Raw genomic sequence first — 56618 nt, 5'->3', positions numbered from 1 at the left:
CTTGTCGGAAATTTCGCCCGATTCCTTGTCCTGCACCTTCATCGTGGTGGTCACTTCGACGATTTCGTCGTCGAACTTGCCCGCTTCCTGTGCGGCGGCGGTGCGCTGCTGACTGGACAGGGCGTATTCGTCCTGGCGCTGGCGGCTGATGCCATAGCGGTCGGCCACGGTTTCCGCCGTCTGCAGCATCGGCATGTAGATGGCGTTATGCATCTGCAGGAGCTGCGGGTCGGGCATGACGCGCATTTCCTTCGTCTGCACCAGGCTGATCGATTCCTGACCGCCGGCGGCGACGATGTCCATGCGGTCGGTAATGACCTGCTTGGCCGCGGTCGCGATGCTCATCAGGCCCGACGAGCACTGGCGGTCGATGGTCATGCCCGAAACGGAGATCGGCAGGCCCGAGCGCAGCGCCACCTGGCGGCCGAGATTGCCGGCCTGCGCGCCCTGCTGCAGCGCGCTGCCCCAGACGACGTCATCGACTTGGCCACCTTCGATCCCGGCGCGCTCGACCGCGGCCTTCAGGGAATAGGAGCCGAGCGTCGCGCCCGGAGTAGCGTTGAAGGCGCCCTTGTAAGCGCGGCCAATGGGAGTGCGGGCGGTCGATACGATCACTGCGTCGCGTGTCATGATTTACCTCTTTCGTCGAATGTGATGGTGTGAAGGGAGTGGAAGCGATCAGAGGAAATACTGCGTCATCCATTCGCAGATGAGGGCGGGCTTGTCCTCGCCTTCGATCTCGATGGTGATTTCCACCGTCTGCTGCCACTGGCCAGGGCGCTTCTCGTTCATCTCGAGCATCTTCCAGTGACCGCGAATGCGCTTGCCGGAACGGACGGGCGAGATGAAACGCGTCTTGTTGCCGCCGTAATTCACCGCCATCTTGATGCCGTCGACGCGCGGAACGTCGCTGTTCGCGGTCAGATAGGGGATCATCGACAGGGTCAGGAACCCATGGGCGATGGTGCCGCCGAACGGCGTCATCCTGGCCTTTTCCTCGTCCACATGGATGAACTGGTGGTCGCCGGTCGCCTCGGCGAACTGGTTGATGCGTTCCTGACTCATCTCGACCCATTCGCTGGTGCCGATATTCTCGCCGGTCTTTGCCTGAATGTCCTGCGGGCTCATGCCTTGGCTCCTCTTATCCTGTGAATTGCTGCGCTTTCATGGCGCATCATCCGGCGGAGCGCAACGCGCGCTGCGCTGCCGTTACGGCAATGCGGAAGGCGTCAGGCCAGTCCGGTCCGCGCCCGGGGCGAACGGTGGCGGACGGCGGTTGCGCGCCGTCGATTCGCGCTGCCGGCAATAGCTCCAGAGGCCGATCTGCAGCCCGATCAGCATCAGGATGAACGGCTGATAAGCGATGCCCTGGAACAATGCGCCGACCAGATAGACGATCTGCGCCAGCTGCAACGCGCTGGCGAGCGGAGCCTGCCATGTGTCGATGGCTGCAGGCTCGGGCGCTTGCGAGCCGCCCTTCTTCACTGAAGGGTGTTCCGGAATCCGCCAGCGCCGCCGTAGCCTCTCCATCTGCCACAGCCCGCTCACCTGCAGCGCGATCCAGATCAGGAACCCCGGCCAGCCCTGCTCGCCCAGAACTTCGAAATAGGCCGAATGATAGGCCCGCGCCTCGTCCGTCACTGCTTCCGAACGGATGGAGCGGTTATTGCCCTCCCCCGTGACGACTGGAATGTCATAGGTAAAGCTATTGCCGCGATAGGCATCGAAGCCGCCGCCGAGCGGCTTCTGCGCGACGTAATCCAGCGTCCAATCCCAGACAGCCACGCGGGTCGAGGCGGATTCATCGCCTTTGTATTCGCCGATGGTCGCCATCCGCTCGTAATAGCTTTGCGGCAGGAACGGCAGCGCCGCCAGCGCCAGCATCGTCCCTCCGGCAATGTACAGGAACCGCCGCCGCGCATCGCGCAGCAGCAGCATCGCAAGCGCAGCGATACACAGGAGGCCCGTTCGCGCCTCCGTTCCGACAGGGATCAGCAGGCAGGCGAAAATCAGCGCATAAGCGAAGGTCTTCACTCGCCAGTCCGGCGGGAAGATGGTGCCATGCCGCGTGAACCACAGCACCAGCGGGATGATCGCCACGGCGATGGTCGCCAGCGTGGAGCTTTCGTATACGCCGCTATTGTCGTTCACGAAGAGATGCAGCCCGCCATACCCGCCGCCGCCCAGCGCCGTCTTGATCCCACCGGAAATGATGATCGCCCCTGCCGTCAGCAGCATGACCAGCGCCGCCGCCTCGATCCGCAAGCGCGTGGTCAGCGTCAGCGGCAGGAATATGGCAAAGACCAGCGCCTTCCAGACCCAACCCCATTTCTCCAGCGCGGCTTCCGGAAAATCGGCGTTCAGCGTTGTCCACCCGCTGTAGATCAGCAGGAGGACCATCAGGAACTGGCGATATGTGAAGCGGCTACCCCGCTTGCTGTCGGCCAGCAGCCAGCCCGCGAAGGCCGCGCAGAAGGCGATGAGCGACAAAGGCAGCGCCGCCGTCAGCGACCAGCCGATCTTCTGCGGCGCCAGGATGTCGATATAGATATAAGCCAGCACCCACAGGAACGGGCGCTTCACTCCAAGGGCAAGCAGCCCCATGATGAAGGCGAACAGCGCGAGATCCAGCATCGCCTAGCGCGGCCTTTCGCGTCTGGGCGGACGGGATGTCTCTAGTCCGGTGGCTTCCGCATCCTCTACCCGATCCAGATCGCCGCGCGACAACAGCCGAATCGCGGCGATCGCGATCAGCAGATGCGTCAGGCCGAGGGCGAAATAGTCGATCAAGGAAACGCTTTCTCCAGAGAGGGTCTGCAATGCAAATGGATCGTGCGGCTACCAGATTGCGGTTGACGCGGCGTTAAGTCTGTCATGTCATAGGCCATCCATGACTCGCGTCCTTCACCTGCTCGATCATTCCCTGCCGCTGCATAGCGGCTATTCCTTCCGCACGCGCGCCATTTTGAAGGCGCAGCAGGCGGCAGGTCTGGATGTGCGCGGGCTGACCGGACTGCGCCACGAAAGCGGCCATTCGATCACTCTGTCGTCAGTGGAGGAGAGCGACGGGCTGATCTTCCATCGCACCCCGGGCGTAGCGGAAGGGCCCCCAGCGATCCGCGAATGGCGGGAAGTCGCCCGTTTCGCAGAGGCAGCGGAGCGGGTCGTGCGCGACTGGAAGCCCGACATCCTGCACGCCCATTCCCCCTTCCTGTGCGGCATGGCCGGACTCAAGGTTGCGCGGAAATTCGATCTGCCGCTCGTCTATGAAATTCGCGCCTTCTGGGAGGATGCCGCCGTCGGCAACGGTTTGGGCCGCGCCGGATCGCTGAAGTACCGCATGACCCGGCAGTTCGAGAACCGGGTCGTCGCGGGCGCGGATGCGGTTTTCACCATCTGCCACGGCCTGCGGGACGATCTGATCGCGCGGGGGTTTCCGCCGGGCAAGATCGGCATTTCGCCCAACGGCGTGGACCTGTCGCTATTCGGCGAGCCAGCGAAGCGGAGTGACGGTCTGGCGCAGGAACTGGGTCTCGGCGGTGTATCAGACGATGGTCCTGTTATCGGCTTCATCGGCAGCTTCTACGATTACGAGGGGCTGGACGATCTCGTCGCCGCCATGCCGCTGCTGCGCGAAAAATCGCCCGATGCCCGGCTGCTGCTGGTCGGCGGCGGCCCGCGCGAGGATGCCCTGAAGGTGCAGGCGGCAGCGCTCGGCCCTGGCGATTCGGTCATCTTTGCAGGCAGGGTGCCTCATAACCAGGTGGAGCGATATTACTCGCTGATCGACATCCTCGCCTATCCGCGCAAGGCCAGCCGCCTGACCGAACTGGTGACGCCGCTGAAGCCGCTGGAGGCGATGGCGCAAGGGCGCATCGTCGCTGCATCGGACGTCGGCGGCCACCGCGAACTGATCCGCGATGGCGAGACCGGCATCCTGTTTCCGCCGGACGATCCGGCCGCCTGCGCAGAGGCGCTGTCGCGTTGCTGGGCCGACCGGGCGAGGTGGGGTGCGATGCGTGCCCGCGCACAGGCGCATGTCGCGGCGCGGCATGACTGGGCAAAGAATGTGCATAATTATCAAACCGTTTACCAAAGCTTGTTAGCCGATGCTGCAAGGCAGAGCCGCGCAGCCGCATGAGCATGGGTGCGCCGGACCGGCCTTGAGGGGCGACCCTCGCGGTGCAGCGACAGGGACGTTATGAATTGGGCGAGCAGATGACAGGCGAGGCAAGACACAGCAGCGGAAGATCGCGCCCGGCGAAGGCACCGATCAGTTCCCACGCGGCATTTCCGGCGATCGTCGCCCTGTGGTTTGCCGCACTGCTCGGGCTCGGTAGCCTGATCCTGCCCGTGGCCCTGTTCGAATCTGTCAGCCGCGCTGCCAATCTGGGTGCAATCCTTCCTGCCGCCGCACCGCCGCTCGGCGTATCTGCGCGGATCGGAATAGCGAGCCTTGCAGCCATCGTCGGCGGCCTGTTGGGGCTGTTGATCGCGCGGCGGGTCGCCCGCTTGCAAGCGGCCGATGCTCCGCGCGAACGCGATCCGCTCGCGCCGCTCCTGCGAACGGGCGACAGCCATCCCGATGCACCGCTGAAGCGCCCCATTTTCGCACATGCGGAACTGGGATCCCAGCGGCTGGACGATCCCCTGGATGCCGATGCCGAGCCTGCCGACCGGCCGCTCGGGATTCGTCGCCGGTCTCTTTCACTCACCGGGGATAGCGGCCGCAGTGAATATCTCGGCAGCGCGCCCGTGTCCGGGGAAACTGCGGCGGCGCAGCCGCATTTCTCGCTGCACGAAGAGACTGAGGAAATTATTCCCGACAGCGAAACGCTCGCACCTGATCTGCCGGGCAACGACTTCGCCGACCAGGTCGAGATTGCCGCAGATCGTGACGATACGCTGGACCTCGGCGCATTTGCCAAGCCGGAGGAGATTACCTTCCCTGACCCGGAGCCTGCGTACGAAAAGGGCTTTTCAGCACAAGACCAGGCGCAGGAAGCAGCGGCGTCACGGGAAGACAAGCCGTTCGAACACATGAGCCTTGCGGAACTGGTGGACCGCTTCGCACGCTCGCTGCAGGGCCGGGGCCGGCCCGAGCCGGCAGGCGATGCCACCCTTCTGCGCGCCGCGCTTCCAGATCATCAGGATTTCCCGGCAGATTTGTCTGAGCCCGACGGCGGTCCGGCCGGCAATTTTGTCGACCACCGCGATGGTTCCGATCACGAAACATCGCCACCGAACCGGGAGCCCGAAGCCTCGCTCCAGCCCCCGCACGCCGAGCATGAAGAGGGCACTTTCAGGGCATCGAAAGCCGAATATATTCCGGCCGCCTTGCGCCCGCTTGTCTTTGCAGAAGAGGCGGCCGAGGACGAGGGCGCGGATGACGATTTCCGCATCGATTTTTCAGGCTCGCACCGCTTGTTCGGTCCTCCCGAGATTTCCGGCCCCGAGACTTCCGGCCAAGAGACTTCCGGCCAAGAGACTTCTGGCATGCAGGTGCCCGCTGCTCTTGCCGATCCTGTCGCAATGGCAATCGCAGCCAGCGATGACGAGGAAGATGACTCGGACGATGATTTTGACGGTTTCAGTTCACTCCTGGCCATGAAGCGCCCGCTCGAGACCGGGCGTGAAACCGTTCGGATCGACGATGAGCTGGCGCAAGGAGACGGTGATTTCACGGAACCTGTGGTGACGTTCCCAGGTCAGGACCCGCGCCCGTTTGCACGCCGACTGGCTCAGGACCCGGACGCCGGAGGCGCGCGCGCAAGCGCAAGGCCGTTCGATGCGCCGGACAATCTGCACAGCCTGCCCGGCGCGCGCCCTGCGCCTTCGACCGCGCCGCCGCCCCGCCGCCCCGATCCCGCAGCCAGCGAAAAGGCCCTGCGTGATGCGCTTGAGAAGCTGCAACGGATGAGCGGAGCAGCCTGAACCTGCGGGTGCGGCGCGGGTTCGCCCTGCCCACACGCTTTTGGAATTTCTATCGGCGGCCAAAGGCGAACTGCGCCATCTCGCAGTTGCAAAAAACCGTTCCTTTCTTCAATAAGCCCCTTCGCGATATATTTGCTGCTTGAGGCAGCGCAATTACGTGCGCTTCGTTTCCGGCGCCTCGCTCCCGGTTCGCCGGGGTGGGCGGCCCGGAGAGCGAGCGGGTTGGCGGGATGGAAAGAATGGGACAGGCACCAGGTAACAGGCAACCGGCTGCGCAGGGGCTGTATGACCCGCGCAACGAGCATGATGCCTGCGGCGTCGGCCTGATCGCGAACATCAAGGGCGCGCAGAGCCACGCCATCGTCACCAGCGCGCTGGGGATCCTCGCCAATCTCGACCATCGCGGCGCTGTGGGGTCCGACCCGCTGCTGGGCGACGGTGCGGGCATCCTGCTGCAGATACCCGACCCCCTCTTCCGCAAATGGGCGGACGAGAACGGGCACGATCTGCCGCCGGTCGGACACTATGCCGTCGCCATGTGCTTCATGCCGCAGGATGCGACTTCGCGCGATTTCGTGACCGAGCAGCTGGAAAAATTCGTCACCAAGGAAGGCCAGCGGATCGTGGGCTGGCGCGATGTTCCGGTGACGCAGGACGGCCTGGGTGACGCTGTCGTCGCCTCCATGCCGGTCATCCGCCAGTGCGTCGTGGCGCGCGGCGAAAACTGCGCCGATCAGGATGCCTTCGAACGCAAGCTGGTCGTGATCCGCAAGCAGACGCAGAACCCGCTGGCGAAGCTGGCCGAAAAGCACGACCTGCCAGGCCTCACGGAACTCTACATCCCCAGCTTCTCCAGCCGCACCATTGTCTACAAGGGGCTGCTGCTGGCGACGCAGGTCGGCTCATTCTACGATGATCTGCGCGATCCCGACTGCATCTCGGCATTGGGGCTCGTTCACCAGCGCTTTTCGACCAACACATTCCCCAGCTGGCGGCTGGCTCACCCGTTCCGTTTCGTCGCGCATAATGGCGAGATCAACACGGTGCGCGGCAATGTGAACTGGATGAATGCCCGCCGCCGCACGATGGAAAGCCCGCTGCTGGGCGCCGATCTCGACAAGATGTGGCCACTGATCCCGCATGGCCAGTCCGACACGGCCAGCCTCGACAATGCGCTCGAACTGCTGGTCGCGGGCGGCTACAGCCTTGCCCATGCGATGATGGTGCTGATGCCCGAGGCCTGGGCCAAGAACCCGCTGATGGATCCGGCCCGCCGCGCATTCTACGAATATCACGCCGCGCTGATGGAACCGTGGGACGGGCCTGCGGCGGTCGCCTTTACCGATGGCCGTCAAATCGGCGCGACGCTGGACCGCAACGGCCTGCGCCCGGCCCGGTTCTGCGTGACCAGGGACGACCTCGTCTGCCTCGCATCCGAAAGCGGCGTGCTGCCTTTTGCGGAAGAGGACATCACGCGCAAATGGCGGCTGCAGCCCGGCAAGATGCTGCTGATCGACCTCGAACAGGGCCGGATCATCGAGGATGCCGAACTGAAGGCCGATCTCGCCGCGGCGGAGCCTTACGAGGAATGGCTCGCCAGCGCGCAGTACAAGCTGGAAGATCTCAGCCATATCGAGCCTGAACTCTCCGAAGTGCCCGAGGACCGCGCCAGCCTGCTGCAGCGCCAGCAGGCCTTCGGCTATACGCAGGAGGACATCACCCGCTTCCTCGAACCCATGGCGGTGAATGGCGACGATCCGATCGGCTCGATGGGCACCGATACGCCCATTGCGGTGCTGTCGAACCGGGGGCGGCTGCTCTACGATTATTTCAAGCAGAACTTCGCGCAGGTGACCAATCCGCCGATCGACCCGATCCGCGAGGAACTGGTCATGAGCCTGCTGTCGATGATCGGCCCGCGGCCCAATCTGCTGGGGCAGGATGCCGGTTCGCACAAGCGGCTGGAGGTTTCGCAGCCGATCCTGACCAATCGCGACCTCGCCAAGATCCGCTCGGTCGAAAGCGGGCTGGACGGTGCGTTTCGCTGCGCCACCATCGACATCACCTGGGATGCGGCGAGCGGTGCCGACGGGCTGGAGATGGCGATCAAGGAAATGTGCTGGACGGCCACCGATGCCGTGCTGCTAGACCATAATATCCTGATCCTGTCGGACCGCGCGCAAGGCGAGGACCGCGTGCCGATGCCCGCTTTGCTCGCGACATCGGCCGTGCACCACCATCTGGTGCGGCAGGGTCTGCGGATGCAGACCGGCCTCGTCATCGAAACCGGCGAAGCGCGCGAGGTGCATCATTTCTGCGCGCTGGCGGGCTACGGCGCCGAAGCGGTCAATCCCTATCTCGCTTTCGAGACGCTGCAAGATCTGCGCGCAACCAAGTTCCCGCATCTGTCCGCCGCCGAGGCCGAGGCGCACTACGTCAAGGCCATCGGCAAGGGCATCCTCAAGGTCATGTCCAAAATGGGCATTTCGACCTATCAATCCTATTGCGGCGCGCAGATCTTCGACGCGGTCGGGCTCTCAACGCCTTTCGTCGACGCCTATTTCACCGGCACCGCCACCAGCATCGAAGGGATCGGCCTGCGCCAGGTGGCGGAGGAAACCGTGCGGCGGCACAGCCTCGCCCACGGTGACAATCCGCTTTATCGCGGAATGCTGGATACCGGCGGCATCTACCAGTACCGGTTGCGGGGCGAGGATCACGCTTGGACGCCGACCACGGTGGCCAATCTGCAGCACGCGGTGCGCGGCAACAATCCGGCCAATTACGCCGAATATGCGAAGACGATCAACGAACAGTCGGAACGGCTGCTGACCATCCGCGGGCTGATGGAGTTCCGCAAGGCCGACCATGCCATTCCGCTCGAGGATGTCGAACCGGCAGAGGAAATCGTGAAGCGGTTCTCGACCGGGGCGATGAGCTATGGCTCGATCAGTATTGAGGCGCACAGCACGCTCGCCATTGCCATGAACCGCATCGGCGGGCGGTCTAATACCGGTGAAGGCGGCGAGGAGGTCGATCGGTTCCAGCCGATGCCCAATGGCGATTCCCGCCGCAGCCGGATCAAGCAGGTCGCTTCGGGCCGCTTCGGCGTGACGACAGAATATCTCGTCAATTCCGACGATATCCAGATCAAGATGGCACAAGGGGCAAAGCCCGGCGAAGGCGGGCAATTGCCGGGGCACAAGGTCGACAAGGCCATTGCCGCCGTGCGCTATTCCACGCCCGGCGTCGGCCTGATCTCGCCCCCGCCGCATCACGACATCTATTCCATCGAGGATCTGGCGCAGCTGATCCACGATCTGAAGAATGTGAATCGCGAGGCGCGGATCTCGGTGAAGCTGGTGTCCGAAGTCGGCATCGGCACCGTTGCCGCCGGCGTGTCCAAGGCGCGTGCGGACCATCTGACCGTGTCGGGCTATGAAGGCGGCACCGGGGCCAGCCCGCTCACCAGCCTGACTCATGCGGGCAGCCCGTGGGAAATCGGCCTTGCCGAAACGCAGCAGACGCTGATGCTGAACGACCTGCGCAGCCGGATCGCGGTGCAGGTGGACGGCGGCCTGCGCACCGGACGCGACGTGGCCATCGGCGCGCTGCTGGGCGCGGACGAGTTCGGTTTCGCGACCGCTCCGCTGATCGCGGCTGGGTGCATCATGATGCGCAAGTGCCATCTCAACACCTGCCCCGTCGGCGTCGCCACCCAGAATCCCGAATTGCGCAAGAAGTTCACCGGCACGCCCGAGCATGTCATCAATTACTTCTTCTTCGTGGCCGAGGAATTGCGCGGCTTCATGGCCGAGATGGGCTTCGCCACGGTCGATGAGATGGTGGGCCGGGTCGACCGCCTGGATACCAGCCGCGCGCTGCGTCACTGGAAAGCGGACGGTATCGATCTGTCGAAACTGCTGCACCGGGTGGACACGCAATATGTCAGCCCCTTGCGCCAGACGATGGAGCAGGACCACGGCATGGAAGGCGCGATGGACAATGAACTCATCGCCGCCTGCGAACCAGCGCTGAAGCGCGGTGAACCGGTGCATCTGACGCGCGCAATCCGCAACGTGCATCGTGCAGTGGGCGCGATGCTCTCGGGGGAAATCGCGCGCGCGCATGGCCACGCCGGGCTTGCCCCCGAAACCATCCGCATCAGTTTCAACGGCGTTGCGGGGCAGAGCTTCGGGGCATGGCTCGCGCATGGGGTCACGCTCGACCTTACCGGCGACTGCAACGATTATGTCGGCAAGGGGTTGTCGGGCGGCCGCATCATCGTGCGCCAGCCCGATGTCGACCGTGACCCGACGCAGAACATCATCGTCGGCAACACCGTGCTTTACGGCGCCATCGCGGGCGAGGCCTATTTCGGCGGCGTGGCGGGCGAACGTTTCGCCGTCCGCAATTCCGGAGCCATCGCCGTGGTCGAGGGCACAGGCGACCACGCCTGCGAATATATGACCGGCGGTGTCGTGGTGGTGCTGGGCGAGACCGGGCGCAATTTCGCCGCCGGCATGTCGGGCGGGCTGGCCTATGTCTACGATCCGGACGGCAGGTTCAGCGAATTGTGCAACCACGCCATGGTCGATCTGTCGCCTGTCTCCGCTTCGGCGGATGACGAGGGGCCGCTGGACGCGGCCGGACGCCCGGCCCAGCGCCCGCGCAGCGTGGTGGATTACGGCATGGGCGACATGCTGCGGCACGATGCCGCCCGGCTGAAGATCCTGGTGGAGCGGCACCGCATGCACACCGGGTCGGCGCGCGCGGCAGAACTGCTGGCAGATTGGGACAAGGCGCTGGGCAGATTCGTGAAGATCATGCCGCGCGACTACGCCCGCGCGCTGGAACTGCTGGAGGCGGAACAGGAGCAGGCAGGATACGCGACGATGGGGGCGGCGGAGTAGGAACGATGGGCAAGGAAACCGGATTTCTCGAAATCGAGCGGCAGGAACGAAGCTACGACCCGCCCGAAGAACGCCTGAAGCATTACAAGGAGTTCACCCGCCCGCACGACCCGGAAAAGCTGAAGCTGCAGGCGGCGCGCTGCATGAATTGCGGCATACCCTTCTGCCACACCGGTTGCCCGGTGAATAACATCATTCCGGACTGGAATCATCTGGTCTATGAGGATGACTGGCACAACGCGCTCGACGTGCTGCATTCCACCAACAATTTCCCCGAATTCACCGGGCGCATCTGCCCCGCGCCTTGCGAAGCGGCCTGCACGCTCAACATCACCGACCAGCCGGTGACGATCAAGAGCATCGAATGCGCTATCGTCGATCGCGGCTGGCAGGAAGGCTGGATCACACCGGTCAAGGCGGCGAAGCAGACGGGACGGCGCGTCGCGGTGATCGGATCCGGTCCGGCGGGCCTCGCCTGTGCTCAGCAGCTTGCCCGCGCCGGGCACAGCGTGGTCGTGTTCGAGAAGAACGACCGGATCGGCGGATTGCTGCGTTACGGCATTCCCGACTTCAAGATGGAGAAGCACCTCATCAACCGCCGCGCGGTGCAGATGGAATCAGAGGGCGTGACCTTCAAGACATCACGCGAGGTCGGCGTCGACGTATCCTTCCGCAGCCTGCAGGACAATTTCGATGCGGTGGTGCTGGCCGGCGGAGCCGAAGAAGCCCGGCGCCTGGACATACCCGGTTCCGAACTGCCGGGCGTGCGGCTGGCGATGGAGTTCCTGACCCAGCAGAACAAGCGGAACGCTGGCGATGACGAGGTGCGCGCGGCACCGCGCGGCAGCCTTACCGCGACCGGCAAGCATGTGATCGTGATCGGCGGCGGCGATACCGGCAGCGATTGCGTCGGCACATCCAACCGGCAGGGCGCGGCCAGCGTCACCCAGCTCGAGATCATGCCGCAGCCGCCGGAAAAGGAAAACAAGCTGCTGACCTGGCCCGACTGGCCGATGAAGATGCGGACCTCGTCCAGCCACGAGGAAGGCGCGATCCGCGACTGGGCCGTGTTGACCAAGCGCGTGCTGGCGGAAGACGGCAAGGTCTCGGCACTGGAATGCGTGCGGGCCGAATGGCAGGACGGGACGATGCGCGAGGTCGAGGGCAGCGCCTTCACCCTGAAGGCCGACCTCATCCTGCTCGCCATGGGCTTCACCGGCTCGCTCCGCACCGGCATGCTCGACCAATCGGGCGTGGACCTGACCGGGCGCGGCAGCGTAACCGCGAATGTGCATGATTACCGGGCCAGCCAGGACGATGTCTTCGCCTGCGGCGACATGCGCCGAGGCCAGAGCCTCGTCGTCTGGGCCATCCGCGAAGGCCGCCAATGCGCCGCCAGCGTGGACGAAGCGCTGATGGGCACGACCGATCTGCCGCGCTGATGCGGGGCAGGTGCGGTTATTCTGCCCCTCCTCGCTTCCCTCTTGCGCGGCTACTGTGCCGGATCCCTGAAGCTGACATCATTCGAATGCGTTGATCGCGCAGTCTGAAGGGGATCTGCGTGATCATAAACTGCGAAAACACACGAAAGGAGCGATGTGCAACTCAACGGCACCTTGCCTCAGAAGATCACGGCAGCTTTCAGGTGATCGCTTAAAACTGACGAATGTCTGACATTGAGGTGGGAAACGGACATTCGCCTGTCGTAGGATGAGCTTTTGGCGACGTTGCCGCTCTCATATAGCGGAGGAAAAATCGTCTTCTTTATGTACTGCCTGCCCCCAAAAGGTTGTCTCAAAACATCCGCCCGAATTTCACCCATTGCAGCGTCAGCGGCTCTGTTGGTCTTGCGAGATCGCTGACATGAGCGGGTGCCGTTTAACTCCGCTGATACATCCAGGCTTACTGGATCGGCTGCAAATCCCACACGGACCTGCTAGGCTACGGCTATGATGCGGCCTCTCCTCTTCCTCCTGCTCGGGTTCAACCTGGGCGCATGTTCCGAGCATGGCTCTACTAACGTTCTTTCTGGGGCCGCGTCCGAAGCACAGCGAGCTGAAAAGATGCCACACCGTGAAGAAAAATCTTTCAACGGCTGGGGCCGGTTTAACTTCGGGATGAACTATGGCGACGCTCTGACCGCATACCCCGGATTGGTTTGGAAGGCGGAGTCGGTCCGTAAATGCCGAGACGAAATGCCGTCGAGCGGTTGCACGCTGGACCCAGCTGACGGATCGCGCTTTCCTCTGACCGCCGGTGTCGCGCTGCTTCCAAATGTCAGCTTCAATCAAGAGGGAAAGCTTGCAGCAGTTCGTTTGGACCAGTTTCTGAGATCGAACGTGAAACCCGCCCACTGCGAGGGCGCATACGGTCAGCTCTGGGATGGCCTCCAGGAGACTTGGGGCGATCCCACGGTAAGCTCTTCGGATGAGCGTGAAGTGCTAATAAGGAGAACCCCTGGAGGCCGTGAGTTTTTGCTCGGTGTCAATGACGGGGCAGTAGTCGGAAGGGAGGCTTTCAATGTTCAGCCCGACGGCCGCCAAATCATTCTTCGATTTGGCTATATTGGTGCATCTGATTTAGCGCCCGCAGTATGTCACCTGAGCATTCTCTATCTTGGACCCAAGAGCTTGCAACCGCCGCTGGAGCAGCGCACCGATCCCCTGAAGAATTGGTATTAGGCAGCTATGCTGTGAAGCTTGCCACAGGCGGCGTTTGTCAGAACAAGTCAAGACGCCATTCCGAGAGCACCGGTCGAGGCACGATCAAGAACCGGTGAGCTGATCTTTATCGTCAAAGCTTCTCAGAACTGTGCTCTCGGGCTGTGCCTGAAGTAGACGATGGCACTTGCTTTGACAGGTCAGCCCGAACTGCCGCAGCGCTCGTCGCCGCCGGTATTGGCCTCTTTGATCCAGTAGACCGGTTTAGTTCCTTCTCCCTTTGAATTCACTAACGCGAAAGGTTGCCTGATGCTAATGACTTGAAGGATATGCGGAACGGACGGATTTATGAACAGGTACAGGCAGTTCACGTCGACAGTCGCGATCTTAGCGTTGCTGTCCGCTTGCGGCGGGGACGATGACCAGACCGCCATCGCGCCGCCCAGCACGCCGCCGATCAGCGCTCCGCCTCCCGCCACCGTCGTAGGCTGCTCACTGCGGGAACGGCAGGACTTCGCGCTTGCCCAGTTGCGCGAGTTTTACCTGTTCCCTGAGTTGCTTGACCTGAGCGTCAGTCCTGCGAACTATTCGACGGTCCAAGCCTATATCGACGCATTAGTAGCGCCGGCACGTGCACAGAATCGCGACCGCTTCTTCACCTACATAACCTCGATCGCCGAGGAGAATGCCTTCTTCAACTCCGGCTCTACCGCAGGCTTCGGCATCCGCCTGACCAGTAACGTTGCAGAGGGCCGGGTTACTATCGCGGAAACGTTCGAGGGCACGCCGGCTTTAGCCGCGGGCATAGACCGCGGCACGGAGATTCTCGCCATCGGCACCAGCGCGACGGATCTCGTCACGGTAAGAGACCTCTTGGCCTCCGGAGGTTCGGGCGCGGTAACGAATGCGCTTGGTCCTGGCGATCCCGGGCTTACGCGGGTCCTGCGGGTGCGCGATAAAGACGGAACCGTGCGCGAGGTCACTTTGAGCAAAGCAAAATTCAACATCGACCCTGTGTCGGATCGCTACGGCGCCCTGATTATCAACGATAATGGCAAGAAGGTCGGCTATGTTAACCTCCGCGTCTTCATTGGGGCGCCGGCGGAAAGCGATCTCCGCGCCGCCTTCGCAAGGTTCAAGGCGGAGGGGATCACCGAGGTCATCGTCGACCTTCGCTACAATGGCGGCGGCCTGGTCTCCATCGCGGAACTGCTCACCAACCTCCTGCTCGGCCAGCGATCGAGCTCAGATGTGCAATCGTTCACGGTCTTCCGCCCGGAAAAGGCCGTAAACAACGAGACCACTTTCTTCATGCCCCAGCCGGAGTCGATTTCGGCAACAAAGATCGCTTTTATCACCACCGGCAGCTCGGCTTCGGCCAGCGAGCTGGTTGCGAACGCAGTCCTTCCTTATCTCGGTTCTAATGCCGCACTGATCGGCTCCGACACGTTCGGCAAGCCAGTTGGCCAGATCGCCATAGACCGTGCCCAATGCGACGACCGGCTCCGCATCCTCGCCTTCGCGACTCAAAATGCAAACCGGCAGGGCGACTATTTCGACGGTCTCGCGAGCAAGTTCGACTCGACGTGCCGTGCGCCCGACGATTTGTCTAATCAGCTCGGCGAGCCGCAGGAAGCCTCTATCATGACTGCCTTGGACTTCCTGGCAGGCCGCGCCTGCACGCCGATCGGCACGATCGGGACCGCAAACACGCAAGGCTTCCGCGAGGACCGTGGTAGGAGCGAGCTGATCAAGCCGGCGCAGCCCAAGGGCACGGTGGAGCGAGATCTGCCAGGGGCTTACTGACCCCACTTAAGTGGGGGGGGCGAGGCGGTACTTAGCAAGGGTGCTGAATGTCCGCATTGGGGTCGTTAGCCGACAGGCGGCTTTTCCCACAACAGGAGCAGTAGCGGTCGTTCAGCCGTAAGCCGGGCTTCGTCGGGCCTATCCAGCATTGCAACACAAGTGCGCAAACCTGTGCTCGGATAGGAAGGGACTGAGGGACTAGCCGGAATTTCTGTGGACGCTCCTTTTTTCCGATCGGTCATCGGCACAGCCACAAGTTTCCTACATTCCAGCATTATGGCAGGCGGGGGTGGATGAACGCGCCCGCTTCCTCCCTGCCGAAATTTGCCTCAAGGACTGTGTTCCATGTGTTCCATCGCCGTCGGGGCCACCACCGAAGTTCTACCATCTGCAAACTGCGAAGCCTACAGCCGCCAGTCCACTGGCCCTCGCCCGCTCGATTCCAGAAAGGCGTTCGTGCGGCTGAAGGGGCGGCTGCCGAAGAAGCCGCGATAGGCGGACAGCGGGCTGGGGTGCGGGCTCGTGATCGCGCAGTGCCGCCCTTCTGCGATGGCGTCGCGCAAATCGGCAACGCCCGCCGCGCGTGCCTGGGCATGACTGCCCCACAGGATGAAGGCGGTTGGCACGTCGCGCCGCGCCAGCGCGGAAAGGGCGGCATCGGTAATCGCCTCCCACCCCCTGCCCGCATGGCTGCCTGCGCGCCCTTCCTCGACGCTGAGCGAGGCATTGAGCAGGAGCACACCGCTCCGCGCCCAGCCCTCCAGCATACCGTGGCTCGGCGGCACAATGCCGAGGTCGCTTTCCAGTTCGCGATGGATGTTGCGCAGGCTGGGCGGCACCTTCGCGCCCTCCGCCACGGAAAAGGCCAGCCCGTTCGCCTGCCCAGGCCCGTGATAGGGGTCCTGCCCCAGGATCACGACCTTGACCTCGTTCAGCGGCGTCAGCGCAAAGGCGCGCAGCCGTTCGCTGTGCGGCGGGTGAATGGTAACGCCGGACTGTTCCTGCCCGCGCAGCCAATCCTGCAGGCGCAGGCCTTCTGCGGATGTGAGCACCGGAGCGAGCGAGTCGCGCCAGCTTTCCGGGCAGCTTTTGGCAATATCATGGTCCATTGCCCACGCTCTAGCCAGGTGCCGGCACCAGAGCCAGCACCGGAGCCAGCAAAAGCACCTGCCGTTCTGCCCTTTCCCTCACCGCGAACTCGGCTTAAGGCCGCTGCATGACAGTCTATTTCCATGAAGAAGACCTGCCCGCCGACGTGCTGGCACCCGGCGATGTCGCCGTCGATACCGAAACGATGGGCCTCGTGACCCATCGCGACCGGCTCTGCGTGTTGCAGATCAGCGATGGCAAGGGCGACGAACATCTGGTTCGCTTCGCGCCCGGCAGTTCCTACAGCGCGCCCAATCTGAAGGCGGTGCTGGCCGATCCTGCGCGGGTGAAGCTGTATCATTTCGGCCGTTTCGACATCGCCGCGATTCAGTATTACATGGGCGTGCTGGCCGCACCGGTCTTCTGCACGAAGATCGCCAGCAAGCTGGTGCGGACCTATACCGACCGGCACGGCCTCAAGAACCTCGCCAGCGAGCTGATCGGGGCGGACATGTCGAAGCAGCAGCAGTCGAGCGACTGGGGCGCGCCGGAACTCAGCGATGCACAGCGGGAATATGCCGCATCCGACGTCCGCTTCCTGCATGCCATGCGCGACGTGCTGGTCGAACGGCTGGAGCGCGAGGGCCGTATGGACCTGGCGCAGGCCTGTTTCGATTTCCTGCCTACCCGCGCCCTGCTCGACATTGCGGGATGGGCCGACAAGGACATATTCAGCCACGAATAAGCTGTTCGTGCGTATGGAAGATTGATGGGACACGCGAGGCGGATCGAAACGCAGGAGGCGAAGCGGCTGCGCGGTGCGCGGCAGCATTTCGCCGCGCCCGGCGGATCGCACGACCGGCTGATCAAGCTGCTCGGTGCCGCTCTGCCGATGGCGGTGGGCGTGCTGGCAGCGCTGATGGTGATAACCCCGCTCTCGCCCCGGGGTGAGGTTAGCTTCCTGCTCGACCGCAACAAGGTGGCGATGATCGACGAACGCTACAGCGTTGACAATGCGATGTACCGGGGCAAGGACAATTCGGGCCGGCCCTTCAGCCTGATGGCTGGCGAAGCGGTCCAGCGGTCCAGCGCAGAGGGGATCGTGCGTTTGCAGGAACTCGTCGCCCGCATCCTGCTGCCGGAAGGTCCGGCACGGCTGGCGACCAGCGGCGGAGCCTACGACCTGTCTACCGACGTGGTGGATGCCACCGGACCGGTGCGGCTGGAGGCGGCGGACGGCTACCGGATGGAGGCGCGCGGCGTGTCCATCGACCTTCGCGAGAAGCGCCTTACTGGCACAGGCGGTGTCGAAGGGGCGGTTCCGGCGGGCAGCTTTTCTGGCAATTCCATCGAGGCGGATCTCGGCGCCCGAACGGTGACGCTGGAAGGCAACGCCCGTCTGACCATGGACCCTGGAAGTTTGAGGATGTGACGATGAGCAAGACTAGAATTCAATCTTCCGCCCGTCGACCCGCAACCTACCTGCGGCGCGCTGTGCGAAATGGCGGCGCGGCCTTCGCCCTGACGCTGCTGGCCATGGGCGGTATTCACGCGAGCGCACAGGGCATCGGGGGGCATGACAGCAACGCGCCGGTCAATTACGCCGCCGACCGCATCGAATTGCAGGATCGGCAGAACCGCGTGATCCTGTCGGGCGATGTGCGGATCGATCAGGGCGGGCTGAACCTGCGGGCCGCGCGGACGCTGGTGAATTACAGCGATGCCGGTTCTCTCAGCATCCAGCGCATCACAGCGACAGGCGGCGTGACGGTCACGCGCGGCAACGAATTTGCGCGCGGCAATGTCGCTGTTTACGACTTCAACCGCCGGATCATAACGCTGGCGGGCGATGTCCGCCTGCGCCGGGGAGACGACACGCTGAACGGCGGACGTCTGGTGATCGATCTGCGGACCGGCATTTCCAGCATCGACGGTAACGCGCAAGGGTCGTCCGGGGTGACCGGTGAGGTGGAGCAGACCGGGGGCGGAAGGGTCTCTGGCACGTTCTCCGTTCCGCAGGACTGATCGGTCAACCGCCCAGAGCAGCGAAATGCTGACTCTGTAAACGTGTGAAACGGTCGGCCTTGAGAAGGACCAAGTACGGAGTGATTGCAGACCCGAGCGTCTCAGCCGCTTCTGCTCGTTGGCGGGTTCCGTCAGAAAAATAGCTGAGCAAATGAGTCCGCTTCGTAAGGATGTCCGTCGTCAGAACATATGGCGCAATTCGCGGCGTAGATTAGCGGAGTTTCGGCCTCGTCTGGGGTTTGGTGTTAACGCGCCTGACCGAGCAAATTCGGAATGCTGCGGACGCGCAGCATCGTTGAATTTAGCGGGCCTTCCAAGCAGTAGAGCGCCCGCCTGCGGCGTAGCCATCCGGTGAGGGCCGCACCAGAGTTGGTCAGCCGTTTGCAAGCTTGATGATGCGCTTTGCTGCTGCGTTGCGGCGAGCGGCGATGCGGCCGAGAGCGACTTCGATCGGGAAAACTTCCAGTTCGTCTGGATCGTGGCCGTCGAGCCACTCGCAGATCTCGGAATGCTCGGGATGTTTTGGATCGGTCCTTGCTTCGAGCATCTCATAGAAGCCGGGGATCCCACCGCAATCTTCGGGCGGACATCGCCGCTCGCCGGCGACGAAGCGTGGATATTCGGTGGCGGGATCGCCGGCGCGCACCTCACTGACGATGAGGGTGTGCTGCCAAAAGTCGCCGAAGTCATAAATATAGTCGATCCGGGTCGTTCCCGGTGCAAGGACATCGCGTAGCCGGGTGCGCGAGGCGACCTTGCGCGGCGCTGTGCCCCAGTCCTCCTCTATGGGCAGGCCGTAGACCGAACCGCCAATGACCATCTCCCAGAGGTGATAGTCGAACCAGCCCATCGCGCTCTGGACGATATCGTGCAGCACCTTGAGGGTGACCGATGTTGGTACTTCGACCATCCGCCAGATCGGTGGGTCAGAGCCGTCAAGTTCGATCCGCACGGTGGCGATTTCGGTTAAATTATCGATAGCGCTGCGGGCGGTCATGCCGCCTGCAATAGCAGGACCTTGTCCTTGCGCCAGCTCCAAGGCAGCAACTCATCGAGCCTGCTGGCGGGGTGATCGGCAATGCGCGCGAGGATGTCGGCGAGCCAGGTCTGCGGGTCGACATCGTTCAGCTTGGCGGTTTGAATCACGATCCTGCCTTGAAAAATGCTCATCCGCTTGCCGCGCGCCAAATCGACGATGATGTTTGGATGCTGGCCCGAACTGCCTGTGCCGCCAGGTATAGATCAGCCCCGATGACATATCATGGCGCCGGCATACCTCGGTAACCCCGGCTCCCGGCGAAAACGCCTCGGCCAGGATCTGAAGCCGCTCGTCCTCTCTCCAACGCCGCCGCCGCTCCGGCCCCGAGAATACCGTCACCTGACTCATCAACCACTCCTAAGCGCACGCTTAAAACCGCTCAAACCAGCGCCAGACAAGGCGGCTCACACTGGTTGGATACCCTGCGGCAGGACATGAGCAGATCTAATTTCAGCAAACCTGATATCTTACTAACGAGAGATCCTTGAGCGAGACCCCAAAAATTCGAAGGGAAAGAAGCTAGGGTGAACGCTAGTCTGTATTGTGGCACCTTGATCTTCCGGGGCAAGCGCCAGCCGAAAGCTCGATCATGAAATTGGCTGCGAGATCCCAGGGATCATGTTACTAGGCGCTGTGAGCAGGAGAGATTCAACAATCGCGCGAGCAGCGTTGGCTTCCCTAGTGCTGGGTTTCGCCGCGGTGAGCGCCATTGCGAAGCCGAATGGCATAGCTGCGGCTGGGCAACAGACGCCAGTAGCTGCGGACACTCGGCTCTCCTCCGATGAAGATCCTCTTGTTGCTGAGCCATTACCGCAGGCTCGGGAGCCGCCTCGTACTGGCGCCGCGCCGAATGTGGGCAGTCCGCCGCGGCTAGGAACGCCCCTCGGAGGCGGTGATCTCGCGCGGCGAGAAGCACAGAGCGCCGCGCTTGCCCCTGCTCGACCTCGAAACCTGCCCGCTTCACCCCAAGCGTCAGACCAAGGACAGGCATCGCTAATTATTTCACCAAGCCCGAGAAGCTTGGAGCAGGCAATTGGGGTGCTGCATGACACGCCGCTCACTGCTCAAATCAAGGTCATGCCCGCACTTCCCCTGAGAACATCTAGGCCAGAATTGGTCGCCTTGCAGATACAGCCGATCGGAACTGCCATTGCACCGCGCGTGCCAGAGCCGCTCCAGATGGGAGCTCCACCACAGACGGGCCTTCCACCCAAACTGGCTCCCTTGCCCGGGAACATGTCTCCTGCCGACGAGTCTAGCCCGCGTGAGTAGCGCAAAGCTTAGCAGAACGAACCCGCTGCAGCGGTTGATAACGATCTTTGCAGGCTTCGCCTTGGTGCAGAGCCCCGGCTCCGCATGGGCTCAGCCGGTGGCTTCCTCACCGCTACCTGTTTCTGGCCCTCTTGCAGCAGATCAAAAGGCTGGCTCACTGGAAGCGGATGACTTGGCACAAAAGATCTCAGCTGCTCAGCAGGCTCTAAACGCTGAACCGGTGTCGGTGGACACAGAGAATACTCCAGCACCGGAGCTCAGCAGCGCCCAAATTTCAACTCCATCCGGAACCCCAATCTCGGGCGTTCGCCTCAGCAGCAACTATGGCGTCCGCATGCATCCCATCCTCGGGACATGGAGTCAGCACCACGGTATCGACCTGGCAGCGGCGTCTGGGACCCCCGTCACTGCGACGGCAGCCGGAACCATCAGCCGTGCTGAATGGGCGGGAAACTATGGGCTGCTCGTTGAGATCGATCACGGCGGCTACATGGAAACACGGTATGCGCATCTGTCCGTCTTAGGCGCCGTAAAGGGACGGCGCGTGAAGAAGGGAGATGTGATTGGCTTTGTTGGATCAACCGGCCGCTCAACTGGACCGCACCTGCACTACGAAGTCCGGATTGCGAATACACCCGTCGATCCCACACCCTTTCTCTCATCGCCAGATGCCGAAGGCCACGCCCGCGGCCTTCAGAGTAGCTCCGAGTAACTCTGTAATACTGTCACGAGACCAACCGAGACCTGGGCTCTCGAAATGGGAATGCTTGTGCTAGGGTCGCCATCGGCATGGGCGACAGCGGAGCTGTAACCTATGCCGCATGCGCGCGATCCTTGTCAGCCTAAAGCGGCAGCCAGCATTCGCAGCGCAGCCCAATGTATCCCATGGTGGCAGCGGCGCTGCTTACTACGCGTGACTCGCCTTCAAGCGTAGGAGACGGTTACCTTCTGCCGGCGCTTAGCGGAACGCATTGCGCCGCCAATGAAGCCGAAGCCGAGCAGCATCATCGCCCAAGTAGTGGGTTCTGGTACGGCAGCGGTGATCTCACCGGATGCGACTGGAAGGGCGAGTGAATATGTACCTTGTGTTCCGTCGATGATGCCGCCGGTTCCAGTACCTGCGGTTGCAGGTACATTGCCGCCGTGAAGAACGATCTCGCGGAAGGTTAAGGGAAACAGGTCCTCGGATGAAAAACCGTCAGCGAATATGCTCATGTTCGACAGGTCGAAGGTTTGGGAATAGTTGAGAATTCCATCCGCTCCGACGGTGCCAATGTCTCTTAAGGGCAGGATGATCGGTCCATAGAACTGAGCACCTTCCCCCAGTTCGACAAATCCGTCGCCGTCATCGTCCGCAGAAGGCGGAGGAGTGACAGAGTCTATCGCATTACCTTCGCCATCAAACCGTCCATGAATATGTCCGAGGTGCGCACCCTCGGCCAGACCAGTCGCATTTACGAGAACTTGCAGCGTGCCAGCTTCTTCGTTGTAATCGAGCGTGGCTGAGCCTTGGACGCCGCTATTGTTCAACTCATCGAAGTTTACGACGAAGATTGCGGCAGAGGCAGGCATTGCAGTGCCAGCGAGCAATAGCGCAGCGATTCCACCCGCTCCACGAGTGATAAGGGCTTTCGGTGATGGCATTGAGGTTTCCTTCGCTGATGCAGGCGAAGTTGGTTCTACCTGCGACTGACCCGTCGTTAACCATACAGTTCGCCTGTTTAGTTGGTTCCTTAAAATGACAACTTTTCACTTCGCGGGGCGCGAAGCTGACAGAGAGACCAGCTATCATGTACGGCCGACACGGCGGCATTTGCTGGAAGACCGCTTCTGACTCCAGCCGCCTGTAGGCGCGCTTACCCATCGTTCAGAATATCAATTTATCGGTGGTCAGCGGACACGCGGCAGTCCTCCCAAGTGGCCACAACTTGCCGCGATCCGACGTGCAGGTAGTCTTTTTCGAAGCCTGCCGCCTCACGGAGCCCTTTTACATCGTTGATCGCAGTTGGCCAGATGCCCAGTCGATACATCCAACGCCATCGACCAGGCCGAAGACGGCTGCTGTTCAGCAGGTGAGGACTGCGGCAGCACTTATCAGTGAAACTAGCCGCAAATAGCGGAACACAAAGGCCAAATGCGCGTAGATACCCGGAGAGTCCGGAGACCCCTTGTATCCAAGCCGGTCTCTCCACACCCTCATTTGCGAGGCCCCTCTTATAATCCCCGCTAGATCCAAGGCACCGGAAACCCGTACGCGGCCATGACATCTCACGAGGGCTCCTAGAGCACCACTCAACAAGCTGTCATCGATCGTCACCCGAGCAATCCGCATGCCCAAACACCTGGTTCGGGGAGACAGGAACCTTGTTTACGCAATCGGCAGAGGATAGCTGCGAACCAGAGACGCCTGAGAGCACCGGACTGCAGACAGAGATCACCGTCCTGCTGAAGCTCACGGCGCAGCCTAGGTCTGCAGCAAAGCTAGCCAAACGTAAGAAATTTGCAACGTGCGGAACCCTCAACTTTCCTGAGCGTCTGTTTACCGAGCCGCTTAACCCATTAATTTCCTTGGTTTCTTCTCATTTTTATAGGGTCGCTTTTGCCGCGAAGCCCTGCTTTCCGATGTCTGGTCGAACCTGGGGAGATGACATGAGCTCGTCCGAATATCCGCGCCCATCCCGGACAAGCTGCTGAGGCTCGGTGACAAGGCTGCTGAGGCTCGGTGACAAGTTTGGCGAGAAGCATAGGAGAGACCTTTGACAGACCAGAACCTGCTGCTGAACGAGCGCGCGCCCCTCTCGAATTTGCAAAGGTACAATGTGCTAGATACTTCGCCGGCAGAAGCCTTCGACAAGATCACTTCCCTCGTACGCAGTGTTCTGAAGGTGCCAATCGCAGCCGTATCCCTGATTGATCGCGGTTGCCGATGGTTTACGTCCATACAGGGCTCGGACTCTATAGACTCGCCGAGCCTGGCCTCTTTTGGCTTTCCCCTCGGAGGCGAACGGCCTCTCGTGATCTTCGATGCGCTTGAAGATGAGCGGTTTAGCACTCATGCGCTAGTCGCAGGGGCGCCTCACATCCGAAGCTATGCGGGCGCTCCTCTGCGAACCTCTGAGGGTCATAACCTCGGTACTTTGTGCGTGATAGACACGGCTCCGAGGAACTTCAGCGAGACGGAACTGAGCATCCTGAGCAGCTTTGCCTCCCTTGTTGTTCATGAGCTTGAACTGCTGCAGATTGCCGAACAGGATCATCTGACGGGTGCTCTCAGCCGGCGTGCTTTCTTCAACCAGATCGAGAAAGAGACTGAGCGGTTCCGGCGCAGCGATCAGCCCAGCGCTTTGGCATTGATGGATCTGGACCATTTCAAATCGATAAATGACAGGTTCGGGCATCCTGCGGGTGACGCGGTTCTGACAGCCGTTGCTCGCACTTGCGCCGAGCAGTTACGAGAAAACGATGTAATCGGCCGTCTTGGAGGGGAGGAGTTTGGTATCCTCCTTTCAGGAACAGATGAGGCAGGTGGCCGAGCAGCTATCGAGAAAATCCGCCGGTCCATCGAAGAGCAGGTCATTCCCCTGGGCGGTGGAATCCGCGTCACTGCAAGCTTTGGAATGGCAGTGCTAGACGCTGAAGATTGTAGCGGAACCGATTGGATCGATAAGGCAGATAAAGCGCTTTACAGTGCAAAGCGATGCGGGCGGAACTGCTGTGTTTCTGCGTTGCACCGAGCGCAACCTGATGATGAAGGGCTCTCCGATCTTCTTCATCGGCGAACTTCGGCTAGCGCGATTCCGGCCTCGCCCCTCCCACCGGGCGCACAGCGAAAAGAGTTGCACCAGGAGCCCCTACACGCGAGAGCATCTGAATGCCTAGAGGATTTCTTGGGGCACCGCCGGCATCCTTATGGCCGGCCACAGAAAAAAACGGCTTTTCAACTCTTGAGCTTTGAAGTTGGAGCTCGTTTCCTGGTGAACGACGCCCGATTGGATCCTGCTTGCATTAGCTGAGCACCGTTGCCGTGCCGGCTGCTCAGATGTTGGCGCCAGAGTTTCGATGCTCCCCCTCTAGAACTCGATTCTGCAGGACGCGTTCAAACTGAGGCGGCAGCATTACAGCACTGGCAGCTGCCGTGCATTCATCGAGAAATGCAGGCTGGATCTGCGCCATAACAGGACGCGGGGCCGACTGGCGATTAATTCAAATCAGCCCGCGCCGTTGCCGGATCAAGAACTTCCGAGCTTTGCCGGGCGCGTGAAGAGAGGAGTCGTTCCTCCTTGAGGGATGGTTCGCTCCCATTCCCGCCTGCCCACGCGGAACATCCGTCACGAGCCTCCGTGATCGGCCAGGCATCGAAGCTGGGAGCAAGACAGAACTTGCGACACATGCCGATTTCACAGTCAGCACCATCCGAGACTTTCTCCCAATACTTGCAGCTGGAGCAGATCGGCTCCTGGCTGTTTCGCCGTATGACAATGCTGCCAAGCGTTCCGCAGGGGCGGGCCGGGACCATTGTCTCAAAATCGCGAGAGTACGAGATCCTTTCGGCCCTGCACGGTCCAGGCTCACAGGTGAGCGAAACGCTCTCAAGGGGGAATCTTCTCAACTCCATGGCCCCACGATACCGTGGCGTGGTTAAGTTTCGCTTACGCGCCGCCTGCGAAAATCGGCTGCCCCGCCAAGGCGCCGCAGTGTGTATCACAAAATCAATCGTCTCCGGCAGACGCCGAAATGGATGCGCTCGAGGAAATTACCAGAACCTGCCCTATGCCATTCTTCTGGCCTCATCGACGTCTGGCAGCTGATGACAAGTAGCGTGATACAAACACGATCGGATTGGTTGAGAGAAGCTAAGTAGGCACTCCCGCGCTCTAGCAGAATAGCTTTCTTCCGAAGCCGTTAGTCGAGCGGCTTGCAAGCTGATACCCAGGCTCGCACGTTACGTCCGGCACTCGGTAATGATCTGCCACTGCAACATGCAACGGATAACGGAATTCCAAACCAGCTTCGCCATCCTCGGACCAGCGCAACTCTGCTGCCTGGCTCTCCAGCCCGCTTATCCTGACCCAGACAAGATCATCTGATCTCGAAAGGCTCGCGCCAGCCACCCTGCAGCCGAACCTCGATAGCGATGTGAGCGTAGCCCACATCTGGCGAGAGCCCTTGGCGCGAACGTTTATGTCCTGGTCCAGCGTGAATCGTGAAGCGCGTCGCTGCTCTATCTCGGATTTGTTCTGGTCATGCTGGTTCATCACCTGCCCTCCTGCTGACATATACTTCTCCGGTCCGAGCCGCAGTGATGACAAATCCAAAAGGACTATCAAGTGGTCCGAGCTAGCTGTGCCAAGTTGAGAACAATTGGATGCGAGGACCTTTGGCGTCAGAAAAGTAAGGATCCTGAGCATGGCAAATTGGGGTAGAAGGTGCTGCGGCTCTAGAGGTTTTCGTCGGAAGCGACGCTGAACCAGCTACATCCCGTGAAGGATCAATCGAAAACAGCAGGAGAGCGGCATTTCAATCCCGCCAGAGCGGCCAACGTCCTTTCTTGGGAGCGTGCCTAATTTCCTCTGCAACAATCCTGCCGGCTCCAAGGTCCGCCCTTGCGAGGAGGCGGTCAACGTCGATTGCCGCAAAGCTCCGCACACCGAACCGTGATGCAGTTGCCCAAACCACCTCACCTCTTATGAAAAGGCTCCGGTGACGAATCTCTACAGAGGAACCCACCTTCGGCACGTCGCGGCTCTTTGCCATAAACCCCGTTGCGGATAAATTTGAGATTAGAAGATCCATCCAGTCGTTTCCGCGACGGATTTGCACCCGCAGAGACGTTAGCCTCCGCTGCGCCCGTTTTGTGACCTTCTCCATCAGCCCGGAATAGCCACTCCAGGCATCATCTCAAGTAACCTATGATAATAGCGGCATATTTCGCTCGAAGAATATTTTCATGCACATGATCTGCCAAGCAGGATTTAAGCTTTAGAGAACATCATGACCCTTCGCGTGCACACACCTGCCCCCCCAGAAGTTCAGCGGGGTCTATACAGCCAACCTGCACTTCGATCACGAGCTTGAGTGGGATAGATCCTTAGCCCAGGCAGCGATCTCCGGCCGAGCGGTCTTCCATTACAAGAAAGTTGGGGAATCAACCACCGGCAAGGTTCAAATACAGCACCTCTCCGAGAACAGCTTTGGCGCTCTAGCCCTCCCCTTTGCTCTGCCTCTACTTGTCCTTGTCGGGGTCCTCGTGCGCTGGGACAGCCGCGGCCCCACGTTTTTCCGGCAGCTGCGCATAGGCTTCCGCGGTGAAGCGTTCATGGTGGTGAAGTTCCGCACCAGGTCCGTCATGGAGGACGGAAAGGATCGGGACGCGAGCCTCACCCCGTCCCATGATGAGAGGATAACCAGGGTCGGACGTTTCTTGCGCAAGACGCGTCTCGATGAACTCCCTCAGATCTGGAACATCTTCAAAGGCGACATGAGTTGGATAGGCCCTCGCCCAGAAGCCGTCAGTCTCTCTGCCTGGTACGAAGATGAGATCCCCTTCTACCGTTATCGCCATATCGTGAGGCCCGGGATTACCGGCTGGGCCCGGGTCAACCAGGGCCACGTCTCTTCAATCGCCGATGTAGATGCCAACCTCCAATACGACTTCTATTATATCAAGAACCTATCTTACTGGCTTGATATCTTTATCGCGCTCAGAACGGTGCGCGTTGTTCTCTCCGGCTTTGGCGCCAAATAGATTTGCTGATCACGAAAAATCTGGCACGGCCACTCATATATAATCACTAGCAATTTTTCAGATGCAGCTCGGTCCAGCCGAGCGCATTGGCATTTGCAACAGGAGTTCTCGTTGATGAAGATCGTGATGGTAGGATCGGGCTATGTTGGCCTGGTCTCGGGGGCATGTTTCGCAGATTTCGGACATGAAGTCGTCTGCATCGACAAGGACCAGACGAAGATCGATCGCCTGCATCAGGGCGTGATGCCCATCTACGAACCCGGCCTCGCCGCGCTGGTCGCAGCCAATGTCAATGCGGGCCGGCTGTCATTCACCACCAGCCTTGCCGAAGGTATCGAAGGTGCGGACGCCGTTTTCATCGCGGTCGGTACACCCAGCCGCGGGGGCGATGGCCATGCCGATCTGTCTTACGTTCACGGTGTTGCCGAGGAGATCGGCGCCAATCTCACCAACGATACGGTCGTGGTCACCAAATCCACCGTTCCCGTGGGCACTGGCGACGCGGTGGAAAGAATTATCGCTGAAAGCGGCGCCTCGAGCGAGAGGGGCCACCGGGTCGCCGTCGTTTCCAACCCGGAATTTCTGCGCGAGGGCGCGGCCATCGAGGATTTCAAGAGGCCCGACCGGATCGTGATCGGAACCGATGACGAGTTCGGGCGCGAAGTCATGCGCGAGATCTACCGTCCTTTGTTCCTCAATGAATCCCCGATCCTGTTCACCAGCCGCCGCAGTGCGGAACTGATCAAATATGCGGCAAACGCATTCCTTGCGACCAAGATCACCTTCATCAATGAAATGGCCGATCTTTGCGAGAAGGTCGGCGCGGATGTGCAGGATGTCTCGCGCGGCATCGGTACGGATGGCCGGATCGGGCCGAAGTTCCTGCATGCCGGCCCGGGTTATGGTGGATCCTGTTTCCCCAAGGACACGCTGGCGCTGCTGAAAACGGCGGAGGATGCAGGCAGCCCGTCACGCATCGTCGAGGCGGTGGTGCAAGTGAACGAGAGCCGCAAACGGGCGATGGGCCGCAAGGTCGTCGACGCGCTGGGCGGCGAGGACGCTGCGCGCGGCAAGAAAGTCGCGCTGCTGGGTCTGACTTTCAAACCCAACACGGACGACATGCGCGATTCACCCGCAATCGCCGTGGCGCAGACGTTGAATGATGCTGGGGTGGAAGTAGCAGCATACGATCCCGAAGGGATGGAACTGGCGCGCGCCCTGATGCCGTGGGTCGACATGGCCAGCAATTCCTACTCCGCAATCGAGGGAGCCGACGCCATTGTCCTGGTGACGGAGTGGGATGCGTTCCGCGCACTGGACCTTAAACGGGTAAAGGATCTGGTCCGGTCGCCGATCATGGTCGACCTGCGCAATATCTATTCGCCGCAGGCGATGCGCGAAGCCGGCTTTACCTATTACAGCGTCGGGCGAGAGTAGCACTCGCCCCCCTTGCTGAGAAGAATTCGCGTCTGCTCGCTTTCACTCGGACAGAGATGAGAAGGCCCGCTGATCAGCGGGCCTTTCAATTGCCGGCAAAGGTGACGCTAGCCTTTCGCGGCTGCTGTCCATTCGCCGGCCAAACCGGTGCGTTCAAGGGGAAGCGCCCCCTTGGATGCACCGCCGAACTGGCCATAAGCGGCGTTCCCAGTAGATCGGCGGGATGTCGTTCGGACACGCTTTCGGACGTGAAGAGATAATTGGAACGCATGCAATGAGGTCCTCAGGGGTGGAAATGGAAGAGTGTTCTTGGGAACCCGGCCTTGGCCAATTACCTGAACAGGTCCCTTGCGCAGCGGAAGGATGGCCACTCCGGTAAACAGCAGCGGCCGGGGGAAGAATTATTGCTCCTTGCAGAGCTTGCCGGATGCGAACGCCTCTGCGCCGCGGAGGGTGCTACGGCGCGCGTCCTCCTCAAAAAAGGAAATGGAACAGATCGCTCGTCCCGAAGCTCGGTGAACCCCCATTTTTTTGAGCTTTTCTCATCGACATCAAAATGCCTTCTCCCTATGAGGCCGGCATGGGATCGCACCGCACCTTAGTGCTTGGCGGGAAGGCTTATTTCCGATGAGGCATTGGTATGCGGCGCAGACGCAGCCGCGCAAGGAGCGGCTGGCGCTGACTCATCTCGGCAGACAGTCTTTCACAGCGCAGTGCCCTTTCGTGCGCCGCCCGCGTCGCGTGGGCGGCCGCGTGCAGAATGCACTCGAGCCCTTGTTTCCAGGCTATGTCTTTGTCTCTTTGGACTGCGAGCAGGAGCGCTGGCGCTCGGTTGATGGCACCATCGGCATACGCCGCCTCGTCGCCTTCGGCAGCCGCCCTGCCCCGCTTGCGGATGGGTTCATTGAACAGCTATCCAGGCTCGGCGATGATGCTGAACTTTCCTTTGCCGCCGACCTGCAGCAAGGCGACCGCGTGCGGGTCATCGGCGGCGCCTTTGACAAGCTCTGCGGGACGTTGCTGAGCGTGGACGCTCGGCGGCGGGTGACCGTGTTGATGGAGCTGCTCTCAGGTGAAATCCGGGTGACGCTGCCGCGCGGGCGCTTGCTGGCAGCCTGAGCGGCGGCAAGCGACAGCAGGCTTTCCTATGGGAGGCTTGTACCTGTAAAAATCTTGATCTCGCTGCCCTCGCTTGGCAGCGAGTGCGGTAGCCGTCATAGAATACAAATTTGCGAGCTGAGGCGGACGGCGAACAGCCTTGCGGATAATCGCCCGCGGCTTGCGCCGCATCGAGGAACAGGGGGAGATGAGCATGAGAGATTTCAGCAAAAGGAAGCGCGTGTTGGTGACCGGCGGAGCCGGCTTCCTCGGGTCGCACCTCATAGACCGCCTGATCGCGCGCGGGGACGAGGTGCTATGTGTCGATAATCTTTTCACGGGCGACAAGCGCAACGTGGATCATTTAAGCGGCCATCCCCGCTTCGAATTCATGCGCCACGATGTCTGCTTCCCGCTCTATGTCGAGGTCGACGAGATCTATAATCTCGCCTGCCCGGCAAGCCCGATCCATTACCAGCACGACCCGGTGCAAACGACCAAGACCAGCGTCATCGGCGCGATCAACATGCTCGGGCTGGCGAAGCGCCTCGGGGTCAAGATCTTCCAGGCCTCGACCTCGGAAGTCTACGGCGATCCCGCCGTGCATCCGCAGGAAGAAAGCTATTGGGGCAACGTCAACCCGATCGGCCCTCGCTCTTGCTACGATGAAGGCAAGCGGTGCGCGGAAACCTTGTTCTTTGACTATCACCGCCAGCACAGCATCGAGGTCAAGGTCGCGCGCATCTTCAATACCTACGGGCCGCGCATGCATCCAGCCGATGGGCGCGTGGTGTCCAATTTCATTATTCAGGCGCTGAAGGGCGAGCCGATCACCATTTACGGTGATGGCCAGCAGACCCGCTCCTTCTGCTATGTCGATGACCTTGTTGAAGGCTTCCTGCGCCTGATGGACACCGGCCCCGATGTGACGGGCCCGGTCAATATCGGCAATCCCAACGAGTTCACCATTCGCGAATTGGCTGAAGCGGTGATCGAACTGACGGGCTCCAAGTCCACGTTGCAGAACTTTCCTCTGCCGCAGGACGATCCCAAGCAGCGTAAGCCCAACATTGATCTGGCGCGCGAGAAGCTGGGGTGGGAGCCGGCGGTGCAACTGCGCGAAGGGCTCGAGCGCACGATCGCCTATTTCGACGCGCTGATGCGCGAGGATGCAGCGGCAGACGCAATCAAGGCGCGCACCGTGGCCTTCAACGGCTGAGAACTCAGTAGGCCAGTTGGCATTTCGCGCCCTTCCCCGCGAGTCTTTGTTCGCGCTACCGGTAGGCCTCCGGCCAGCTTCGCTTCCGCTACTTGAGCGCAGTCCGGCCTCAAGCAGCGAAGCGGTAGGCCGCTCAAGATAATCGGTGCTGTCGCGCGCCTCGTGCGAATGGCCCGGGTCCAGCTGACCGGGGTTGTTATCCCCTTCCCCGCAAGTGCACCGCCAAGCCAAGCTGAAGCGGATGCAAAAGTGGTGCACAGCAGCATCGTGGGATTGCGAACAATCCAGAGCCTGCAGACCTGACGCCCGGCAGAATGCGGCTCAGAGAAAAACAGAAGATAGATGCTGCCATCTTTTGTGATGTAACTGTTCCGCTGAGGCATTTTCGACATAGCGAGCGAGAACCGCTTGGCTCTTCCAGCCGCCTGCATGCATGATACCGATCGTGTCTACTCCTGCCACCATCATGTCCTGTGCAGCGCCCACCCTCATCGAGTGACCGGACAAGGCCTGAACGGATTCATCACTGAGCTTGGCCCGCGCGGCAGCTCTTTTAATAAGGCGCCGAATAGATGAGGTCCCGAGCATTTGGTGCGAAACCGTGCCAAGGTGTAACCCTCGGAACAGCGGGCCATGAACAATTCCGGAAGCATCAAGCCAAGTCTGGACGCGCTGAATGTTGGCACTAGAGAGATATGCAACCCGTCCATCTCCAAAAGGATCGGCTTTCGAGCGGAGGATATAGATGTGCGAGAAATCGTCGCTGAGATGCTCAGCACGAACAGCTACCAGTTCGCAGCTTCGGCATAGGGTGTCATAGCCGACGCTAATCAGCGCAGCATGCCGCCGGCCGCCAAGCGTGTCTGGGCATGCTGCCACGATCTTGTTCAGAAGCTCAGCGGTAAGTCCAAGCGCCTGCTTGGGGCGCCTCGGCTTGGCTCTTCGCGCGCGGCGCAGTGCTAGGCGTACCTCGCTATGTTCGGCAGGTGAGGGAAGATCTGCCATCCTATGCGCGAAGCTGATGGCATCCACGCGATGTCTGATGGTGCTGATAGACTTGGTCTTGACCTCAATGTCGAGGAAGTTCGCAATCGTGTGAGGCTCAGCCGGAAGCCACTCTAGACCACGCTCCTTGCACCATCCCTGAAACTGCTTCAGCGCATTGCGGTAGCCCCGCAGCGTGTTTTCAGAGTATGCTCCTTCGCAGCGGGCAAATAAGCGATCAAGAGAAGCTTGCTGCTTGCTAAAGGAGGAGCTTTCAACATGCATTGTGATATATCATATATCTTATGTCGATAAAAGGTCAACTGATTTCCGGAGGCCAAATTCGTTCCGCTAGAGCTCTGCTGGATCTTTCTGCTGAGCAGCTAGGAGCCATGGCAGATGTAGGTTGGGCAACCATCCAACGCTTTGAAGCGGTTGAGGGCATCCCCCCCTATCGCAGCGGCACCCTCGAGCGCGTCAAAGCTGCTCTTGAAGAAGCCGGAATCCAGTTCATCGGCGATCCGGTCTCCTCGCCCGGCGTCCGCCTCCACAAGCGATAGATTCGCAAAAAATATCTGCTGCAGGGCGCTCGGCATGCATCGTTTTCCCGTCTTTCTCTTCTGGAGCGCCGTCGCGTTCGCGCTCGTGATGGCGAGCATGAAACAGCCCGTTGCCCTCCCCGGCAATCCAAGCGACAAGCTCCAGCACATGGCCGCCTTTTGTGTCTTGGCGCTGCTAGCAGCGATTGCATACCCGCGGGTTAGCTTGCCGGTCATACTTCTCGGACTGAGCTTCTTCGGAGCACTTATCGAGATGATCCAAGTGATCCCCGCCTTGAACCGCTCAGCCGAATGGCGTGATCTGGCCGCAGACATCCTTGCAGCGGCGACTGCACTTGGCGTTATAGCGATTGCCCGTTCAATGAGGGGTAGAGAGCCTAGCTCTTAGACGTCGCCCCTCTAGGCTTCTCTGATCTCGCAGCCCCATTTCGATGTAGCTTCCAGCCATCGGCTCAATCGGAATCCTACTCTCTAGTCGTTCTGATTGCCTCAATAGCCATCGAACCTGGCCCAACCAACTGTGTCGCAGCTATATCTCCTTGGGGTCGGCGGAAGAGACAATGTGGTATAAGATGAGATCGACATACGGTGAAGGAGCGCTCTAGATGAAGTATCGGACCCTCGGCGGCGGCCTCGAAGTTTCGGCAATCGGCATCGGATGCATGCCGATGGTTCATGGCGGGAACATCACCTATGGAATGCATGCCACCACAAAGACAGGCGTCGAGACTATTCATCGCGCCATTGATCTTGGCGTTACCTTTTTCGACACCGCTGAAATCTACGGGCCGTTTCAGAACGAGGAACTAGTCGGCCAGGCAATTACAGGCCGCCGTGAGGGACTGGTAATTGCGACCAAGTTCGGCTTTCGTTTCGATGGAAATAAGGTGAGCGGCGTCGATAGCAATCCGGAAAATATCAGACGCGCTTGTGAAGACTCGCTACGCCGCCTGAAAATCGACTGCATCGATCTCTTCTATCAACACCGCGTTGATCCTAAGGTGCCCATTGAAGAAGTTGTCGGCGCAATGGCGGAACTGGTTCAGGAGGGGAAAGTCCGACACCTCGGTCTCTCCGAAGCCGGTCCTGAGACGATCCGCCGGGCACATGCAGTTCACCCTATTGCGGCTTTGCAAAGCGAATACTCGATTTGGGAGCGCGGCGTAGAGGAAGAGATCCTGCCGCTCTGCAAGGATCTTGGTATTGGCTTTGTGCCCTACAGCCCTCTTGGCCGCGGCTTCCTTACGGGAGAAATAAGCAGCCGAGGGGATCTGCCAACCGACGATTGGCGCCTCAACGACCCGCGCTGGTCCGAGGAGAACTTTGAAGCCAACCTCCAGATTGTGGAAGTCATCCGCACTGTGGCATCGCGCAACGATGCCAGCCTTGCACAGGTAGCGCTCGCCTGGCTCTTGGCTCAAGGAGACCAGATCGTCCCCATCCCAGGCGTCAAACGTGTGGCCACGATGGAGGATTCCGCGGGAGCCGCAGAACTCGAACTTTCCGCCGAAGATGTCGAGCAGATCTCGGCGGCCGTACCGCACGGGGCAGCGCAAGGAGAGCGCTATGGCGAGACCGGCATGCGGATGGTCAGACTGTAGCGAGACCGGCCAGTTCGGTCGAGGAGCCTAAGAACGTATAATCCAGCGCAAGGCCGTTGATGACGCGCGTGAAGCCTCGTGCAATGCTGAAGAATTTAGGGGGAGAGCAGGCCATGGCGAACACCGTCCAGGAGAGGAGACCAGAGACCCCGGTCGATCTCAGCGCGAACGCGCTTTACGTGGAAAACAGCTGGCGCGAGCCATTCGCGCAGCTACGCCAAGAAGCGCCACTGAGTTGGCGCGCCGAAAGCCCGTTCGGCGCCTATTGGTCGGCAGTGACCTACGATCTTATCGCGCAGATCGAGCTTGATCCTGCGACCTGGTCCTCGTCCTGGGAGCGCGGAAACATCACGATCGCAGATTCATACGCTTCCCCAACTTCATCGCGCAGGATCCGCCAATCCATACGGTCCAGCGCAAGGTCATCGCTCCGGCCTTCGCGCCGAGCCAGATGGGGACGCAAGAAAAACAAGTCCGCGAGCGATGTGCCGAATTGCTCGACGCGCTCCCCATCGGTGAGCCATTCGATTGGCTCGAGCGCGTATCGATCCCGCAGACGCTTGGCATGCTGTGCATCCTCTTCGACATGCCTTTTGACGAATGGCGCGACATCAAGCGCTGGTCCGATTAGGCGAGCGGGGTTTCGGCTGACAATCTGAACGAGGAATACCGTGCCGAGTTCATGGTTCAGATGCAGCAGATGCTGGCGCGGTTCGACCGCGAGCTCGAGGCGCGCCGCGCTTTGCCGCCAACGGGTGATCTGCTGAGCCGCATGGTGCATTCTGAAGCTATGGGGAACTTGAATCCGATTGAGCGGATCGCCAACATCGCCTTGCTGATCGTCGGCGGCAACGACACAACGCGAAATTCGATGAGCGGTCTGGTTGAGGCGCTCGACCTTGATCCCGACTAGCTCGACCGCCTCCATGGTGACAAATCGCTGATTGCCAACGCAGCGCAGGAAATCGTTCGCTGGCAATCGCCGGTGACGCATATGCGGCGCACAGCCACCTGCGACACCGAGCTAGCTGGGCAGCGGATCGCCGAAGGCGAGAAGATCGTCATGTGGTATATCTCGGCCAACCGGGATGAGAGCGTCTTCCCCGACGCCGAGAAATTTGATGTCGGCCGTGCCAATGCTCGTCGGCACTTGGGCTTTGGCCATGGTATCCACCGCTGCGTGGGTGCTCGCCTTGCTGAGATCCAGCTTCCTACACTGATCGAGGAATTGGTTGAGCGGAACTGGCGCGTAATCCCACATGGTGCGCCCACGCGCCTCCCCAGGCCCTTCCTTCATGGATTCACAGCGATGCCGGTTCAGATCGAGACGCGCAGCTAGGCCAAGGCAACAAGGGAGCCGGAGCCCAGTCCCTTATAGTCAGTGCTGTTTTCATAGCGGTCTGCGGATGCAAGCGGTGCGGCGCAACGCCGCCCCGGCCAGTTCGATAAGCGAGCCGGTTTTGCCGACAAATGCGCAAATTTCTCGATCGATCTGTTGCTTGTCAAACCTTTTGGTCATCGCGGTGCCGGCGCACTGACTCGGGTATGCCATGCTCGATTGAGGTGGCGGGCCGATTTCCAAGGTCAGCGCTGATCGCATCGTTATCGGCGCAGGTCTTGTATATTTCACCCGGCTGCATCGGCAGAAACTCCTTCCCTGCCTCGCGGTCGCCAGCCTCTTCCAACAACTCCACCGCGCGCATCAGGTGTTCGCCGCGATTGGTGCCAATGTTGGGGTAGAGCGTTTGGATCGCCGCCCGCTCCATTCTCTTCATGAATTAGAGTATCTTGCCGCCCCGACGGAGGCGCATGGCGTCCCTATGCCCTGCGGGGTAACGCTGGGGTAACAAAGCGCCTGCGGTAGCAGTGTGGCGGACACTCTTCGGCGGGTCGCACGTACATTTGAGCGGCCTATTTCGCGGTAGCCGTTTTATCCGCCAGCTTAGCCGTCTTCTTCGGCGGGATCGTACGGATAGTCGCCGCGTACTCGGCCACTAGTACAAAAATCCAGAATTCAATTCCTGCCAACTCGCCGGTTGCAGCACCCTTAGCCAGATCAAGTCCGAGTAGGAGAAGCGCCAGCAAGCGCAGGAACATAAAGCTTGCAGTTGGACGATCAGCTCGGGTGGCAGCGGTCACCATCATCACCAAGCTGAATCCGCCCCAGAGAACCATGGCGAAAACCGTTTCGGCCCGGTAGAGCCCGTCCAACGCTGCGATAAACCAAAACAGGCGCGCTACTGCGAACTGGCTCTGGCGGGTAAGCTGACACAGCTTGATGATTGGCGGTACGAAGAGCGTTTTACCAATCCAGTGATCGACCTTTGCAAACGACATCCGGGTAACATAGCGGAAAGAGCCGATTAGCTCCACGTCCATCAGACGTGCAGATAGGCCGATGGAGAATTCTTTGTCCAAGATTGTTAATGGTGCCAGTCTTCAGCCCCGATCTGGTGCAGCACCCAAACAAATTGTCCTCCTGCTGCATGGCTACGGTTCCAGCGGCACTGATATGATCTCTCTTGCACCGCATTGGCAGGAGGTCTTGCCAGACACTCTATTTTTGGCACCTCATGCACCGCAGCGCTGTGGAATGATGGCTAGTGGGTACCAATGGTGGGGTTTGTCAGACTTCGATCCGCAAGCGCTGGCTGCTGGCGCGGCTTCGGCTGCACCGGCGATCAACGCCTTTATAGACCGAAAGCTAGCGCAGTACGGACTTTCTGAAGCGAACCTAGCACTGGTAGGCTTCAGCCAGGGCACCATGATGGCGCTCCACGTTGGATTGAGGCGCGCCCGCTCAGTGGCCGCTGTAGTCGGCTATTCGGGGATGCTAACCGGTACCCCTGAGTTGGCGCATTCGGAGTTTTCGAAGCCACCTGTGCTGCTGGTCCACGGCACAGCGGATCCTGTCGTTCCTGTCGCCGCCTTGCGCGACGCCGAGAGCCAACTCAAACGGCTTGGGGTCGAGGTGAAAACACACATCTCCCGCGGATTGGGGCATAGCGTCGATCCGGTGGGCCTTAGACTCGGACGCGAATTTGCGGCAGAAGGCTTGCTCCACACTGGATAAGCACGAGATGCAGCGCTACTCGAGCAGGTACTTATCTGCTTTGCGCCCTAGTGTCGGACATAGCGCTCTCGCTAATGTTTCCCCATAGAAGACATCAGGCGCAAACTGCCAAGCTTGGGGTTGAGCTTGCGAAAGTCTCCATCCGGTGCATTTCCGATTGAAATACAAGCGAACATGGCCTGCTGATTGCTGGCCGCTTTGCGTTGTAGCGCTTTTTGCATGTCGTGATCCACACTACGATTGCATCTATACCGCTCCACATAAGCAGTGGCCCGAAACTGGCATGATGCACCCCAATCGGCCGAGACTCAGAGTAACTTTCACGAAGCGTATGTCGGCAATGGCCAAGAGACCGAACCCGCAGCGAGGAAGACGTGCCGGCCAAGAGACCAAGGCAGACCAGCGTGCGTTACAATTCAGAGTCGGTGCTTTGAGGAGCACCGTTCCTGCCAACACGACAGTGGCACCACTGATTATCGCCAACTGGCCCTCCCATGACATTTTATTATGTATTTCGCGTTGCGATCTTGTAAGTATAGTTAACGAATCACAAAGACGAATGAAATTAGGGGAGTTGTATAACTAGTATAACAAAGTGCATTTTTGATCAAAGGCTTTAGACGATGAATACTCATTAAATGCAAGTTAGATGAACACTAACTAAGAATGGGCATGATTATTATTGGGGGGTCTTATATGAGTCTTGAACTCACCGGGATAGAAATTTCAAACCTCTACAAACTTATATCTGAAGATACGACAGACATTATCTTAAAAACCGATCGCCACGGTTTCATCCAGCACGCATCCCTGGCGATGGACATGTTGGGAGTATCGCAGTCCGACATGCTGGTCTGCCCGCACATTCTCGACCTGGTCAGAGATCGCTTTAAACCGGCGATAGACGCGGCCCACCGCGCCGCGATCGATGGCCAGCCCACGCGGCCCTGGGTTGAAGCCCCTTTAGTTACGGAAGATGGTAGCGAGCAATGGCACGCGATCCGGATGCGCAGCCTCACCGATGATCACGGTGAGGTATACGGCGTGCTCAGCGTGATGCGCAATATCGAGGAAGCCAGATCCCTTAGGGAAAGCCTCTTCGCGGCCGAACTTACAGACTCGCTTACGGGCCTCACAAATCGCAGGGCATTTATCTCAATGCTGCAGCATCTTTTGGACCAACAATCCGACGGCTGGCTAGCAGTATTCGATATCAGGTATTTTAAGGCCATCAATATGCGCTACGGTCTTTCTGCAGGTGACCAATTCCTAGAGGCTTTCGCAAGCCTCCTGAGGACCCTGTCGGATAGTGACAGCATTGTTTCGCGAATTGGCGCCCAGCGCTTCAGTATTTTGCTGCCGGAAGGTGGGCAGGACCGGATGCGGTCTATATGTAAAGAGATTATCAGCACCCTCGCTGGACTAAGCAAATCCATCAGTCCTGCGCGCCTATCAATAACCGCAAGTGTGGGCATCACTCCAATCGAACAGAGTCTTGATAGCACGATGAAAGCTCTGGAGCTGGCCTTATTCCGGGCGAGAATCAAAGGGTCGAACTGTATAGAGATCACTGCCTAATCGGGGGCTAGCTCCCCCGGCGGCCTTGGACACTGTATGGATGAAATGCGGGCGCGCGCATGACAGGTTCTACATGCGCGACTGAACATTTCGCGCGACGGATGTCGGAGGCTTCATCCCCCCTAAAGTTCAATCATGATTCTGACATTGTTCAGCCCGGTCCCGTAGGCATCGGCAATTTGCCGTCTGCTTCTTTCGAGCACCTCTCCCAAGGGATCGTTAATCTGGCCGGACAGCAACGCGGAGCTCGATGTTCCTAGCACCTGTGCGAGCAGATCCATTCTTTCTCGAATTGGACGAGTCCGTCCTTGCTCCCAAGCCCAGACTGTCGGCTTACTCACACCCAACTCTGCTGCGACTTGCTCAAGCGTAAGACCTGATTCTTTGCGTAGACGCTGCAACCGAACACCAAATGGCTCGGCTGATCGCGCATCTCTGCTAGCGGATGTATCCACTTCTTGTCCCACGGCACTGCGCAACTGAGCAGCGCTCAAGACCGCCTTAGATATAGGATTTACGAATTGGCATCCCTGTAGATGACCGCTCAACCAGACGACTTTGGCACTTGTCGTTTCCGCACCAGGAAGATCGATCGCCAATGTTTCGCCGACCACCAAAGCGTGCTGACATTCGATCAACATTCCAGTTTCTGAAATGTTGTGGATCGTCACAACCATGGGCGCGCCAGAAGATAAAGTTCCCGATCCCTCCAGCGTTATTCTGCGGCGCGGTTCACGAGCCCTGCCAGTATGCGGCGGTAACTCTCCCATATGCGCCTTGATTACCATCAATCTGACTCCTGCAAACAGGCATCGGCTTTCTGCGGTTTTAGTTAACGCCGAGTATTCTGATGCAATGGCCGCGGCAGGACGAGGTGTACGTGAGACGAAGTGGGCTGATCTGTGGCCGCCTGCGCATAAGGGCGAACAAAGTAGATCGCGGATATCGGTAGAACGTTTTCAAGCTATTTGTCGTATCGAACGTCCGCCTGCTCGAGACGAAAGGCGTAACTGTGTGTCGACTGGAGATGGTCGGCGAGAAGGTTGAGGCCTTCTCGTTTTGGAGTGGTTTCCGACCCTTCGTCTTCTTGGATTCTGACAAGACCAGCGGTGCCCGCGAACGCTTCGATGCTGCCCATGAGCTGGGCCATCTGGTCCTCCATTGCTGGTTCGGCACAGATGAGAATTCCAGCAAGGTGTACTCACCGCGTCTCGTGACCTTCGTAAATCTAGACTAAAGCGACGCTAGAGGGTTTGCGGGCGAACTGGATAACCAGTCGCTCGACTGGCAAAAGCATGTTCATCGCTGTGTTCGAGAATGGCTCGTTTTAGGCCGTCAAGTGCACAGCGCTTGCTCATATCGACCGTAGGTCGCACAAAGCTCCCATTGTTAGGGAGGTTACATGGAAAGCCATGGCGCATTGGTCGGATGGGGGCATCACAGCGATGGCGAGCGTCTCATGCTCAGGGTTGAGAGCATGCCATCTCGCGAAGCAATGGAGCAGCGCAACCCGGACGTTTTCCGCGTTCGATTAAGTAAGCAGCAGGCCTTTTTGCTCGGCAACTATCTGATTGAACAATCGGGACAGACTGCCGTCGATAAGAAGGAGCGGAGCTGGTTTCGGCGCCTATTTGGCTGAGCGATACTGCTCCAATGTGGCTCCCCGCAATCGCAGACGCTTGGGCGATCGAGCGTTTATGGAGAGTCGTTGTACCTAATTGGCTTAGCGTAGGTGTCGGCCTTGCTAGATCAGCACGGGTTGTTCACAGCTTTCGACACTGCCATTCTGGACAGCCTGACAACCCTTTAACATACATCAGTGACGGCAAGCGGTGTGAGCGCAACCGCTGGTCCGGCGCTTGGACTGCTTCTTCCGTTCACGTCGGACCTGCCGGTTAGTAAATCGATCAGCGACGCCCTTTAGGGGCCGCACGCAATTCAATTACCATCCTCCATGTGAGCGCCATAGCCCGGGTGGCCGCGATAGAGAGGTACCGCACCTGCTCCCCTGGCTTCTCTACAGTTGCGATAAGTGGAAGCGGAACGAAACGTGCTTGGGCGCAGGTACTTGCGCTGGCTTGCAAAGGCGCGCCTTCTTCGTTGTTCCCCTGCAAGCAAGGTCCTTTTCGCTGACGAGGAGCGCTGCGCTTTGTTTCGGTCCATCCTAGCCTTGAATACTGCTGGCTTTCGGAAGCGCAAACTTAGCCTGCACAAACAAAAAGGGCGGCCGAAGGCTGCGCAAGAAATCGCCAAGCCTCTTTCTCCCGGCTCTCCTCACGCGGCGCCTTCTTAGATGGGCTGAGCTAAATCCCGCCAATTTCTCGATTGAACTCTTGTCGGTCACACCCCGTGGTAATCACGGTACCAGCGCACGAAATCGGGTATGCCCTGCTCTATTGAGGTGGTGGGCCGGTATCCAAGGTCATCGCTGATCGCGTCTATATCGGCAAAGGTTTTGTACACGTCACCCGGCTGCATCGGCAGGAACTCCTTCTCTGCCTCGCGGCCGCACGCCTGCTCCAGCAATTCCACCACCCGCATAAGATGTTCGCTGCGGTTGTTGCCGATGTTGTAGATGGCATGCGGCTTCGTGCTCCCGCCCGGCTTGGTGGTCTCGTCATCCGCAGGCGGGTTGTCGAGGCATGCCACGATACCGCTCACGATATCGTCGATTTGCGTGAAGTCGCGGTACATATCGCCGTTATTGTAAATGGGGATCGGCTCGCCCACGAGAATCGCTCGGGTGAATTTCCATGTCATCATGTCAGGACGGCTCCAAGGGCCGTAGACGGTAAAGAACCGCAGTCCGGTGAGCGGCAGACGGTAGAGATGGGCATAGGTTTCGCTCATCAACTCGTCAGCCTTTTTTGTCGCGGCGTAGAGAGAGAGGGGGTGATCGACCCTGTCCGCTACCGAAAAAGGCGTCGAACTGTTGCCGCCGTAGACAGAAGAGGAGCTGGCATAGACCATGTGCCGGGTACCGCGGTGACGGGCCAGCTCGAGCATGTTGAGGTGACCAATGAGGTTCGACTGTGCATAGGCCTGTGGATTATCGATGGAAAACCTGACGCCAGCCTGTGCACCGAGATGGACAATGGTGTCGAAGCTGACGTCGCTCAGCGCTGCATTTAGCGCCTTCTCATCCGCGAAATCGCAAAAGGTGAAGGCGAATTCCTTCCCGCCTGCTTCTGAGACCTGGGCCAAGCGATCGCGTTTCAGCGAAACGGCATAATAGTCGTTGAGATCGTCTATCCCGATCACGCTGTCACCCCGCGCGAGCAACCGCGCCGCCAGTGCCGCGCCGATGAATCCAGCAGCCCCCGTGATCAGAATTCGCATCGTGCAGTTCCTTATCGACAATTTCAGCGAGTTGCCTCGCTGCGGGAGCAATGGCCCGGTGAAACTCGTTCGTTCCGGTGTAGCTCGGTTGCAGTCCCTTACTAGAACCGCTTCGCTGGCGCGAGATGAGAGCTGCAATCTAGGCAGCCGCAGATCGAACAACCATTCGCCGCCCTTCAGCCAGAACCGATCTCCCAGTCCCTTTTTGCTGCTGCAGTTCGAAATTGCAGGCGAAGCCTTTCAACAAATCACAGGACTGGCGTAGTACAACCCCATAGAGCAGAAACACCGCAGGGAACATCGCGGTGACGGCTTTGGTACGCAACGGAAGTCTCGACAATGGCCCGCACCTATCCTGTCCCGCACGCGATCCGCTCGCCTGAAGATTGCCACAATGTGGAAGATTTCCGCGAGCTTGCCTGGCGCAAATTGCCGTTTCCGGTCTTTCACTACATCGACGGGGCCGCCGATGACGAGTTGACGAAAGCGCGCAACACCGCAGCCTTCGCTGACGTGGATCTTGTGCCTAATGTGCTCGCCGGGGTGGAAGAGATCGACACCTCAATCGAGATCATGGGGCGCAAGACCGCCCTGCCCCTGATCCTCAGCCCAACTGCGCTACAGCGCCTGTTCCACTGGCAGGGAGAACGCGCCGTCGCAAAGGTGGCCGAACGGCACAACCTCTGGTTCGGCATCTCCAGCCTTTCGAGCGTGAGCATCGAGGAGATCGGGGCCAATTACGCTGGCCCCAAGATGCTGCAATATTACTTTCACCGCGACCGGGGACTTAATTCGGCGCTACTCGAACGCGCGCGCGCTGCAAAATTCGATGCAGTGGCATTGACGGTGGATACGATCGTTTCCGGCAATCGCGAGCGGTGCAAGCGCACCCGCTTCAAAACCCCGCCAGAATTCACGCCCTCAAGCTTCATGTCCTACGCCACCCGGCCGAAGTGGGGATTGAACTTCCTGTTTCGCGAGCGCTTCAGCCTTCCAAACCTGGAAAACCATGTAGCTGAAGGCAGCCGCAGCGCGATTTCCATTCAGGACTATTTCGATACCATGCTGGACCCCAACATGGACTGGGCAGAAGTCGAACGGCTTCGCGGCGACTGGAGCGGCACCTTTTGCCTCAAGGGCGTCATGTCTGCCGCTGATGCACGCCGCGCAGCCGATATCGGCTGCGATGCTATCATGGTCTCGAATCACGGGGGCCGCCAACTCGATGGCAGCCGCGCACCCTTCGACCAGCTTGAGGAAATCGTCGATGCCGTCGGAGAACGCATCGAGGTGATTTGCGATGGCGGCGTGCGCAGAGGTACGCATGTCCTGAAGGCCTTGGCCATGGGCGCCAAGGCGGCAAGTGGAGGCCGCCTCTACCTCTATGCACTCGCCGCTGCCGGCGAAGCGGGCGTGGAGCGAGCCGTCTCCATTTTGCAGGGCGAGATCGAACGGGGAATGCGGCTGATGGGCGTGAAGAGCGCCCAGGAACTGAACCGCTCAATGCTGCGCGCGCGATAAAGGAGTAGCACTAGCCTTGAAAGGGGGCGAGCCGTCGGCCGTTCGGCTCGCTCGGTTTTCTAAGCTGCCGAGCGACAGGGCTGAGCATTGCTGAAAAGGCCTTTTGTGAATTGCCACCTGAGCAGCTCGCACACGAGAGCGCTCCTACACCGCAACAGGGCATTCTACACATTCGTTGATGCCGGATAGTCGCGTGAACGACCATACTGCGTCTAAAGCCCAAAACAGCGCTAAGCTCTCTGCCCTTTTTTCCACGTTTGTGTTGATTCTGAGAAATTGACGCCTTAGGCTAGTCACAAGTTGCGCTCACTTGCGAGGAACCATTGGAATGGAAACCAGCCGATCTTACCCGCGGGGCACCAGGTCCGGCGACTGGGTGACTGCCGACACGCCAGTGGGTTACGAACTCCAGAGCTTGAAGAAAAAGGCGGCAGTGCAGCTCATGGGCTCCAGGCTCTGGGGCCGTTTCAACCCCAATCATTGGGATCCCGTCTACGCGGCGAAGACTGGTTTGAAGGCGCCCATCCAAACCGGAGAAATGTCGTCTGCTTATCTTGCAGAAATGTGCGTCAATCATTTCGGCGAGCACTTCTTCACTGGCGCCAGGTTCAGCTGCAAGTATGTCGCGGCTACTCTCGCAAACGAGGTCATCTCGACGCACGGCATCATCACCGCGAAACAGGAAAACGCTGACGAAGTTCGCTTTACAGTGGACCTCTGGGCCCAGAATGAAGCGGGTGAGAAGAAGACGGTCGGCACGCTCGACGTTGCCGTCCCGCGCGGAAAAGGAGCTGCGTGATGGCCGAGGAAGTAGCCACCGACGCCCTCAAGCCGATGAGCGACATACAGATCGCGCAAACCCGGGCTTTCATCGGCGGATTGGAAGAGGGTTCGACGCCCTACTGGGATGCAGTGGAAATCGGTGACGAGTTGGCCCGCGAACTCACGCTCACGCCGGAACTCGTGGTGCTCTATGCCGATGGGGTGGAGGACTTCAATTCTTGGTACGAAGGATGGACTATGAATGGCTGGCGCGCGGAAGGCAGTTCGCCTTTCGGCAGTGCCATTGTGCCGCCGCTCCTCGTCTCCCATTTTGTGCTCGCAGTGCAGTTCGACCACACGAAGCCCTTCTCCATCGGTTCTATACACACCTTTCATGAATCCGAGATCATTGCCCCCATCCCGGTCGGCACCACGGTCGAAATCCGCACGCGGGCGATAGACAAATATGAAAAGCGCGGCCGTCGTTACGTGCGCCACGAGATCGAGGTGACCGACGTTGCCGGCGGTACGCTCTACTTTCGTGAACTAAGGGACATCATGTCGCTATGACCGATATACCAGTGATCGAGGGGCTCTTCGCCGACGACAATGATGACATTGCTCTTCTTGGCTCCCACTGCACGGGATGCGGAAGCGACTATTTTCCCGAAGCGGTGGGATGCTCTGATCCCGACTGTACGGATGGTGAACTGCGGCGGTGTGAACTGCCGACAACAGGCTCGCTGTACAGCTATAGCTGGCAAAATTACCAGCCGCCGCCGCTGTTCGCGCTCGAGCAGTGGAAACCCTATGCGATTGGGACCGTGGAATTGCAGCCCGGACTTCGAGTGCTCGCGCGGCTCGATATCCCCCGCGAGGAGCTGCGCATCGGCTTGCCGGTCGAGCTCGGCCGAGACGTTATGGCCAAGGGTGGCGACGGCACCATTAGCGGCTACGTTTTTCGTCAGGAGGGAACCAGCTGATGCGGCAGGTTTACGTACTGGGTGCCGGCGCGCATTCCTGGGGTAAGTTTCCCGAAATTGATCAGGTCAGCCTCGCCCGCACAGCGATCGCTGAAGCTTTGAATGATGCAGACCTAACCTGGCGAGATGTGGAGGGCCTGGTCGCGGCGAGCTCCCGTTTTGAGGGCGGCATGGGCTGGGGCCTTCACGGCAACGAGATTCTCCAGAACACTTCAGAAGCGGGCATCGCCTGCATCAATGTGGGCGGTGCCTGCGCCGCCGGCGGAATCGCGTTCACCACCGCCCATGCGCTCGTCGCAAGCGGGCAATACGATTGCGTTATCGCAGCCGGAGCCGAGCGCATGCCGAAAGGCTTCATCGCTCGACCCCCAGGTGGAATGGACGCGGTCAATGATGGTGATTACGTTCGATGGAAAGCGCTTGGCGCAACCAATCCCGCTTATTGGGCTATGGAGGCACGCCGCCGGCAGCACGACCACGGAACATCGGCCGAAACCTTTGCAAAGGCTTCTGTCCTGATGCATGCGAATGCTGTCGGCAACAAGCGGGCGCGATACCGCAAACCGTGCACAGTCGAGGAAGTGCTCGCATCACCAGAAGTAGCCGACCCGCTGCACCTTCTAGAGATTTGCGCGGTGAGTGACGGGGCGGCCGCCGTCGTACTCGGGTCGGAACATTTCGCTCGCAGATTAGGAGAACGTGCCCTACGCGTGGCAGGATGTGCCGCCGCTACCGGTTCGTTCGGCGATCCAGCCGTGCGCATTCCCGCCGTTTCAGCTAACCCTCGCGCCGGGGTTTCGCACACGAGTGAAGTCGTCAATTCGGTCGACCGGGCCATGAGAATGGCCGGTATCGAGCACAAGGATATCGATCTTCTCGAGATCGCCGACAATTCCGTATGGCAAGTGCTGCACTGGCCCGAGATGCTTGGCTTCGTAGAAGCCGGTGAAGCAGACCATATGCTCGTATGCGGCGAGTTCGGCATTGACGGCGCACTGCCGATCAATCCGAGCGGCGGCTTTCTTTCCTTTGGGGAGGCAACAACTGCGCAAGCGCTGCTTCAGATTTGCGAATTGGCGTGGCAGTTGCGGGGAGAGGCTGAGGGGCATCAGGTAGAGAATGCGCAGATCGCCATGTCGGCCGTGCTAGGGCTCGGTGCTAACGGAGCATCGGTAATCCTGCAAAAGTAGATGAGTAGGTATCGTCCCGGCTGCTCGACACTAAGGCTCAATGCTTTAAGCTTGCAGCGCGGGCTCCTTGCGCAGAGTGAAGCCGCTATAGCCGTCCTTGGCCACGTTTTCCAAGATCCGCCGATAGTACCGCACCCCTCCCGAATAGGGCATGAAAACACGCGGCTTGCCGGGCATTTCCGCTCCGATGTAATAAGAGGGCGTCATGAGATAAAGCGTCTCTGCCGCTCGTTCATTGACGTGCTCCACCCAGTCCTGTTCCGCCTGCGCTTCGGCTTCGATTTCCTGGACGTCGTCCTTTCCAGCTTTCTCCAGGAAACTTGCCAGCCAATCGAGTTGCTCCTCAGTCGACAGCAATACGTTGCTCAGGAGTGAAGGGCTTCCCGGGCCCCCGATGATGAACATGTTGGGAAAGCCGTTGACGCCAATACCCAGATTGCTGACCGGACCGGCCTCCCACTTCTTCGCGAGCGCCAGGCCGCCTCGCCCGAAGATATTCGGTGCAAGGAGGGAGCCGGTGAAAGCATCAAAGCCGGTCGCGTAGATCACTACGTCGAACGGCAGATCAGCCGCGCTGGTTCGGATACCCGCCTGCGTAAACTCCTGGATCGGCGTCTCTTTAAGGTCAACTAGGGAGACATTGCTTCGGTTGAAAGCTTCGTAGAAGCCGTCGTCGACAGAAGGACGCCTTGTGCCGAAAGGAAAACCCTCCGGCGTCAGTTTCTCGCGCAGTAGTGGATCTGTCACCCTGCCAGCAATCTTCTTGCGGATAAAATCTGATGCGGTCTTGTTCGAGTCAAGATCTAGAAGAATGTCTTTGTAAGTGAGAGCGAAACCGAAGCCGAGCCGGTTCCAAGCCTTCTCATATTCCCGCTCACGCTCTTCTTCGCTGACCTCGAGGGCCGATGCGCCGTTCGGAATGAAGCCGAGGCCGCTGGGAGAGCGGCGAGCGTCTTCGCGGCGCTGACGATAATTCGCCTTCACTGCTGCATCCTCCTCATCGCTGACCGGAGCATTCGCGGCGGGGATCGAGTAGTTTGCTGTTCGCTGAAAGACGGTCAGATGATCAGCTTCACGGGCGACGACCGGCGTCATCTGCACGCCGGAGGATCCAGTCCCAATGATCGCCACGCGCTTGCCCGAAAGGTCGACGCCCTCGCGCGGCCAATTGGCACTGTAGATGACCCTCCCGTTAAATTCTTCCTGGCCGGGATAGGTGGTGTCCTTCGGACGGGAAAGCTGGCCAACGGCAAGAATCAAATAGGTCGCGCGGTAGGATGTGCCAGCTTCACTGGTGACCACCCACTCTCCTGCGTCCTCATCATACCGCGCCTCGTCCATGCGCGTGGACAAGTCGACATGCTGCCGCAGGTCGAAGCGGTCAGCCACGTGATTGATGTAGCGCAGGATCTCGGGCTGGGTCGCGTAACGTTCTGACCAGCGCCAATCCTGCTCGAGTTCGGGCGAGAAGCGATAGGAATAATCGAAACTCTCCACGTCGCAGCGAGCACCGGGATAGCGGTTGAAGTTCCACACCCCGCCGATCTGGTCCGATGCCTCGATAACCCGCGTAGCAAAGCCCAGACCGCGCAAACTCCACAAGGCGCGAAGGCCGGCAAATCCCGCTCCAACGACGAGCGCATCTAGGCGAACATGTTCTTCCGTGTCGGTCATGCCTCTTCTTCTCCACAAAGAACCTGCCTTGTCAACACAGCTGTTGACTAGAGGACGAGAGGAGAGTTCGCTTCCGCTCCGCGGTCGCATAAACAGCCCGTATTCGCTTGGGCTCTTGGTTTTCCACATGTGTATTGACTGCCGGAACGTTGGCAAGCATCCTTGGACTTCATTTTGAGCAACCCAATTGGTGTGGAGAGGGTCATGGTCAGCCAACACGCGCGGGACGTGGAACAGCGGCAACATGCCCTGGCAGAACGCTATGCCGATTGGGTGCCCAAGACCTTGCACGAAGTGCTAGATGAGGCGGCGCAGGAATTTCCTGATCGCCCGCTCGTGATCACTGATGAAAAGAACCTATCCTACCGCGACATCGCTGCGCACTCGCGAAGCATCGCTGCTGGTCTGATGAAGCTGGGCATACAAAGTGGCGACAAGATCGCGCTCGTGCTGGCAAACTATCCGGAATATGCCGCGCTCAAATACGCGCTATCGAGGATCGGAGCGATTGCAGTTCCCGTCAACATCATGCTCAAGGCGGACGAGCTGAAATATGTCCTCGGTCAATCAGACAGCGTGCTGCTTGTGACTATGGACAGTTTTCGCGGTGTCGATCATCTGGCTATTCTCGATGCAATTAGCCCGGCATGGGCCGAAGAGGCCGGAGGCGAAATCTTACCTCTGCTGCGCCAGATCATCGTCTTCGAAACCGGGGAGGGATCGCGCGAGACGACTGCGCCGAGCTTCTCCAGTCTTTGCAGCGACGTTGACGCGGCCATGCCGCAGGTTTCGCCGGATGCGGTTTGCGATATCCTGTTCACTTCCGGAACCACCGGTCCGCCAAAAGGCGTACAGCTCACCCATGACATGCTCATGCGCTGCGCCTTTGGCAGTGCCTACGCCCGCGCGTTTGAAGACGGCCGGCGCATCATCTTTGCGCTCCCGCTTTTTCACGTATTTGGCTATGTCGAGGGATTGCTGTCGGTGCCCTTCGTTGGCGGAGCGATGGTCCCGCGGCTCCGCTTCGATGCGCAGGACATGCTGCGTAGGATCGAGCACTACCAAGTCAGTGACGCTTTGCTTATTCCGGCCATGTCGCTAGCGCTCATCGAGGCAGCACAAAGCGCCGATTACGACCTTACCTCATTGCATGCCGCCCTTGCCTCAGGCGGCAAAGCGCCCCCGCATCTTTGGGCTCAGCTGCGCAAGATCCTTGGGGTGAACGAGATCACTACCGGCTATGGCATGACCGAAACAACCGCTTCGACCACGGTGACACGGCCGCAGGATCCTGAGGAGAGGCTCTTGACCACAAATGGTCGGCTGCGCGAAGTTGGCCCGGCTGCAGATCCTGCTCTTGAAGGCCTTCTCGTGGACTACAGAGTCGTGGACACCGCCACAGGTGAGCCCCTGCCGCCCGGTGCGATGGGCGAGTTGCAGGCGCGAGGGCTCGGCGTAACGCGGGGCTATTACAACAAACCGATCGAGACTGCCGAAGCCTTCACACCCGATGGCTGGTTGCACACGGGTGATCTCGGATTGATCGACGCTGACAAATACATCACCCTTCTTGGCCGGACAAAGGAATCCTACCGGTGCGGCGGTGAGCAGGTTTTGCCAAGCGAGGTTGAGGATGTCCTGGCGCAGCTTGCCGGCGTGGAGCAGGCCATTGTCGCACCCTTGCCCGATGAGCGAATGGGTGAGGTCGGCGCCGCTTTCATCATCCGCTCGCCGGGATCACAGATCGGAGAGGAGGCAATCATCGATTATGCCCGCGAGAAGCTCGCCCGCTTCAAGGTCCCCCGCCACGTCTTCTTTGTGCAGAGCGATGAACTTCCCTTAACTGCTTCGGGCCGGCCGCAGAAATTTGCGCTAACCAGAATGGCGCAGGAACGTTTGGAGATAATATGACCCGGCCAGTAGCAATCGTCACCGGCGGCGGCCGGGGCATCGGCGCTGCAATCGCGGCGAGACTGGCAGAAGATGGTCATGACGTGGCTATGCTCGACCTTTCAGAAGAAGCGTGCCGGGAGAGCTGCGCAGCCGTCGAGGCGCACGGCGCCCGCGCCTTGGCCGTAGCCGCCGACGTCTCCGATGAAGATGCGGTCGAGCGCGCCATTCACCAGGTGAGCGAAACCCTCGCTCCCCCCTTCGTGCTAATCAACAATGCCGGCATTCTCCGGGATCGCACCGTCACCAAGATGACTCTTGAGGACTGGACCGCCGTGATCGACGTTAATTTGAAATCGGTTTTTCTGACCAGCCGAGCCTGCATTCCGCACATGGCGAAGAATGGCGGGGGCCGGATCGTCAGTCTATCGAGCACTGCTGCGCTCGGCACCTTCGGCGAGGCAAATTATTCAGCGGCGAAGGCCGGTGTGATTGGTCTCACCAAGACGCTCGCGCTGGAAGGGGGGAGACACGGGATCACTGCCAACGTTGTTGCTCCCGGGTTCGTGGTGACGGAGATGACACGCGCGGTGGCGGATCGAAGTGGCATGACGTTCGAAAGCCTCGTTGAACAGATGAAGCGGGAAACCTGCGTCGGCAGGGTTGGCAAGCCGGAGGATATTGCACAAGCGGTATCCTTCTTTGCGGATCGCCGATCATCCTTTATCACCGGCCAAGTGTTGTTTGTCGCCGGTGCGCCGCGGGGCTGACATCGCCTTTGCTTCATCGCCTTGCCCGCTGCGCTTTCAGCGGCCTGTGCAATTACCCAGAAAGAAAAACGCACCATGACGAAGCAGCCTTCGGTGCTTGGCCGGCGCAGATCGGCGGCCAACAAGGTGTCGCGCGCATCTTACCAAGCGCGACGCCAAGAAATTCGCGATGCCGCCATCGCAGTGTTTAATCGTCAAGGCTTCGCCAACGCCAGTTTGAGCAAGGTGGCGCAGGAACTCGAGATCGACCGCGCCACCCTATATTACTACTTCTCTTCCAAGGAGGATCTGTTCGACGAAATCGTCGGCGCCGTTTTGGAACGCAATCATGATCTTGCGCGGGAAATCGCCGTTAGCGCAATCAGCCCGCGCCGCAAGCTGCGTGACCTGATCACCGCGATGATGATATCCTATGATGAAAATTATCCGCTTTTATATATCTATATCCGCGAAGATCTACGCCAGGTGAGTGATGCCCGCAGCGTTTGGTCGAGCAGAATGCGGGAGCTCAATCGCGGCATCGAGCGGGCATTCATCGACATCATCGAGGAAGGGCAAAAAGACGGAACCTTCCGCAAGGCCGGATCTGCCGATGTAGTCGCCCGCGGCATTCTGGGCATGGTGAACTGGACGCACCGCTGGCATCGGCCCGGCAAGGGCTCGACAGCCCGCGAGATTGGCCAGACCTTTTCAGAAATCGCGCTCGCGGGCCTCGAATCGCCCTATTGAATTTCCGCTGCTTCTCCAACGACACTCTCTTGATCAGCCATTTCGACCAGCCTCGCTGCTCGTCTGCGAAAAGTGTTCAACACTGCTGTTGACAATATTTCCACATTGATGTTGATCTAAGTTATCCCGATCACAGGCAGGCAATGCCGAGCGGGCAACGGTCTGGGAGAGAGATCATGAAGAAGATGGCGCAGAGAGCTCAACTAAGTCGCAAAGCCGTCCTGCTCCTTTCAGCGAGCATCGCTGGTTGGTGCACCCCGGCTTTCGCCCAAGTGGAACCCTATGGCCCGGTTCAGCCCCCGATCCCGACCACCGCTGAAGCCGAAGATGAGAATGTCATCATCGTTACCGCGCGCGGACGGGAGGAATCGCTGAACGATGTCCCGGTGGTAGTATCGGTCGTAACCGATGAGGAGATTGCCCGTTCGAATGCGACCGACCTCGTAAAAATCGCCGAACTTACCCCGACGGTCATAGTCGGCGCATATAAGTCGAACGGGGGCGGCTCCCTTGCCATCCGCGGGATCAGTTCGCCGGCCAATCAGGCAGGCTTTGAGCAGGCGGTATCTGTCGCGATCGACGGCGTTCAGACGAGCGACGGGCGCATCGCCCAGCTCGGCTTCTTCGACGTGGACCAGGTAGAAATCCTGAAGGGTCCACAAGCGCTGTTCTTCGGCAAGAACAGCCCCGCCGGCGTAATCGCCGTCCGTACCAAGGATCCGACCTCCTCGCTCGAAATCAGTGGCCGTGCCGGTTACGAGTTCGTGGGCGATGAAATCGTGACTGACCTGGCGGTCTCAGGGCCCCTTTCCGACTCAATCGGTGGGCGCATCGCCTTTCGCTACCGGAACCTCGATGGCTGGCTGCGGAACACAGCGCAGCCAATTGCCAACCCCTTCTACAATCCAGCAACAGGTGCGCCTGCCGGCGCGGCACAACTGCCCGGAGCGCTCGACCAGCGGCCGGGCGAAGAAGAGTTCCTCGGCCGGCTCACGCTCCAAGGGGAATTCGGTGACCGGCTTACTGTGCGCCTCAAGGCGTTTGGAGCGACAGCCGAAGACGCCGGACCAGGCGTTGCCACTCAGAACATAGGTCCATGCACCGGCCCCAATCCGCGCGTCGTAGGAATCCCCGACCCTTTCGCTGAGTGCGTGGTCGACAACCGGACCACAATCGGCGATCTGCCGCTTGCCATTTTCAATACGCTGGCCGGTGATCGCGAGGACGGTCAGGCCTACGGCCGCTTGCGCGCTTTCGTGGCATCGGCGGAGTTGGCGTATTCGCTTTCGGACACACTGACCATCACCTCCACGACGGGTTATAATTGGATCAAATACGAGTTCCTTTCGGGCCTGGACCAGACAACTTTCTCTCAGCTCGCCTTCTTCAACGATCAGCGCAACCGTGCTTTCAGCCAGGAAGTCCGCCTCGTCTCCGACTTCGAGGGCCCCTTCGATTTCATGGTCGGCGGCTACTATCAAGACACGTCGCTGTTCGATACAAATGACGTGAAAGTGCGCGATACCTTCTACCAGGCAGCGAGCGGCCGCTTTGCTCTTTACGAAGATCTCAACCAGCAAGAAGGCCAGACGCTCTCGGCCTTTGCCCAAGGCATCTACGAGATCACGCCGACGCTTGAGCTGGCTGGCGGCGCGCGCTTTACGCGTGAAGAAAAGGACTACACCAAACAGAACCTTTACGGCATTTTCGGATTCAACACGATTGCGACGAATTTCCCGGGATCTGACGAGATCGGCGTCTTGAAGGGCAGTTTCGAAGATGAGAACATTTCACCGGAAGCTTCTTTAACCTGGCGGCCGAGCCCGGACCGGACATTCTTTATCGCCTATAAAACAGGCTTCAAATCCGGGGGTTTCGGCCTCACCAATCCGCTCCAGACAACGACAGTGATCGGCGATGTCGATTACGGTTCTGAAAAAGCCTCCGGCTTCGAAATCGGCGCAAAGGGAACGCTTCTTGATGAGCGCTTGTCGTTCTCGGCTGCGGCATTTGCCTACACTTTCGAGGATCTGCAGGTGAACACCTACGATCCCGCGCGGATCGCCTACACTATCAACAATGCCGGCGAGGTTGAGCAGAGGGGCGCCGAGCTAAGCGGCCGCTATGAAGCCAGCAACATTCTCTCTCTGCATGCTGCGATTGCTTATACGCACAACCGGTTCAAGGATTTCATCGGGCAGTGCTATGCTTACACCTTTCCGGTTGGAGCGACCCGTGCAACGGCCGTGCCGCCGCCAAACTGCTCCTTCGTCAATTCAACAACACTTACCCTGCAGCAGGATTACGAAGGACGCGCACCTGCCCGTTCGCCGGATTGGGCGGGGAATGCCGGCTTCGCGCTTGATATACCCACGGGTGTCTACAAGGTCGGGGTGACGGGCGATGCGTTTTATAGCGGTAGCTATTTTGCCGCAGACACTTTGGCGCCGCCCAGCCGGCAGGATGACTTCTTCCGCTTCAATGCAAGCGTTTCCTTCGGCCCAGAAGATGAGCGCTGGAGTGCGGCGCTGGTCGGCCGCAATCTCACGAACGAATATTACCTGCTCTATGCAGCGGATAGAACTGGCGGGGCCAGCGTTCCAGGTGCAATTGGCGAGCAGCGGGGCGTGGTTAGCCGCGGGCGTGAGATCATGCTGCAGGTCGGTTTCAAGTTTTAGATGGACTGGCAGCGAGCGTGACGGAGAGGCAGGCCGTAATTAGATCACGTGCCCTCGTAGATCCGGAGATGCGGGCGCTTATTGACGCCCTACCCTCCGGTGATCTGACGCCTGAAAATCTCGCCCAGACACGGATGCGTGCGCGGGTCGATGCGCGGCTGTTCGACATGCGTCTGCCGCCTAGCAAAGTCGAGGTGGAGCGGCAGGATGGCTGCATATTAAGCGCCCTTCTGTTCGATCCGCCCCGCAGCGGGCAAACACGAGGTGCTATTCTCCACCTCCATGGCGGCGGCATGGTGATGGGCTCACCCGATATGGCGCGGGTGTCGGGGCCGCAAATCGCGCTGGATCATGGCGTCGTTCTTCTTTCCCTTGATTACCGGCTCGCCCCAGAACATCCCTTTCCGGCTCAACTGGAGGATGGTGAGGCGGCTCTCGATTGGCTGCTCGCTAATGCGGAGCCCCTCGGCATTGAGCCCTCCGCCATCTTCCTCATGGGCGAAAGCGCCGGCGGCGGGCTCGCAGCTGGCCTTGCCCTCAAACTGCGGGACTGCAGAGGTCCAACGATCGCGGGACAAATCCTGACCTATCCGATGCTCGATCACCGCACCGGCGGAGCTCTCGACCCTTATGACCACGGACCCGCCGGCGAGTTTATCTGGACGGGCACGCAAAACACCTTTGGCTGGGCGTCACTAGTCGGCGGCAGAGCCATCGAGCGGGGCGCACATGGCTGGCTTTCACCGTCCACTGCAGAGGATCTTGCCGGATTACCGCCGAGCTTCATCGCGACCGGAGCGCTCGATCTCTTTGCCGCTGAAAACCTGCGCTTTGCCGAGCGCCTTTGCGCTGCAGGAACTCCGTGCGAACTGCACCTTTACAGCGGCGCGATCCACGGTTTCGACATGCTGCGCCGGAGCGCACTTGCCGGCAAATATCAACATGACCGGGATAGGTGGATCAGCGGCATGCTGACCCCTCTGTGCGCGGGCGATCAGAAGGCATCTGCATGACCCCTCAGCGTATCTTGGCGGAAAACCCGATGGGCCGGCGGCAATGGATCGCTGTCGCGCTCGCCATCTTCCTTAATGGACTCGATGGCTATGACGCGGCATCAATCAGCTTTGCTGCTCCAGGGATTGCTGAGAGCTGGGGACTTGATCCGGCAGCGCTCGGATGGGTGCTCTCGATGGAACTGATTGGCATGGCGGTCGGTTCGCTCGCCTTCGGCATGGCGGCTGACCGGTTCGGGCGCAGGCCGTGTATTCTGACCTGTCTTATTTTGATGGCATCGGGCATGCTGGGCGCGACCTTCTCGCAAGATGTCTTGCAGCTATCGACCGCTCGTATTCTCACCGGCCTTGGCATTGGCGGGATGCTCGCATCGCTCACCGCGATCGTCAGCGAATATGCCAATGATCGCTGGCGCCCGGTGGTCATCTCCACGATGATTGTTGGTTATCCGCTCGGATCGGTGCTGGGCGGGTTAGTCGCCCGTCATCTGCTCGTCGTGGGCGAATGGCACGACGTTTTCTTATTCGGCGCAATTGTGACGATCATAGCCTTGCCCCTCGCCTTTGCCCTTATACCGGAATCGCCGATTTGGGCCGGCCGGCAGTCGGTAGGAGAAGGACTTGGGAGGGCTAACAAGATCCTTGCAAAGTTCGGCCTCCCCTCTGCCGAGGATACGGACGCCGGAGGCGCCAGCGGCGGTTCGGCTTCCCTCGCTGCTCTCTTCCGCGGACCGCTGGCGCGCGTCACAATTCTTCTGACCCTGGCCTATGTCGGGCACATGACTTGCTACTATTTCATTCTGAAGTGGATGCCCAAGCTGGTTGTCGATTTCGGATACGAAGCGCAAATTGGGGCCGACATGCTGATCATAGCCATGCTGGCAGGCTCATTCGCCGGGCCCGTCTTTGGCTTTGTAGCCAGCCGCATCACCCTTCCGCGTGCATCGATCATCGTGTTGCTTGGCGCAGCGATAGCTGTGAACGTGTTTGCTCAGGTTGGAACCGATCGGCTTGCGCTGATCGGTGCAGCAGCCCT

At 59.9% G+C, this 56618-nt stretch carries 53 protein-coding genes and 2 pseudogenes (1 of these 55 only partly in view); 35 read left to right on the top strand and 20 right to left on the bottom strand.

Annotated elements, in window-relative coordinates:
• The 4 genes from G7A66_RS12325 to G7A66_RS12310 all read right to left on the bottom strand — a co-directional run.
• A protein-coding gene (locus tag G7A66_RS12325; RefSeq protein WP_174295917.1) for an acetyl-CoA C-acyltransferase crosses the window boundary here: on the bottom strand, positions 1-630 show its 5' portion. 549 nt of this gene lie to the left of the window's left edge; only the first 630 of its 1179 coding nucleotides appear in the window; its start codon is at positions 628-630; its stop codon lies off the left edge, out of view.
• A gap of 48 nt (positions 631-678) precedes the next feature.
• Positions 679-1128, bottom strand: a complete 450-nt coding sequence (locus G7A66_RS12320; RefSeq protein WP_174295916.1) for a MaoC family dehydratase — start codon at positions 1126-1128, stop codon at positions 679-681.
• Between the two features lie 81 nt (positions 1129-1209).
• The gene (locus G7A66_RS12315) at positions 1210-2634 is read right to left on the bottom strand and encodes a DUF5935 domain-containing protein (protein WP_174295915.1); all 1425 of its coding nucleotides are present in this window, start codon (positions 2632-2634) and stop codon (positions 1210-1212) included.
• Positions 2635-2637: 3 nt separating this feature from the next.
• Entirely contained in the window at positions 2638-2790 is a 153-nt protein-coding gene (locus G7A66_RS12310; RefSeq protein ID WP_174295914.1) for a hypothetical protein, read from the bottom strand.
• Between the two features lie 100 nt (positions 2791-2890).
• On the opposite strand from G7A66_RS12310, the gene G7A66_RS12305 reads away from it, so the two are divergent.
• The 6 genes from G7A66_RS12305 (at position 2891) to G7A66_RS12280 (ending at position 15313) form a co-directional block, all read left to right on the top strand.
• Positions 2891-4141: a TIGR04063 family PEP-CTERM/XrtA system glycosyltransferase gene (locus tag G7A66_RS12305; protein WP_174295913.1), complete on the top strand. Its 1251-nt coding sequence runs from the start codon at positions 2891-2893 to the stop codon at positions 4139-4141.
• 65 nt (positions 4142-4206) lie between these two features.
• Positions 4207-5934, top strand: a complete 1728-nt coding sequence (locus G7A66_RS12300; protein ID WP_174295912.1) for an MHYT domain-containing protein — start codon at positions 4207-4209, stop codon at positions 5932-5934.
• A gap of 239 nt (positions 5935-6173) precedes the next feature.
• A complete protein-coding gene (gene gltB / locus G7A66_RS12295; RefSeq protein ID WP_174295911.1) occupies positions 6174-10847 on the top strand; it encodes a glutamate synthase large subunit in 4674 nt (1557 codons plus the stop codon).
• A 5-nt stretch (positions 10848-10852) separates the two neighbouring features.
• Positions 10853-12289, top strand: a complete 1437-nt coding sequence (locus G7A66_RS12290) for a glutamate synthase subunit beta (protein ID WP_174295910.1) — start codon at positions 10853-10855, stop codon at positions 12287-12289.
• A 507-nt stretch (positions 12290-12796) separates the two neighbouring features.
• Positions 12797-13528, top strand: coding sequence for a hypothetical protein (locus G7A66_RS12285; RefSeq protein WP_174295909.1), 732 nt, complete (start codon positions 12797-12799; stop codon positions 13526-13528).
• Positions 13529-13855: 327 nt separating this feature from the next.
• Complete coding sequence (locus tag G7A66_RS12280; RefSeq protein ID WP_174295908.1) at positions 13856-15313, top strand: S41 family peptidase; 1458 nt, start codon at positions 13856-13858, stop codon at positions 15311-15313.
• Between the two features lie 404 nt (positions 15314-15717).
• On the opposite strand, the gene G7A66_RS12275 is transcribed toward G7A66_RS12280, so the two are convergent.
• Complete coding sequence (locus G7A66_RS12275) at positions 15718-16422, bottom strand: uracil-DNA glycosylase (RefSeq protein ID WP_206675183.1); 705 nt, start codon at positions 16420-16422, stop codon at positions 15718-15720.
• A gap of 107 nt (positions 16423-16529) precedes the next feature.
• On the opposite strand from G7A66_RS12275, the gene G7A66_RS12270 reads away from it, so the two are divergent.
• The 3 genes from G7A66_RS12270 to G7A66_RS12260 are packed head-to-tail and all read left to right on the top strand — an operon-like array spanning position 16530 to position 18427.
• On the top strand, positions 16530-17147 hold the full coding sequence (locus G7A66_RS12270; RefSeq protein ID WP_174295907.1) for a ribonuclease D: 618 nt from the start codon (positions 16530-16532) through the stop codon (positions 17145-17147).
• A 24-nt stretch (positions 17148-17171) separates the two neighbouring features.
• Positions 17172-17834 carry an LPS export ABC transporter periplasmic protein LptC gene (gene lptC / locus G7A66_RS12265; RefSeq protein WP_174295906.1) on the top strand — a complete coding sequence of 221 codons (663 nt, stop codon included), beginning with the start codon at positions 17172-17174 and terminating at the stop codon, positions 17832-17834.
• A 2-nt stretch (positions 17835-17836) separates the two neighbouring features.
• Complete coding sequence (locus G7A66_RS12260) at positions 17837-18427, top strand: LptA/OstA family protein (RefSeq protein WP_174295905.1); 591 nt, start codon at positions 17837-17839, stop codon at positions 18425-18427.
• 373 nt (positions 18428-18800) lie between these two features.
• On the opposite strand, the gene G7A66_RS12255 is transcribed toward G7A66_RS12260, so the two are convergent.
• The 3 genes and pseudogenes from G7A66_RS12255 to G7A66_RS14675 all read right to left on the bottom strand — a co-directional run.
• A complete protein-coding gene (locus G7A66_RS12255) occupies positions 18801-19424 on the bottom strand; it encodes a plasmid pRiA4b ORF-3 family protein (protein WP_174295904.1) in 624 nt (207 codons plus the stop codon).
• Positions 19421-19573 (bottom strand): annotated as a pseudogene (locus G7A66_RS12250) (transposase domain-containing protein); the annotation flags it as partial. The gene G7A66_RS12255 and the pseudogene G7A66_RS12250, both read right to left, overlap by 4 nt.
• A 136-nt stretch (positions 19574-19709) precedes the next feature.
• Positions 19710-19814, bottom strand: a pseudogene (locus tag G7A66_RS14675) (IS66-like element accessory protein TnpA); the annotation flags it as partial.
• A gap of 958 nt (positions 19815-20772) precedes the next feature.
• On the opposite strand from G7A66_RS14675, the gene G7A66_RS14310 reads away from it, so the two are divergent.
• Positions 20773-21450, top strand: a complete 678-nt coding sequence (locus G7A66_RS14310) for a M23 family metallopeptidase (RefSeq protein ID WP_232366841.1) — start codon at positions 20773-20775, stop codon at positions 21448-21450.
• Between the two features lie 212 nt (positions 21451-21662).
• Here the strand turns inward: G7A66_RS14310 and G7A66_RS14305 are convergent, their stop codons facing one another.
• Positions 21663-22310 (bottom strand): PEPxxWA-CTERM sorting domain-containing protein, encoded by a 648-nt coding sequence (locus G7A66_RS14305; protein ID WP_232366840.1) that lies wholly within the window; start codon positions 22308-22310, stop codon positions 21663-21665.
• Between the two features lie 1184 nt (positions 22311-23494).
• Between G7A66_RS14305 and G7A66_RS12235 the strand changes: the two genes are divergently transcribed.
• Positions 23495-24751 carry a sensor domain-containing diguanylate cyclase gene (locus G7A66_RS12235; protein ID WP_174295903.1) on the top strand — a complete coding sequence of 419 codons (1257 nt, stop codon included), beginning with the start codon at positions 23495-23497 and terminating at the stop codon, positions 24749-24751.
• An 861-nt stretch (positions 24752-25612) separates the two neighbouring features.
• Here G7A66_RS12235 and G7A66_RS12230 read toward each other — a convergent pair.
• The gene (locus G7A66_RS12230) at positions 25613-25993 is read right to left on the bottom strand and encodes a hypothetical protein (protein WP_174295902.1); all 381 of its coding nucleotides are present in this window, start codon (positions 25991-25993) and stop codon (positions 25613-25615) included.
• A gap of 262 nt (positions 25994-26255) precedes the next feature.
• Positions 26256-26606, bottom strand: a complete 351-nt coding sequence (locus G7A66_RS14670; RefSeq protein WP_174295901.1) for a PilZ domain-containing protein — start codon at positions 26604-26606, stop codon at positions 26256-26258.
• A 145-nt stretch (positions 26607-26751) separates the two neighbouring features.
• On the opposite strand from G7A66_RS14670, the gene G7A66_RS12220 reads away from it, so the two are divergent.
• From G7A66_RS12220 to G7A66_RS12205, 4 genes are all read left to right on the top strand, one after another.
• Entirely contained in the window at positions 26752-27483 is a 732-nt protein-coding gene (locus tag G7A66_RS12220; RefSeq protein ID WP_174296052.1) for a sugar transferase, read from the top strand.
• Between the two features lie 114 nt (positions 27484-27597).
• A complete protein-coding gene (locus tag G7A66_RS12215; protein WP_174295900.1) occupies positions 27598-28920 on the top strand; it encodes a UDP-glucose dehydrogenase family protein in 1323 nt (440 codons plus the stop codon).
• A 627-nt stretch (positions 28921-29547) separates the two neighbouring features.
• A complete protein-coding gene (nusG, locus tag G7A66_RS12210) occupies positions 29548-30039 on the top strand; it encodes a transcription termination/antitermination protein NusG (RefSeq protein ID WP_174295899.1) in 492 nt (163 codons plus the stop codon).
• Between the two features lie 193 nt (positions 30040-30232).
• Positions 30233-31237 carry a UDP-glucuronic acid decarboxylase family protein gene (locus G7A66_RS12205; RefSeq protein WP_174295898.1) on the top strand — a complete coding sequence of 335 codons (1005 nt, stop codon included), beginning with the start codon at positions 30233-30235 and terminating at the stop codon, positions 31235-31237.
• Between the two features lie 321 nt (positions 31238-31558).
• Here the strand turns inward: G7A66_RS12205 and G7A66_RS12200 are convergent, their stop codons facing one another.
• Both G7A66_RS12200 and G7A66_RS12195 read right to left on the bottom strand, forming a co-directional pair.
• Positions 31559-32506, bottom strand: a complete 948-nt coding sequence (locus G7A66_RS12200; RefSeq protein WP_174295897.1) for a tyrosine-type recombinase/integrase — start codon at positions 32504-32506, stop codon at positions 31559-31561.
• 98 nt (positions 32507-32604) lie between these two features.
• Positions 32605-32880 (bottom strand): hypothetical protein, encoded by a 276-nt coding sequence (locus tag G7A66_RS12195; RefSeq protein ID WP_174295896.1) that lies wholly within the window; start codon positions 32878-32880, stop codon positions 32605-32607.
• Here G7A66_RS12195 and G7A66_RS12190 point away from each other — a divergent pair.
• The 5 genes from G7A66_RS12190 (at position 32879) to G7A66_RS14520 (ending at position 35721) form a co-directional block, all read left to right on the top strand.
• Complete coding sequence (locus G7A66_RS12190) at positions 32879-33169, top strand: VanZ family protein (RefSeq protein ID WP_174295895.1); 291 nt, start codon at positions 32879-32881, stop codon at positions 33167-33169. The two genes, G7A66_RS12195 and G7A66_RS12190, sit on opposite strands and share 2 nt — an antisense overlap.
• 217 nt (positions 33170-33386) lie before the next feature.
• The gene (locus tag G7A66_RS12185) at positions 33387-34382 is read left to right on the top strand and encodes an aldo/keto reductase (RefSeq protein WP_174295894.1); all 996 of its coding nucleotides are present in this window, start codon (positions 33387-33389) and stop codon (positions 34380-34382) included.
• Between the two features lie 451 nt (positions 34383-34833).
• Positions 34834-35013 carry a hypothetical protein gene (locus G7A66_RS14530; protein ID WP_332310554.1) on the top strand — a complete coding sequence of 60 codons (180 nt, stop codon included), beginning with the start codon at positions 34834-34836 and terminating at the stop codon, positions 35011-35013.
• 60 nt (positions 35014-35073) lie between these two features.
• On the top strand, positions 35074-35295 hold the full coding sequence (locus G7A66_RS14525) for a hypothetical protein (RefSeq protein WP_332310553.1): 222 nt from the start codon (positions 35074-35076) through the stop codon (positions 35293-35295).
• 81 nt (positions 35296-35376) lie between these two features.
• A complete protein-coding gene (locus tag G7A66_RS14520) occupies positions 35377-35721 on the top strand; it encodes a cytochrome P450 (protein ID WP_332310552.1) in 345 nt (114 codons plus the stop codon).
• Positions 35722-35884: 163 nt separating this feature from the next.
• On the opposite strand, the gene G7A66_RS12175 is transcribed toward G7A66_RS14520, so the two are convergent.
• Both G7A66_RS12175 and G7A66_RS12170 read right to left on the bottom strand, forming a co-directional pair.
• On the bottom strand, positions 35885-36157 hold the full coding sequence (locus G7A66_RS12175; protein ID WP_174295893.1) for a Rossmann-fold NAD(P)-binding domain-containing protein: 273 nt from the start codon (positions 36155-36157) through the stop codon (positions 35885-35887).
• Between the two features lie 136 nt (positions 36158-36293).
• Positions 36294-36800: a hypothetical protein gene (locus G7A66_RS12170; protein WP_232366839.1), complete on the bottom strand. Its 507-nt coding sequence runs from the start codon at positions 36798-36800 to the stop codon at positions 36294-36296.
• Between G7A66_RS12170 and G7A66_RS12165 the strand changes: the two genes are divergently transcribed.
• The gene (locus tag G7A66_RS12165) at positions 36793-37455 is read left to right on the top strand and encodes an alpha/beta hydrolase (protein ID WP_232366838.1); all 663 of its coding nucleotides are present in this window, start codon (positions 36793-36795) and stop codon (positions 37453-37455) included. The two genes, G7A66_RS12170 and G7A66_RS12165, sit on opposite strands and share 8 nt — an antisense overlap.
• Before the next feature lie 71 nt (positions 37456-37526).
• On the opposite strand, the gene G7A66_RS12160 is transcribed toward G7A66_RS12165, so the two are convergent.
• Positions 37527-37676: a hypothetical protein gene (locus G7A66_RS12160; RefSeq protein WP_174295891.1), complete on the bottom strand. Its 150-nt coding sequence runs from the start codon at positions 37674-37676 to the stop codon at positions 37527-37529.
• A 445-nt stretch (positions 37677-38121) separates the two neighbouring features.
• Between G7A66_RS12160 and G7A66_RS12155 the strand changes: the two genes are divergently transcribed.
• Entirely contained in the window at positions 38122-39033 is a 912-nt protein-coding gene (locus G7A66_RS12155) for a GGDEF domain-containing protein (protein ID WP_174295890.1), read from the top strand.
• A 122-nt stretch (positions 39034-39155) separates the two neighbouring features.
• Here G7A66_RS12155 and G7A66_RS12150 read toward each other — a convergent pair whose 3' ends face one another.
• Positions 39156-39803 (bottom strand): helix-turn-helix domain-containing protein, encoded by a 648-nt coding sequence (locus G7A66_RS12150; RefSeq protein WP_232366874.1) that lies wholly within the window; start codon positions 39801-39803, stop codon positions 39156-39158.
• A 257-nt stretch (positions 39804-40060) separates the two neighbouring features.
• Here G7A66_RS12150 and G7A66_RS12145 point away from each other — a divergent pair, with 257 nt between their 5' ends.
• Both G7A66_RS12145 and G7A66_RS12140 read left to right on the top strand, forming a co-directional pair.
• Complete coding sequence (locus G7A66_RS12145) at positions 40061-40270, top strand: ImmA/IrrE family metallo-endopeptidase (protein ID WP_174295888.1); 210 nt, start codon at positions 40061-40063, stop codon at positions 40268-40270.
• Between the two features lie 165 nt (positions 40271-40435).
• Positions 40436-40672 (top strand): hypothetical protein, encoded by a 237-nt coding sequence (locus tag G7A66_RS12140; RefSeq protein ID WP_174295887.1) that lies wholly within the window; start codon positions 40436-40438, stop codon positions 40670-40672.
• Between the two features lie 299 nt (positions 40673-40971).
• Here the strand turns inward: G7A66_RS12140 and G7A66_RS14515 are convergent, their stop codons facing one another.
• The gene (locus G7A66_RS14515; RefSeq protein WP_332310551.1) at positions 40972-41196 is read right to left on the bottom strand and encodes an excalibur calcium-binding domain-containing protein; all 225 of its coding nucleotides are present in this window, start codon (positions 41194-41196) and stop codon (positions 40972-40974) included.
• Positions 41197-41373: 177 nt separating this feature from the next.
• Positions 41374-42372, bottom strand: a complete 999-nt coding sequence (locus G7A66_RS12135; protein ID WP_174295886.1) for an SDR family NAD(P)-dependent oxidoreductase — start codon at positions 42370-42372, stop codon at positions 41374-41376.
• Positions 42373-42711: 339 nt separating this feature from the next.
• On the opposite strand from G7A66_RS12135, the gene G7A66_RS12130 reads away from it, so the two are divergent.
• From G7A66_RS12130 to G7A66_RS12110, 5 genes are all read left to right on the top strand, one after another.
• On the top strand, positions 42712-43893 hold the full coding sequence (locus tag G7A66_RS12130; protein ID WP_174295885.1) for an alpha-hydroxy acid oxidase: 1182 nt from the start codon (positions 42712-42714) through the stop codon (positions 43891-43893).
• 328 nt (positions 43894-44221) lie between these two features.
• Entirely contained in the window at positions 44222-44692 is a 471-nt protein-coding gene (locus G7A66_RS12125; protein ID WP_174295884.1) for a MaoC/PaaZ C-terminal domain-containing protein, read from the top strand.
• Positions 44692-45225: a MaoC family dehydratase gene (locus tag G7A66_RS12120; RefSeq protein ID WP_174295883.1), complete on the top strand. Its 534-nt coding sequence runs from the start codon at positions 44692-44694 to the stop codon at positions 45223-45225. The genes G7A66_RS12125 and G7A66_RS12120 overlap by 1 nt, the downstream gene beginning before the upstream one ends.
• The gene (locus G7A66_RS12115) at positions 45222-45638 is read left to right on the top strand and encodes a Zn-ribbon domain-containing OB-fold protein (protein WP_174295882.1); all 417 of its coding nucleotides are present in this window, start codon (positions 45222-45224) and stop codon (positions 45636-45638) included. Before G7A66_RS12120 ends, G7A66_RS12115 begins: the two co-directional genes overlap by 4 nt.
• On the top strand, positions 45638-46828 hold the full coding sequence (locus G7A66_RS12110) for a lipid-transfer protein (RefSeq protein ID WP_174295881.1): 1191 nt from the start codon (positions 45638-45640) through the stop codon (positions 46826-46828). Before G7A66_RS12115 ends, G7A66_RS12110 begins: the two co-directional genes overlap by 1 nt.
• Before the next feature lie 45 nt (positions 46829-46873).
• On the opposite strand, the gene G7A66_RS12105 is transcribed toward G7A66_RS12110, so the two are convergent.
• The gene (locus G7A66_RS12105) at positions 46874-48748 is read right to left on the bottom strand and encodes a flavin-containing monooxygenase (protein ID WP_232366837.1); all 1875 of its coding nucleotides are present in this window, start codon (positions 48746-48748) and stop codon (positions 46874-46876) included.
• Between G7A66_RS12105 and G7A66_RS12100 the strand changes: the two genes are divergently transcribed.
• The 6 genes from G7A66_RS12100 to G7A66_RS12075 all read left to right on the top strand — a co-directional run.
• The gene (locus G7A66_RS12100) at positions 48707-50413 is read left to right on the top strand and encodes an AMP-binding protein (protein ID WP_174295880.1); all 1707 of its coding nucleotides are present in this window, start codon (positions 48707-48709) and stop codon (positions 50411-50413) included. The two genes, G7A66_RS12105 and G7A66_RS12100, sit on opposite strands and share 42 nt — an antisense overlap.
• On the top strand, positions 50410-51162 hold the full coding sequence (gene fabG / locus G7A66_RS12095) for a 3-oxoacyl-ACP reductase FabG (protein WP_174295879.1): 753 nt from the start codon (positions 50410-50412) through the stop codon (positions 51160-51162). The genes G7A66_RS12100 and fabG overlap by 4 nt, the downstream gene beginning before the upstream one ends.
• Positions 51163-51183: 21 nt before the next feature.
• Positions 51184-51891: a TetR/AcrR family transcriptional regulator gene (locus G7A66_RS12090; RefSeq protein ID WP_206675182.1), complete on the top strand. Its 708-nt coding sequence runs from the start codon at positions 51184-51186 to the stop codon at positions 51889-51891.
• Positions 51892-52067: 176 nt separating this feature from the next.
• Positions 52068-54569 (top strand): TonB-dependent receptor, encoded by a 2502-nt coding sequence (locus G7A66_RS12085; protein WP_206675181.1) that lies wholly within the window; start codon positions 52068-52070, stop codon positions 54567-54569.
• Between the two features lie 68 nt (positions 54570-54637).
• Positions 54638-55582: an alpha/beta hydrolase gene (locus G7A66_RS12080; RefSeq protein WP_174295878.1), complete on the top strand. Its 945-nt coding sequence runs from the start codon at positions 54638-54640 to the stop codon at positions 55580-55582.
• Positions 55579-56618 (top strand): MFS transporter (locus G7A66_RS12075; protein ID WP_174295877.1); only part of this gene is annotated, 1040 nt, incomplete at its 3' end. The genes G7A66_RS12080 and G7A66_RS12075, both read left to right, overlap by 4 nt.

The sequence above is a fragment of the Alteripontixanthobacter muriae genome (assembly GCF_013336795.1).
Lineage (GTDB): Bacteria > Pseudomonadota > Alphaproteobacteria > Sphingomonadales > Sphingomonadaceae > Pseudopontixanthobacter > Pseudopontixanthobacter muriae.
Note: the sequence above shows the minus strand (reverse complement) of the source record. Positions and strands in the feature narration are given on the sequence as shown.

What these genes read in the sequence shown, in the direction of transcription:
- G7A66_RS12320 (WP_174295916.1), bottom strand. Translation starts at nt 1,128, where the DNA reads ATGAGCCCGCAGGACATTCAGGCAAAGACCGGCGAGAATATCGGCACC.
- G7A66_RS12315 (WP_174295915.1), bottom strand. Translation starts at nt 2,634, where the DNA reads ATGCTGGATCTCGCGCTGTTCGCCTTCATCATGGGGCTGCTTGCCCTT.
- G7A66_RS12305 (WP_174295913.1), top strand. Translation starts at nt 2,891, where the DNA reads ATGACTCGCGTCCTTCACCTGCTCGATCATTCCCTGCCGCTGCATAGC.
- gltB (WP_174295911.1), top strand. Translation starts at nt 6,174, where the DNA reads ATGGGACAGGCACCAGGTAACAGGCAACCGGCTGCGCAGGGGCTGTAT.
- G7A66_RS12290 (WP_174295910.1), top strand. Translation starts at nt 10,853, where the DNA reads ATGGGCAAGGAAACCGGATTTCTCGAAATCGAGCGGCAGGAACGAAGC.
- G7A66_RS12285 (WP_174295909.1), top strand. Translation starts at nt 12,797, where the DNA reads ATGATGCGGCCTCTCCTCTTCCTCCTGCTCGGGTTCAACCTGGGCGCA.
- G7A66_RS12280 (WP_174295908.1), top strand. Translation starts at nt 13,856, where the DNA reads ATGAACAGGTACAGGCAGTTCACGTCGACAGTCGCGATCTTAGCGTTG.
- G7A66_RS12275 (WP_206675183.1), bottom strand. Translation starts at nt 16,422, where the DNA reads ATGGACCATGATATTGCCAAAAGCTGCCCGGAAAGCTGGCGCGACTCG.
- G7A66_RS12270 (WP_174295907.1), top strand. Translation starts at nt 16,530, where the DNA reads ATGACAGTCTATTTCCATGAAGAAGACCTGCCCGCCGACGTGCTGGCA.
- lptC (WP_174295906.1), top strand. Translation starts at nt 17,172, where the DNA reads ATGGGACACGCGAGGCGGATCGAAACGCAGGAGGCGAAGCGGCTGCGC.
- G7A66_RS12260 (WP_174295905.1), top strand. Translation starts at nt 17,837, where the DNA reads ATGAGCAAGACTAGAATTCAATCTTCCGCCCGTCGACCCGCAACCTAC.
- G7A66_RS12255 (WP_174295904.1), bottom strand. Translation starts at nt 19,424, where the DNA reads ATGACCGCCCGCAGCGCTATCGATAATTTAACCGAAATCGCCACCGTG.
- G7A66_RS14305 (WP_232366840.1), bottom strand. Translation starts at nt 22,310, where the DNA reads ATGCCTGCCTCTGCCGCAATCTTCGTCGTAAACTTCGATGAGTTGAAC.
- G7A66_RS12230 (WP_174295902.1), bottom strand. Translation starts at nt 25,993, where the DNA reads ATGAACCAGCATGACCAGAACAAATCCGAGATAGAGCAGCGACGCGCT.
- G7A66_RS14670 (WP_174295901.1), bottom strand. Translation starts at nt 26,606, where the DNA reads ATGGAGAAGGTCACAAAACGGGCGCAGCGGAGGCTAACGTCTCTGCGG.
- G7A66_RS12215 (WP_174295900.1), top strand. Translation starts at nt 27,598, where the DNA reads ATGAAGATCGTGATGGTAGGATCGGGCTATGTTGGCCTGGTCTCGGGG.
- nusG (WP_174295899.1), top strand. Translation starts at nt 29,548, where the DNA reads ATGAGGCATTGGTATGCGGCGCAGACGCAGCCGCGCAAGGAGCGGCTG.
- G7A66_RS12205 (WP_174295898.1), top strand. Translation starts at nt 30,233, where the DNA reads ATGAGAGATTTCAGCAAAAGGAAGCGCGTGTTGGTGACCGGCGGAGCC.
- G7A66_RS12200 (WP_174295897.1), bottom strand. Translation starts at nt 32,506, where the DNA reads ATGCATGTTGAAAGCTCCTCCTTTAGCAAGCAGCAAGCTTCTCTTGAT.
- G7A66_RS12190 (WP_174295895.1), top strand. Translation starts at nt 32,879, where the DNA reads ATGAAACAGCCCGTTGCCCTCCCCGGCAATCCAAGCGACAAGCTCCAG.
- G7A66_RS12195 (WP_174295896.1), bottom strand. Translation starts at nt 32,880, where the DNA reads ATGCTCGCCATCACGAGCGCGAACGCGACGGCGCTCCAGAAGAGAAAG.
- G7A66_RS12185 (WP_174295894.1), top strand. Translation starts at nt 33,387, where the DNA reads ATGAAGTATCGGACCCTCGGCGGCGGCCTCGAAGTTTCGGCAATCGGC.
- G7A66_RS14530 (WP_332310554.1), top strand. Translation starts at nt 34,834, where the DNA reads ATGGGGACGCAAGAAAAACAAGTCCGCGAGCGATGTGCCGAATTGCTC.
- G7A66_RS14525 (WP_332310553.1), top strand. Translation starts at nt 35,074, where the DNA reads ATGCAGCAGATGCTGGCGCGGTTCGACCGCGAGCTCGAGGCGCGCCGC.
- G7A66_RS14520 (WP_332310552.1), top strand. Translation starts at nt 35,377, where the DNA reads ATGCGGCGCACAGCCACCTGCGACACCGAGCTAGCTGGGCAGCGGATC.
- G7A66_RS12175 (WP_174295893.1), bottom strand. Translation starts at nt 36,157, where the DNA reads ATGAAGAGAATGGAGCGGGCGGCGATCCAAACGCTCTACCCCAACATT.
- G7A66_RS12160 (WP_174295891.1), bottom strand. Translation starts at nt 37,676, where the DNA reads ATGCAAAAAGCGCTACAACGCAAAGCGGCCAGCAATCAGCAGGCCATG.
- G7A66_RS12155 (WP_174295890.1), top strand. Translation starts at nt 38,122, where the DNA reads ATGGGCATGATTATTATTGGGGGGTCTTATATGAGTCTTGAACTCACC.
- G7A66_RS12150 (WP_232366874.1), bottom strand. Translation starts at nt 39,803, where the DNA reads ATGGGAGAGTTACCGCCGCATACTGGCAGGGCTCGTGAACCGCGCCGC.
- G7A66_RS12145 (WP_174295888.1), top strand. Translation starts at nt 40,061, where the DNA reads ATGGTCGGCGAGAAGGTTGAGGCCTTCTCGTTTTGGAGTGGTTTCCGA.
- G7A66_RS12140 (WP_174295887.1), top strand. Translation starts at nt 40,436, where the DNA reads ATGGAAAGCCATGGCGCATTGGTCGGATGGGGGCATCACAGCGATGGC.
- G7A66_RS14515 (WP_332310551.1), bottom strand. Translation starts at nt 41,196, where the DNA reads ATGGACCGAAACAAAGCGCAGCGCTCCTCGTCAGCGAAAAGGACCTTG.
- G7A66_RS12135 (WP_174295886.1), bottom strand. Translation starts at nt 42,372, where the DNA reads ATGCGAATTCTGATCACGGGGGCTGCTGGATTCATCGGCGCGGCACTG.
- G7A66_RS12130 (WP_174295885.1), top strand. Translation starts at nt 42,712, where the DNA reads ATGGCCCGCACCTATCCTGTCCCGCACGCGATCCGCTCGCCTGAAGAT.
- G7A66_RS12125 (WP_174295884.1), top strand. Translation starts at nt 44,222, where the DNA reads ATGGAAACCAGCCGATCTTACCCGCGGGGCACCAGGTCCGGCGACTGG.
- G7A66_RS12120 (WP_174295883.1), top strand. Translation starts at nt 44,692, where the DNA reads ATGGCCGAGGAAGTAGCCACCGACGCCCTCAAGCCGATGAGCGACATA.
- G7A66_RS12115 (WP_174295882.1), top strand. Translation starts at nt 45,222, where the DNA reads ATGACCGATATACCAGTGATCGAGGGGCTCTTCGCCGACGACAATGAT.
- G7A66_RS12110 (WP_174295881.1), top strand. Translation starts at nt 45,638, where the DNA reads ATGCGGCAGGTTTACGTACTGGGTGCCGGCGCGCATTCCTGGGGTAAG.
- G7A66_RS12100 (WP_174295880.1), top strand. Translation starts at nt 48,707, where the DNA reads ATGGTCAGCCAACACGCGCGGGACGTGGAACAGCGGCAACATGCCCTG.
- G7A66_RS12105 (WP_232366837.1), bottom strand. Translation starts at nt 48,748, where the DNA reads ATGTTGCCGCTGTTCCACGTCCCGCGCGTGTTGGCTGACCATGACCCT.
- fabG (WP_174295879.1), top strand. Translation starts at nt 50,410, where the DNA reads ATGACCCGGCCAGTAGCAATCGTCACCGGCGGCGGCCGGGGCATCGGC.
- G7A66_RS12085 (WP_206675181.1), top strand. Translation starts at nt 52,068, where the DNA reads ATGAAGAAGATGGCGCAGAGAGCTCAACTAAGTCGCAAAGCCGTCCTG.
- G7A66_RS12080 (WP_174295878.1), top strand. Translation starts at nt 54,638, where the DNA reads ATGCGGGCGCTTATTGACGCCCTACCCTCCGGTGATCTGACGCCTGAA.